We start from the raw sequence: 57671 nt of genomic DNA, 5'->3' as shown, positions 1-57671 counted from the left end.
TCGGTGGAGATTGCGCTGGCATCGCCGATGATTTCCGTAACGTGAGATTCGTCGATCATCGGTTCATGCAGGCAATAGAGCAGAAGCTTACGGATTTCGTTGCGCGACGCGATGCGGTCGCCGCCCAATGATTCCGCCAGTAATTGCCGTGCCGCCGGGGTGATCCGCTGGCCAGCGGCGGAAAGTTCTGAATCGATCAGGGCATTCAGTGCCTTGGCGTCGTCCTGATAGCAGGGGACAATTGCCACGGTCCGCGCCGGTTCGGCCACCTTGCGCAGCGCAGAACCCTTTTTCAGGTCTCCCGCCTCGATGATCACCGTGCAGCTCTCAGGCGGCGTTTCGGCGATGATCTGCAATCCGTCGACCAGAGCCTTTTCATTGGCAGCGCCGCGAACCCACACCACCTTGTCTCCCCCGAAGAGGCCGAGGGCGTTGACCTCGTCCATCAGCCGCCCCGGATCGGAGGTAATGTCGCCGACATCGAGCCGTGTCAGCGCGAAACTGTCGGCCAGGTCTATCCCTGTCGCTGCGGCGATCTGGGCCGCCCGTTCCGCCACCAGGCCGCGGTCCGGCCCATAGATCACAAAGATCCGGTAGAACTTGACCGACTTCTGCAGAAAGCCTTCGAATTCGTGGGATTTGACCTCGACCATGATCCGGGCGCCCTCAGCGCCCGAGAACCATGGCGAGATCGGCGCGGATCAGTTCGGCAAGTTCGCGCGCCGCGCGGTTCTCGGCATCGCGCACTGCCCTCAGCTTGGCAAATTCCTGGGCGGGAAAGTCGACCAGGGATACCACCTGGCGATGACCGGCCTTCAGCACGGTATTGTCCGAGACCCGTTCCAGCGTGTAGTCGGCCGAGACCGTGACTCGTCCGGCCCTGGCCGTATCGGACGACTGCTCGAGCATGACGCCGGTCAGATCGGACTCGACCTTGAGGTCAACCCTATACTGCGGCGCTGCGGGTTCACCCGTCCCTCCCCCGGTCATGAAGATCAACTGGTTGCGAACCTCCAGTTCGACCCGATCATCGGCGTCCGAATAGGCGATGGCGCCGAGGTTCTCGCGGGTCGCTGCCGTGTCGTCATAGAGAGGGCGCACCTGGCACGAAGCCAGGTGCATCGACAGGCCGAGGCAGATCAGCAGGCTGGTCCGGCGAGCCGGAACGCGGAAGGGGTCAGACGACAATGTTCACAATCCTCAACGGAACGACGATGATCTTCTTCGGAGCCTGCCCGTTCAGGGCCGATTTCACGGTGTCGAGTGCGAGAACCGCTTCCTTTACCGCATCTTGGTCCGCGTCGCGGGCGATTGTCAATTCAGCGCGTTTCTTGCCATTGATCTGAACCGGCAGGATGACTTCGTCAAGCTGCAGCAGGTCCGGATCGAATGCGGGCCAGGTCGCGGTGGCCACCAGTCCTTCGCGGCCGAGGACGCGCCAGCATTCCTCCGCCAGATGCGGCGTCATCGGGCTGATCAGCTGCACCAGGATCTCTGTCGCGTTCTTCACGGCAGCAATCATGGGCGCATCGACCTTGCCATTGGCGACTTCGGTCAGCGGGCCGGCGAGCGCATTGACGAGTTCGTAGATGCGGGCAACCGCCTTGTTGAAGGCGAGCTTGTCGTAATCGCCCTGCACGGCGGCCAGCGTGCGATGCGCAGCCTGGGAAACGGCAAGGGCTGCACCCTCTTTAGCCGGATTCGCCGCAACCGAGGACATTGCCTCGGACGCTTCGGAAATCAGCCGCCAGACGCGTTGGACGAAACGATGCGCGCCCTCGACGCCGGCTTCCGACCAGATCACGTCGCGATCGGGTGGCGAGTCGGACAGGACGAAGAACCGGGCCGTGTCGGCGCCGTAAGAGGCGATGATGTCATCCGGGTCGACGACGTTCTTCTTCGACTTCGACATCTTCTCGATCGAGCCGATCGTCACTTCCTCACCGGTCTCGAGCAGCACGGCGCGTCGCGCGCCATCGACTTCCTCGATGCGGATGTCGGCCGGCGCGACCCATTGTCCGTGGGCGCCGGAACCGAGCTTGTAGGTCTCATGCACAACCATGCCCTGGGTGAACAGGCCCTTGAACGGTTCGCTGAGGTTGACATGGCCGGTCTCGCGCATGGCGCGGGTAAAGAAGCGCGAGTAGAGCAGGTGCAGGATCGCGTGCTCGATGCCGCCGATATACTGGTCGACCGGAAGCCAGTGGTCGGCGATCGCCGGAACCGTCGGGAGATCTTCGCGCGGCGCGGTGAAGCGGGCGAAGTACCAGCTGGAATCGACGAAGGTATCCATGGTGTCGGTTTCACGGCGCGCATCCTTGCCGCATTGCGGGCAGGCGACATGGCGCCAGGTCGCGTGGCGATCCAGCGGATTGCCGGGCACGTCGAAAGTCACATCGTCCGGCAGCTTGACCGGAAGATCCTTTTTCGGCACGGGCACGACGCCACAAGCCTCGCAATGGATGACCGGGATCGGGCAGCCCCAGTAGCGCTGGCGCGAAATACCCCAGTCGCGCAGGCGGAACTGCACCTTGCGTTCTCCCTGCGGCGCATTGCCGAGCATGGTCTGAGAGAGCCGGTCCGCGACGACCTTGAAGGCCCCTTCCGTGTCCAGTCCATCGAGGAAGCGCGAATTGATCATCACGCCGTCGCCGTCATAGGCGGTATCGCCGACCGTAAAGGTTGCGGCGTCGCCGTCCTTCGGCATGACCACCGGCACCACCGGAAGGTCATACTTGCGGGCGAAATCGAGGTCGCGCTGGTCGCCCGACGGGCAGCCGAAGATCGCGCCGGTGCCGTAGTCCATCAGGACGAAATTGGCGACATAGACCGGCAGCTCCCACGACGCGTCGAAGGGATGGCGAACCTTGACGCCGGTATCCATGCCTCTCTTCTCGGCCGTTTCCAGCGCCGCCAGCGAGGTGCCCGCGCGACGGCACTCGTCGCAGAAGGCGGCAATCTCGGCATTGCCTTCCGCAACCGCCTTGGCCAGTGGATGGTCGGCGGCGATTGCCAGGAAGGAGGCGCCGAACAGGGTGTCGGGACGGGTGGTGTAAACGGTGACCTCGGAATGACCTGCCGGGGCTGACCCGGCGATCTCCCAGCGCAGTGTCAGGCCTTCCGAGCGGCCGATCCAGTTCTTCTGCATCAGCCGCACTTTTTCCGGCCACTGGTCGAGCGTATCCAGCGCGTCGAGCAGGTCCTGGCTGAAGTCGGTGATGCGGAAGAACCATTGCGTCAACTCGCGCTGCTCGACGAGCGCGCCGGAACGCCAGCCGCGCCCTTCGATGACCTGTTCGTTGGCAAGCACGGTATGGTCGACCGGGTCCCAGTTCACCTTGGACTGCTTGCGATAGACCAGCCCCTTCTCCATCATGTCGAGGAAGAGATACTGCTGGCGGTGGTAGTATTCGACATCGCAGGTGGCGAACTCGCGCGACCAGTCGAGCGACAGGCCCATCGATTTCAGCTGGCCCCGCATGGTGGCGATGTTCTGGTAGGTCCACTCCTTCGGGTGAACCTTGTTCTGCATGGCGGCGTTTTCCGCCGGCATACCGAACGCGTCCCAGCCCATCGGATGCAGGACATTATAGCCGCGGGCGCGCTTGTAGCGCGCAACCACGTCGCCCATGGCATAATTGCGCACATGGCCCATATGGATGCGGCCCGACGGATAGGGGAACATCTCGAGGACGTAATACTTTTCGCGCTTGTCGTTATTGTCGGTGACGAAGACGCCTGCTTCGGACCATTTCGCCTGCCAGCGGGGCTCGGCGTCGCGCGGATTGTAACGTTCGGTGGCCATATTTCGCATTTCCGGAATAGCTAGGAAGGATGCGCCGACCTTCACCACGAAACCGGCCAAGCGTCAAGTTTCGCAGCCCATTGCGGCGATTTGCCGGTCGCTGCTACAAGCCATGGAGAGAGCATCGCTTCGCCGTCTGTCTGGTGGCCGGGACCGGGGCGATGATGGGTTTCGACGCTAGAATCCGGACGAGTATGATGATGACGATTGAACAGAGACTGGCCGATATACGCTCCAGGGTGAAAAAGGCGACCGTCGAAGCCGAACGTAAGCCGGATTCCGTTCAGCTGGTTGCCGTTTCCAAGACTTTCGACGCCGATCAGATCCGCCCGGTGATTTCCGCCGGGCAACGCGTCTTCGGCGAGAACCGCGTCCAGGAAGCGCAAGCGAAATGGCCGGGTCTCAGGCAGGAGACCGACGGCATCGAATTGCATCTGATCGGCCCGTTGCAGTCGAACAAGGCCGCCGACGCGGTCGCGCTGTTCGACGTGATCGAAACCGTTGATCGTGAGAAAATTGCCCGCGCGCTTGCGGAGGAGATGAAACGACAGGGCCGCAGCTTGCGTCTCTATGTACAGGTGAACACCGGCATGGAACCGCAGAAGGCCGGGATAGCCCCCGACGATGTCCCCGCCTTCCTCTCGCTGTGCCGAGACGAGATCGGCCTTCCGATCGAGGGTCTCATGTGCATCCCCCCGGCCGATGAATATCCGGGCCCGCATTTCGCCTTGCTGGCCAAGCTCGCCGCGGAGAATGGCGTGGACAAACTGTCGATGGGCATGTCCGGCGATTTCGAAACGGCGATCGGCTTCGGCGCGACGAGTGTCCGGGTCGGATCGGCGGTCTTCGGGGCGCGCTGAGCGCGGCCTGAAGACCAACCGTCTTGCGAGCGCCCGCAACCGCTGCGGGCATAACGCTTTCGTCTACTTTCCAGATGCAGGCCTGCTCCTTACTATTGCGGCAAAATACGCAGATGGTCTTGCGTCGCATCGGGAGGAATTCATGCAGGGCAAATATCTGGAAACCTATCAATCATGGATGGGCGATCCTGAGGGATTCTGGAAGGCCCAGGCTGAAAGGCTCGACTGGTTCAAGCCCGCCGACAAGGTGTTCGATGCTGAGGCCGGCGTCTATGGCCGCTGGTTCGCGGGTGCCGAGACCAATACCTGTCACAACTGTCTGGACCGCCAGATCGCTGCCGGCCGTGGCACGCAGAAGGCAATCATCTACGACAGCCCGATGACCGGGGCGAAACAGAGCTTCACCTATGACGAAGTGCTCACCGAGGTACAGGCCGTTGCGGCGGTTCTGAAGAACCACGGCATCGGCAAGGGTGACCGCGTCATCATCTACATGCCGATGATCCCGGAAGCGGTGTTTTCCATGCTCGCCTGCGCCCGCATCGGCGCGATCCATTCCGTGGTGTTCGGCGGTTTCGCCGCGCATGAGCTTGCCATCCGCATCGACGACTGCAATGCCAAGGCGGTGATCAGCGCCAGCTGCGGCCTGGAACCGGGACGTGTCGTTCCCTACAAGCCGCTTCTCGACCACGCCATCGACATGGCCCAGGTCAAGCCGGAATATTCCTTCGTCTTCCAGCGCGATCAACATCACGCTGCGCTTCGCTACGAGCATGGCGACGTCGATCTCGCCAAGGCTGTCGAGGTCGAGAAGGTCAATGGTACACAGGTCGCCTGTGAGCCCGTTGCGGCAACGGATCCGCTCTATATCCTCTACACGTCGGGCACGACCGGCCAGCCGAAGGGCGTCGTTCGCGACAATGGCGGCCATATGGTCGCGCTCGCCTGGACGATGGAAAACATCTACGGCGTGAAGCCGGGCGAGGTCTTCTGGGCCGCGTCCGACATCGGCTGGGTCGTCGGCCATTCCTATATCGTCTACGGGCCGCTGCTTGCCGGCAATACCACGATCCTGTTCGAGGGCAAGCCGGTCGGAACACCGGATGCCGGCACGTTCTGGCGCGTCGTCGCCGACCATGACGTCAAGGTGCTGTTCACCGCGCCGACCGCCTTCCGCGCCATCCGCCGCGACGATCCGGACGGCGAGTTTGCTCGCAAGCACGACACCTCCGGCCTGCGCGCGCTCTTCCTCGCCGGCGAGCGCGCCGATACCGAAACCATCAAATGGGCTGAGAAGATCCTCGATGTCCCGGTCATCGACCATTGGTGGCAGACGGAAACGGGCTGGCCGGTGGCCGCGAACCCCGCCGGTCTCGGCCTGCTTCCGGTCAAGTACGGCTCGCCGGCCGTCGCCATGCCGGGCTATGCGATCGATGTGCTGGACGACGCCGGTCATCCGGTGCCGCGCGGCACGCTCGGCAACATCGTCGTCAAGCTGCCGCTTCCGCCCGGCTGCCTGGTCACGTTCTGGAATGCCGACGAGCGGTTTCGTTCGTCCTGCCTCGAGGAGTTCCCGGGCTACTACAAGACGGCCGATGCCGGCCTTGTCGACGAGGATGGCTATGTCTACGTCATGGCGCGCACCGACGACATCATCAACTGCGCCGGTCACCGCCTGTCGACCGGGGCAATGGAGGAAGTCTGCGCGATGCATCCGGATGTCGCCGAATGCGCCGTCATCGGCATCGCCGATGAGTTGAAGGGCCAGATCCCCTGCGGCTTCCTGGTGCTGAAGCACAACGTCAACCGCGACTTCAAGGTGATCGAGCGCGAGATCGTCCAGCTGGTCCGCGACGAGATCGGCCCGGTTGCCGCCTTCAAGAACGTGATGAAGGTCGAGCGACTGCCGAAGACCCGCTCCGGCAAGATCCTGCGCGGCACGATGCAAAAGATCGCCGACGGCATGCCGTGGAAAATGCCGGCGACGATCGATGATCCGGCGATCCTCGACGAGATCACGGTCGTCTTGAAGCAGCACGGCATGGCCAAGTAAACGCTGCGCAAGAAAAAGCCCCGGTTCGTGAACTGACCGGGGCTTAATTTTTGGATGCGATCCATGGATCAGAAGCGATCGTCGTCTTCGTCTTCGGTACGATCCGACTTCAGAGACTTGAGCTTGGCGAAGACGGCGTTGGCGTCGATTTCCTTCTCCTCCTCGCGCTCGTAGCTGAAGCCGAGGTTCTCGGTCTCGCTGGCGGCCTGGAGTGTGGCGCCGAGTTCGGCGGCGGTCGGCAACGGACGGCCCTTGGAGGCCTTTTCCACTTCCATGTCGAGATCGATCTGGCTGCACAGGCCAAGCGTCACCGGATCCATCGGCGTCAGGTTGGTCGAGTTCCAGTGGGTACGGTCGCGGATCTGCTCGATCGTCGACTTGGTCGTGCCGACGAGGCGCGAAATCTGCGCGTCCTTCAGTTCGGGATGGTTGCGCACCAGCCAGAGAATGGCGTTGGGGCGATCCTGCCGCTTGGAAACCGGGGTGTAGCGCGGGCCGCGGCGCTTGCTGTCGGGAACGCGAACCTTAGGCTCGGAGAGCTTCAGCTTGTAGTTGACATCCTTCTCGGCCCTGGCGATTTCATCGCGCGAAAGCTGGCCGGTGGCGATCGGATCGAGACCCTTGATGCCCTGCGCTGCTTCGCCGTCTGCGATCGCCTTCACCTCCAGCGGATGAAGCTTGCAGAACTGCGCGATCTGGTCGAATGACAGCGCGGTGTTGTCGACCAGCCATACGGCCGTCGCCTTCGGCATGAGCAATGTCTGAGCCATGGAAACAATCCTTCTCTGCGTCCGCGCCGGGAGCCGCGGGCCGTGGGTCTCAACCACAATTTCCGGAAATCAACGGCTATATATCTCCAAAAGGCGACGAATGCAATTCACCTGCTTGCGAATGACCTTTGTCTAATTGCTGTAGCCTCTTTAGCTGCTATGAATGACGCACAGGGGTCTCGGGAGGAGTGCCTGCGGCCTGAAGAATAGTTGGCGCGTCAACATGAGGAGGTGTTCATGTCAGCCAAGATCTATCCGGTGCTCAAATCGGCAAAAAGCCGTGCCCTGATCGACAAGGACAAATACCAGCGGTGGTATGAAGAGAGCATCGAGAACCCGGAAAAATTCTGGGACAAGCACGGCAAGCGGATCGACTGGTTCAAGCCCTATACCAAGGTGAAGAACACCAATTTCAAGGGCAAGGTGTCGATCAAGTGGTATGAGGACGGCCTTACCAACGTCTCCTACAATTGCATCGACCGGCACCTGAAGACCCATGGCGAACGCACCGCGATCATCTGGGAAGGTGACAATCCCTATATCGACAAGAAAATTACCTACAACCAGCTCTACGACAACGTCTGCCGCCTGGCCAACGTGCTCAAGGACCAGGGCGTCAAGAAGGGCGACCGCGTCACCATCTACATGCCGATGATCCCGGAAGCGGCCTATGCGATGCTGGCCTGCGCCCGCATCGGTGCAATCCATTCGGTGGTGTTCGGCGGCTTCTCTCCGGACGCGCTCGCCGGCCGCATCGTCGACTGCGAATCGACCTTCGTCATCACCTGCGACGAGGGCCTGCGTGGCGGCAAGCCGGTTCCGCTCAAGGAAAACACCGACACCGCGATCGACATCGCCGCCAAGCAGTATGTGATCGTCAACAAGGTTCTGGTCGTGCGCCGCACCGGCGGCAAGATCGGCTGGGCGCCGGGCCGTGACCTCTGGTACCACGAGGAAACCGCCAAGGCGAAGCCGGACTGCCCGCCGGTCAAGATGAAGGCGGAAGATCCGCTGTTCATCCTCTATACCTCCGGCTCGACCGGCAAGCCGAAGGGCGTGGTTCACACCACCGGCGGCTATCTCGTCTACGCCTCGATGACGCACGAATATGTCTTCGACTACAAGGACGGCGAAATCTACTGGTGCACCGCGGACGTGGGCTGGGTCACCGGCCACTCCTACATCGTCTACGGACCGCTCGCCAATTGCGCCACCACGCTGATGTTCGAAGGCGTCCCGAACTTCCCCGACCAGGGTCGTTTCTGGGAAGTGATCGACAAGCACAAGGTCAATGTCTTCTATACCGCACCGACCGCGATCCGCTCTCTGATGGGGGCCGGCGACCAGTTCGTCAAGCGCTCGTCGCGCTCCTCGCTGCGCCTGCTCGGCTCGGTCGGCGAGCCGATCAATCCGGAAGCCTGGGAATGGTATTACAACGTCGTCGGCGAGCAGAAGTCGCCGATCGTCGATACCTGGTGGCAGACCGAAACCGGCGGCATCCTGATTTCGCCGCTGCCGGGCGCGACCGATCTCAAGCCCGGTTCGGCCACCCTGCCCTTCTTCGGCGTCAAGCCGCAGCTCGTCGACAACGAGGGCAACGTGCTGGAGGGTGCCACCGACGGCAATCTCTGCATCACCGATAGCTGGCCGGGCCAGGCTCGCTCGATCTACGGCGATCACCATCGCTTCGCCGAGACCTATTTCTCCACCTACAAGGGCAAGTACTTCACCGGCGACGGCTGCCGCCGCGACGAGGACGGCTATTACTGGATCACCGGCCGCGTCGACGACGTGCTCAACGTCTCGGGCCACCGCCTCGGCACGGCCGAGGTGGAATCGGCGCTCGTATCGCACCATTTTGTCTCGGAGGCTGCGGTCGTCGGCTATCCGCATGCCATCAAGGGCCAGGGCATTTACTGCTACGTCACCCTGATGGCGGAGCACGAGGGCGACGAAGCCCTTCGCCAGGAACTGATCAAGCATGTGCGCTCGGAGATCGGGCCGATCGCGACGCCGGACAAGATCCAGTTCGCACCCGGCCTGCCGAAGACCCGCTCCGGCAAGATCATGCGCCGCATCCTGCGCAAGATCGCCGAGGACGATTTCGGCGCGCTGGGCGATACTTCGACCCTGGCCGATCCCGGCGTCGTCGACGACCTGATCGCCAACCGGCAGAACAAGAACGCCTGACCGCGTCTGTCACTGCAAACGAGAAGGCCTCTCCGTTCATTCGGAGGGGCCTTTGCCGTTTGAAGGCCTCAGCATCCGATCGCGCCGCGACGCCATAGTCTCACCGCCCCGGCGCAGCTCGCCATTGCTTTCAGGTACGCGCCGCTTGTGCCGCCTCCCTTTACGGGCAGGCGACGGCCTTCTTTCGTCCACCCCGGTAGGGGTCGACCAGACCGGCGGAGAGCAGGGCTTCGGCTGGATCGCTGCCGTCGGCAAGCGTGAGCGCCGCGACGACGCGGCCATAATACTTGTCGCCCGATATGTCGGAGAGTGCGACGACGGGGGAGGCGTTCAGCAGGCTGGTGAGCGTTGACTGGGCCCGCTCCGCCGCGTTGCGGATCGCCGGGCAGCGGGACTTCAGTTCCGGCGCGTCTATGCCGCGCAGCCGCACATAGGTCGTCACGTGATGGTCCGGCCAGGGCATGGCACTCACCAGCACCGTGTCTCCGTCGATCACCCGGATCAGCTCGGCCGCGACCGGGCCGGCGATCTTTTCCGCAGCCATGCTCTGCCGACCGGTGAAGACCGTGCCCAGGAGGGCCAATATGCATATCGTGGCATGGAAAGGGCGATTGCGCATGCGTGGAACATATTCCTATCATGCGCGCTTATCAATAGGCTTTTATTCAGATCAGAAGTCGATCGCCCGCCCCTTGATCTCCCAGTCGCCGAAGCGGGCCGGATCGGCGCCGCCGCGTCCGCCGATTTCCGGCGCAGGCTCCGCCTTCTGCTCGGCCCTCCGGCGTTCCTCCGCTTCGGCCAGGGCACGCTTGGCCGCTTCGGTCAGCGGCTTGCGCGGCGGCTGTTCGGCGTCTGGCAGGTCCGGTGCGGTCCGTAGATTGTCATTGTCGGCGTTTGCGCTCATGTCCGATTCATTCCGGCGATCATTGAAACTTGGCTGGGGCAATTTACATCTAGTGCAGTCCGGCGCGCCAACCAAGCCGTGAATTGTTCCTGCCGACGGAGAGAAGCGATGAATATGATGCGTACCGCCATGCTGCTCGCCTTCATGACGGCCCTGTTCATGGGGGTCGGCTACCTGATCGGTGGCCAGACGGGCATGCTGATCGCCTTCGTCGTCGCCGCCGGCATGAACTTCTTTTCCTACTGGAACTCCGACCGCATGGTGTTGTCCGCCTATCATGCGCAGGAGGTCGACGAGAGCAGCGCTCCAGAATTCTACCGCATGGTCCGCGATTTGTCGGCCAATGCCGGCCTGCCCATGCCGCGGGTCTATGTCTTCGACAACCCGCAACCGAATGCGTTTGCCACCGGTCGCAATCCGCAGAACGCGGCCGTCGCCGCCTCGACCGGACTTCTGCAGCGTCTCACGCCGGAGGAGGTGGCCGGCGTCATGGCGCATGAACTGGCGCATGTGGAAAATCGTGACACGCTGACCATGACGGTGACGGCGACGCTTGCCGGCGCGATCTCCATGCTGTCGAACTTCGCCTTTCTCTTCGGCGGCAATCGCGACGACCGCAACAATCCACTCGGCTTCGTCGGCGTGCTGATTGCCATGATCGTTGCGCCGCTCGCGGCCATGCTGGTGCAGATGGCGATCAGCCGGACCCGGGAATATGCCGCCGACCGGCGCGGGGCCGAGATCTGCGGTAATCCCCGCTGGCTGGCCTCGGCTTTGGCGAAGATCGCCGGGGACGCCTCGCATATCGAAAACGACGACGCCGAACGCAATCCGGCGACGGCCCATATGTTCATCATCAATCCGCTCTCCGGCCAGCGCATGGACAACCTGTTTTCCACCCATCCGAACACGGAAAACCGGATCGCCGCCCTGCTCGACATGCAGGAAAGCGCAACTGGGGGATCGACGCGGCCGGAACGCACTGCTAATGCGCCACGTAAGGCGCGTTCCGTCCCGAACACCGGGTGGGGTCGCGGCGGCTCCGAACCACCCAAAGGTCCATGGTCTTGAACGACGAGAAATCGCGCGGAAAATCAAAGAATTTCAAAGCCGGACGACCAGCAGGTTCGGCTCGGCGGACTGACCATGCCGAAAAGGCCGGGCTCGATGCGCGCATTGCCGCGACCAAGATCCTCGGCGCGGTGCTCGACAAGAAGACGTCGCTCGACGGCATGCTGGATGCCGAACATGGCAACCCTGCGGTTCGCGATCTCTCCGAAGCCGACCGTGCGCTGGTGCGGGCCATCCTGCACAGCGCGCTCCGCCATCTCCCCCGCATCGAGGCGATCCTCGACAGCCTGCTCGATACGCCATTGCCGGAAGGTGCCCGTTCGCTCAAGCACTTGCTGATCATCGCGGCCGCGCAGATGCTCTATCTCGATGTTCCGGATCATTCCGCAGTCGATCTCGCCGTCGAACAGGCCAATCGTGATCCGCGCAATCGCCGTTTCGCCAAGCTGGTCAATGCTCTGCTTCGCCGGATCGGCCGTGAGAAGGATGCGCTGCTTGCAAGCGTCGCCTCGCTTCCCTGCCTCCCCTCCTGGTTCTTCGAGCGGCTGACGGAGGTCTACGGGCGCGAGACAGCGCTTGCCATCGCCGAAGCCCAGCTGCAACCGGCAGCCATCGACCTGACGGTCAAGCAGGATGCGGCGCTCTGGGCCGAGAAGCTGAACGGCAAGGTGCTGCCGACCGGCAGCGTGCGTCTGGAAAAGTTCCGCGGCGCCATCCCGGCGCTCGACGGGTTCGACGAAGGCGCATGGTGGGTCCAGGACGCGGCGGCGGCCATTCCGGCCAGGCTGTTTGGCGACATTCGTGGCAAACGCGTCGCCGATCTGTGCGCGGCGCCCGGCGGCAAGACCGCCCAGCTCATTGCCCTGGGCGCCGAAGTGACCGCGGTCGAGCAATCACAGTCGCGCCTGAAAAGGCTACAGGGCAATCTGGCCCGTCTCGGCCTGGAAGCCGATTGTGTGCTGGCCAGCCTGCTCGACTTTCGCCCCGAGCAAGCGTTTGACGCGGTTCTGCTCGATGCGCCCTGTTCCTCGACCGGTACCATGCGTCGCCATCCGGACGTGCCGTGGACCAAGGGGCCGGCCGATATTGCCAAGCTGGCGGAACTCCAGGAACGCCTGTTGCGCCATGCCCTGACTCTGGTCGGGTCGGGCGGGGTGGTGGTCTTTTCCAACTGCTCGCTGGACCCGCTCGAAGGCGAGGATATGGTGGCCCGGGTGCTCGCCGATTGTCCGGATTTTCGGCGTGTCGAGATGAAGGCTTCCGACTGGCCCGGTCTCGAACAGGCCATCACCCCGCGCGGCGAAATCCGCACGACCCCGGCCATGCTGGCCGCAGACGGTGGCCTTGACGGCTTTTATGCTTGCGTCATCGCTAAAATTTAACGGAAATTTCACCAGAATTGTTAGACTTTGAGGGAATGCGCGGTCGTCGGCTCGTCGGGCAGGTGCTGCGACGACAGGTTGACGGACAGGATCCGAACAAAGAGGCGGACGATGGGGCGGATCGGGACGGGACGGCCATGCGTGGCATCCACTCCGGATCGGTTCCAGCGTCACGGCTTGGAAAGACGATGCGACTGACGCAACGCCAGAGGCTGGTCTATCTCTATCTCGCGGAAACGTGCCGCCGGGTCCTGTGCAGGCTCGCGCCGCCACGGGCGCTGGCGGTCGGTCTGCCGGGCGCGGTGCCGCCCCGTCTGATCGTTGCCCCGACCGATCTGCGCGCCATCGATCCCTTCGTCGCAGAAGAGATCTACCAGGGGCGCTTTCCGTTGGCCGGGCGGGTTCTCGATGCCGGAAGCCAGCCGCCTTTCCTGCTGGAATTGCCCTCCCATCATTTCGCGGTCCGATTGCACGCCTTTTCCTGGCTGCGGCACATACGCTCCGACAAGAGCAGCACTGCCTGCGCCAATGCCAGGGCGCTGGTCGATGACTGGATCGAATTGCACGGCTCGCGTATCGACGGAATAGCATGGGATGTCGACGTCATCGCGCAGCGGATCATCGCCTGGCTCTCCCATTCCACCGTTGTGCTTCAGGATGCCGAGAGCAGCTTTTACCGGCGCTTTCTCGGCAGTCTTTCCTTCCAGGTCCGTTATCTTCGTCGCTGTGCGCGATATGCTCCGGCAGGGCTTCCGCGCCTGCGGCTGCGCATCGCCCTTGCCATGGCCTCGATCTCGATGGAGGCGCGGGGCTCGGCAATCCGGCGGGCGGCGCGCGAACTCGATCGCGAGATCGATCGGCAGATCCTTCCCGATGGCGGGCATGTGTCGCGCAATCCGCAAGCCGCCGTCGACCTGCTGTTCGATCTGCTGCCGCTCAGGCAGACCTATATCAATCTCGGTCACGACGTTCCGGTGAAACTGATCCCGGCGATCGACCGCATGTATCCGGCCATTCGCTTCTTCCGTCATCAGAGCGGCGATCTCGCGCTGTTCAACGGCGCTAGCTCGACGCTTGCCAATGACCTGATGTCCGTGCTGCGCTATGACGAGACGGCCGGCCAGCCGTTCAAGGCCCTGCCCCATTCGCAGTATCATCGCATGGCGGCGGGCGGCACGGTTCTGCTGGTCGATACCGGCATGCCGATTTCCGCCGAACTGTCACGAACCGCCCATGCCGGTTGCCTGTCGTTCGAGCTTTCCTCCGGACGCCATCGATTCATCATCAACAGCGGATTGCCGCGCTTTGCCGGCGAAAAGCTCAGGCAATTGGCGCGCACCACGGCCGCCCATTCGACCGTGTGCATCGGCACCGCCTCTTCAGCGAGGTTCTCCACCTCCGATTATCTCGGACCGGTCATGGTCGCTGGCGTGTCGAAGGTCGATGTTTCGCGACAGACCGGACCCGATGCGAGTGACCGCCTGTGCGCGAGTCATGACGGCTATCTGAGCAAGTTCGGCCTATTGCACGAGCGCGAGATCCGGATCAACGAGGCGGGCAACAAGATCGCCGGGCGGGACCGATTCCTCAAGCCGGATGGCACGCCGTGCACCGAAGCCCCGGCGGAGCCGGCGATGGCTCGCTTCCACATTCATCCGGCAATCACGCTCGAGCGGATCGATGAGCGCCGGGTGCGGCTGCTGGCCCAGGACGGCGAGAGCTGGACGTTCTCCATTCCGGCGGGTGCGCTTGCGATCGGCGAGGATGTGTTCTTCGCCGATGCCTCGGGGGTCCGCCCCTCGCAACAGCTGGAAGTGGTCTTCCAGGGGCCGGAAATACGCTGGTTTCTCGCCCATCACGCATAGAATGGTTCCATCCTCCGGTCAGCTGTGCTAGGCGGCGGCATCGCGCTCGCGATCTCCCATCTCAAGCGGCGCGGCAGATCAGATCGGAGCAGAACCATGGCCGTCGCATCCAAGAAAATCCCCGTTCCCGACCGCGTGAAAATCCGCACCGCCCTGCTGTCGGTCTCCGACAAGAGCGGCATCGTGGAACTGGCGCAGGCGCTCAGCGCCATGGGCGTTCGCCTGCTGTCGACCGGCGGCACGCACAAGGCGATCGCGGCCGCGGGTCTGCCCGTCACCGACGTGTCCGAGGTCACCGGTTTCCCGGAAATCATGGACGGCCGCGTCAAGACCTTGCATCCGAACGTGCACGGCGGCCTGCTGGCCATCCGAGACGACGAGGACCATGTCGCCGCGATGCGCCAGCATGGCATCGAGAGCATCGATCTTGCGGTCATCAACCTCTATCCCTTCGAGGAAGTCCGCGCCGCCGGCGGCGACTATCCGACGACCGTCGAGAACATCGACATCGGCGGCCCGGCGATGATCCGCGCCTCGGCCAAGAACCACGCCTATGTCACCGTGCTGACCGATCCGTCCGACTACCCGGCCCTGCTCGACGCACTGAAGGCCGATGATTGTCAGACGACCTATGCGCTGCGCCAGCAGTTCGCCGCCAAGGCCTTTGCCCGCACGGCAGCCTATGATGCGGTGATCTCCAACTGGTTTGCCGAAGCGCTGTCGATCGACATGCCGCAGTACCGCGCCATCGGCGGCTCGCTGAAGGAAGCCATGCGCTACGGCGAAAACCCGCACCAGAGCGCCGGCTTCTATGTCACCGGCGACCAGCGGCCGGGGGTTGCCACCGCGACCCTTTTGCAGGGCAAGCAGCTTTCCTACAACAATATCAACGACACCGACGCGGCCTTCGAGCTGGTCGCCGAGTTCCCTGCCGAAAAGGGCCCCGCCTGCGCGATCATCAAGCATGCCAACCCTTGCGGCGTGGCCACCGGGCCGAGCCTGGTGGAGGCCTACAAGCGGGCGCTGGCCTGTGATTCGACCTCGGCCTTCGGCGGCATCATCGCCCTCAACCAGATGCTCGATGCGGCAACGGCGGAAGAAATCGTCAAGCTGTTCACCGAGGTGATCATTGCCCCGTCCGTCAGCGACGAGGCCAAGGCCATCATTGCCGCCAAGCCGAACCTGCGCCTGCTGACGACCGGCGCCCTGCCCGATCCGCGCGCCCGCGGCATCGTCGCCAAGACGGTTTCCGGCGGTCTTCTCGTCCAGTCGCGCGACAATGTGATGGTAGAGGATCTCGAGCTCAAGGTCGTCACCAGGCGCGCGCCGACCCCGACCGAGCTGGAAGACATGAAGTTCGCCTTCAAGATCGCCAAGCACGTCAAGTCGAATGCCGTGATTTACGCCAAGGACGGCCAGACGGCCGGCATCGGCGCCGGCCAGATGAGCCGCGTCGATTCCGCGCGCATCGCGGCGCTGAAGGCCGAGGATGCCGCCAAGGCGCTGGGTCTTGCCGAGCCGCTGACCAAGGGCTCGGCGGTTGCCTCGGAAGCCTTCTATCCCTTCGCTGACGGCCTGCTCGCGGCGATCGCCGCCGGTGCCACCGCCGTCATCCAGCCCGGCGGGTCGATGCGCGACGCCGAAGTCATCGCCGCTGCCGACGAACACAATGTGGCGATGGTCTTCACCGGCATCCGCCACTTCCGCCACTGATCGCGGAGTTTATCGATTATCCAGCAAAGGCCCGGGAAACCGGGCCTTTTTTCATGGCTCGAGCGGCCTTGCCGGATGGGCGGCGGGATACGGCGTCTTCAGCAGGATCAAGAGGCCGCCCAACAGGAAGATGATCAGGCTCGCCATGCCGATGCGCGCCGATCCCGTCCAGTAGGTGAGCAGCGAAAAGGACAGCGTCGCCATGAAGCTGGTGGCGCGACCGGAGAGTGCATAGATGCCGAAATAGCGCCCGGCTTCCGCCGGGCTGACGCTGCGCGCCAGATAGGAGCGCGAGGAGGCCTGCACGGGGCCGAAGGAAATGCCGATCAGCAGGCCATAAAGGATATAAGCCTTTTCGGCCGGGGTGGAGAACAGGCCGTCCGTGGATCCGATCGGCAGGTTGATCAGGCCAAACAGGGTAAAGTCCGGCCCTGTAGAGATCATGCCCAGCGTGGCGGCCAGCAGTAGCAGCAGCGCCAGCACCACGACGAATTTCGAACCGAGCCAGCGGTCGAGCGAGCTCGCCGCCACGCAGCCGAAGATGGCGATGACGTTGAGGATGATCCCGTAAATGCCGATTTCCATCGTATGCCAACCGAACATCGCCGCGGCGAAGATGCCGCCGAGCGTCAAGAGGCCGTTGACGCCGTCCTGATAGATCATTCGCCCGACGAGGAAGCGGAAGACGCCCGGCTTGTGCTTCAGCTCCCTGAGCGTGCTGCCGAGCTCTGCGAGACCGGAGCGTACCGCCGTGGTCAGCGGCTTGCCGCGGGTCGCATCGGGCGTGAAGAAGAACATGGGCAGGATAAAGACCAGATACCATAGAGCCGAGATCGGCCCGGTGATGCGGGCATCCTCGCCCGTTGCCGGATCGAGCCCGAACAGCGGCGTGGTGCCGAGGATCGTCTTGCCGGTTTCCGGGCCCGCGGCGATGAACAGCACGACGCTGATCAGCACGATCATGCCGCCGAGATAGCCCATGCCCCAGGCGATGTTGGAGACGCGGCCGACGTCCTTCTGGCCGATGAGCCGGGTCATCATCGAATCGTTGAACACGATGGAGAATTCGGCCGCAGTGGTGGCCAGCACCATCAGGAGGACGATGAAGGCGACCGAGGAGCCGGGCGCGGCGGTCCACAGCAGGCAGAGGGCGGCGATCTTGATCGCCGCGAAAAAGGCGATCCACGGTTTTCGTGAGCCGGATTCGTCGGCGATGGAGCCCAGGATGGGCGACAGAACGGCGATGATGACCGACGAGATCGTCGCCATGTTGCTCCAGGTCGCCTGGGCGGCGATCGGATCGCTGGTCATCCGCGAGACGAAGTAGGGGCCAAAGATGAAGGTGGTGATCACCGTGAAGAAGGGCTGGGCTGCCCAATCGAACAGCATCCAGCCCACCACGCCACGACTGTAGATTCCACTTCGGTGACGGTCGCCCGCCGCATCTGCCAAGTCCGTCACAGGAAGTCCCTTCCCCGCTATCTCGGGGCGGAGACTGTCATCTTGTCCCGTCGTTCGCAAGGTCACTCAGCAGGCCGGCGGCCACGGTGATCTTCGCCAGGCTGGTGTCGCTGGTTTCGCTCAGTGCCGCCAGCTCGCCGCCGAGGCGCTCGACCCTTTGCCGTGCCGCCGAGATCCACGCCTCGACCGGCTGTTTTTCCCCGCCGTGGCGGGTGAAGGCCGAGACGACGATATTGCGACGTGCCGCGGCGATCTGATCGAGGCTGCGGGCGAGAGCGAGGCTTTCATAGTGATCATTGCTGACGATGCGGCTGCCGGCGAGCAGAATCCGGTCGATGCGGAAGACGTCGGAAACGGCGAAGTAACCCTCCACCACCCTTGCCAGCGGTGCCTGCGTACGCGCCGCGATCTGCATCACTTCGGGCACCAGCACCAGCGTCAACAGTCCGACCACCTCCTCGGCCAGATCGGCCGGCGCGCCCGCCTCGACCAGTTCACCGACCTCGTGCTGGAGCATGGTCTTCAGATGGGCCGGAAGGGTTGTTCCGAAGGCCTGCTTCGACGCCTTCACGGCAGTCTTGAGCCGTGCCAGGGCCTCGGAGAGGTCGCCTGTGGCCATGCCCGTCTCGACCAAGAGGCGCGTCGTTCCGGCATAGACGCGGGCGGCAATGGCATGCAGCCTGTTTTGCGCCTCGCCGGGTATCTTCGCATCCAGCGCGTCGATCTTGTCCCATATGGCCGGAAGGCCCAGGCCGTCGCGGGTGATGAGCGCGGCCTTGACGATCTGCGGCGGCAGGGCGCCTGTCGCATCGCCGATTGCCGCGATGAAGCCCGGACCGCCGCGGTTGATCGCGTGGTTCGCCAGCACGGTCGCGATGATCTCGCGGTGGAGGCGATGCCCGGAAATGTCGGCAGCAAACGTCTTGCGCATCTTGGCGGGGAAGTAGTGGGTAAGGGCGCTCTCGCAATAGGGATCGTCCGGAAGGTCGGAAGCGACCAGCTGGTCGAACAGCACGATCTTGGCATAGGAGAGCAGAACGCCGATCTCGGGCCGCGTCAGCGGCTTGCCCGACGCATAGCGCTCCGAAAGTGTCGCATCGTCCGGCAAAACCTCGACCTTGCGGTTCAGCCGGCCGAGCTCTTCCAGATAGGTCATCAGGCGGCCGAGCTCTTCGCGATTGGCGGTGCCCTTTCGCTCGATAAGCGAGATCGCCAGCGTCTGGAGGTAATTGTTGCGCAGGACCAGCGAGGCCACCTCGTCGGTCATCTCGGCGAGCAGCTTGTCACGCTTGTCGCGGCTCAACCGCTTTTCGGTGAGAGCCGAGGAAAAGGCGATCTTGATGTTGACCTCGACGTCGGAGGAATTGACACCGGCGGAATTGTCGATCGCGTCCGAATTGAGGCGGCCTCCGGCAAGCGCATAGGCGATGCGCCCCTTCTGGGTGACGCCGAGATTGGCGCCCTCGCCGATCACCTTGGCACGCACCTCCCCACCGGTGACACGGATAGCGTCATTGGCGCGGTCACCGACTTCGGCGTCCGCCTCGTCGGGTGCCTTGATGTAGGTGCCGATGCCGCCGAACCAGAGAAGATCGACCGGGGCCTTCAGTATGGCGTTCATGATGTCGAACGGCGTTGCCACCGTCTTGTCGAGACCGATCGCGGCGGCTGCCTCGGGCGTCAGCGTGACCGATTTCTCGGTGCGGGAAATGATCATTCCGCCCTTGGAGAGGAGCTTCCTGTCATAGTCCTGCCAGCTCGAGCGCGGCAGGCCGAACATGCGCTTGCGCTCGGCAAAGGAGGTGGATGTGTCCGGGTCGGGATCGATGAAGATGTCACGATGGTCGAAAGCAGCGACGAGACGGATCTTCTCCGACAGCAACATGCCGTTGCCAAATACGTCGCCCGACATGTCGCCAACGCCGGCAACGGTAAAAGGCGTCGTCTGGATGTCGATGTTCATCTCGCGGAAGTGGCGCTTGACCGCTTCCCAGGCACCCCTTGCGGTAATGCCCATCTTCTTGTGGTCGTAGCCCGCCGATCCACCGGAGGCAAAGGCATCATCCAGCCAGAAGCCGGCGGCCTGCGCCAGGCCGTTGGCGGTATCGGAGAAGGTGGCGGTGCCCTTGTCGGCGGCGACGACGAAATAGGGATCGTCCTCGTCGAGACGGACGGTGTCGGTCGGCGGCACGACATCGCCGCCCACGATGTTGTCGGTGATCGACAGCATCGTCGTCACATAGGTTTTATAGGCTTCGGTCCCGGCGGAAAGCCAGGCATCGCGGCTGCCGCCGACCGGCAGCTGCTTGGGGAAGAAGCCGCCTTTGGCGCCGACCGGCACGATCACCGCGTTCTTCACCTGCTGTGCCTTGACGAGGCCAAGCACCTCGGTGCGATAGTCCTGGGCGCGGTCCGACCAGCGCAGACCGCCGCGGGCGACCTTGCCGAACCGAAGGTGAACGCCCTCGACCTCGACCCCGTAGACGAAGATCTCGCGGAAAGGCTTGGGCTCCGGCAGGCCTTCGAGGCGTTGCGGATCGAACTTGAAGGCCAGCATCGGACGATGGCCGGTGGTGTAAGCCGGCTGGAAATAGTTGGTGCGCAGGGTCGCGTCGACCGAGTTGACGTATCGGCGCAGGATCCGGTCTTCGTCGAGACTAGGCACCGATGCGAGCGCGGCCTCGAGTTCGGCGCGCGCCTCCTGCTTCTTGCGCTGGCGCGCCTTGTCGGAAAGCTTCGGATCGAAGGTCAGCTCGAACAGGCCCAGAATGCCCGCGGCGATGGCGGGATGCTTGAAGAGCGTATCGGCGATATGGCGCGGCGAATAGACGAAACCGCACTGGCGCAGATGGGCGGCATAGGCCCGCAGCACGTTTGCCTGGCGGGCCGTCAGGCCGGCGGTCATGACCAGTCGGTTGAATGCGTCATTGTCGAGCATGCCGGTGAACGCCAGGACGAAGGCTTCCTCGATCAGTTCGCCCTGCGCGGCGATGTCGAAGCCGCGGCCGCCCTGAACCTGCAGTTCCATGTCGTGCAGCACGACGAGCCCTTCCTGATCCGTTCCCTCGTCCAGGCCGATGTCGAAAGTGCGTTCGCTGATGACGTTGAAGCCCAGGTTTTCGAGCAGCGGCACGCGGCGCGAGAGCGGCAGGTGAGCGCCGGCATGGAAAATCTTCAGATAGAGCAGCGGATGATCCTCGCCTTCGACCTCATGAAAGGCGATGGAGATCGGCGCGCCGTCGCGGCAAGCCTTCACGTGGCGCAGGTCCTCCACCGCTTCTTCGGCGGTGAAGGCCTCCTGGAAGGCCTGGGTAACGGAAAGCTTCGGCGCGTCGCTGCCGGCCAGTGCGGCAAAACGGTCGTCCCAGCGGGCCGTGATCTTGCGGACCGCTTCCTCCAGCTTGGCCTGGGCGATGCGCGGCGTCTTGCCTTCGGAACGTCCGATGATGATGTGGACGCGGGCCACGCCGCCCTCCGGGAAAGCCGGGTAATAAGCAGAGACATGCCCGTCATAGACGGTCTTGAAATAGTTGCCGATCTTTTCGCGGACGATCGAGTTGTAGTCTTCACGCGGCACATAGACGATCAGTGACACGAAGCGGTCGAACTGGTCGATGCGCGGCAGGACGCGCACGCGCGGCCGTTCGGCGAGATCGTTGATCTGTTCGCAGAATTTCGCCAGAAGCTCGGTATCGATCTGGAACAGGTCGTCGCGCGGATAGGATTCCAGCGTGTTTTCGAGGATACGGCCGGAATGGCTCTGCGGGTCGAAGTCGAAATGGCTGATGACCTTGTCGACCTTGGCGCGCAGGAGGGGGATCTGGTTGACCGAGCGCGTATAGGCGGTTGCCGTGAACAGGCCGACGATGCGCAGTTCGCCGATCACCTTGCCGTCGGGCCCGAAGCGCTTGATGCCGACATAATCCATATAGGCACGCCGGTGGACCACCGATTTGACGTTGGCCTTGGTGACGATGAGGAAGTCCGGGCCCTGCAGGAAGGCGAGGATTTCCGGCGTCGTGGTCACCGCATGCTTGCCCTGACGCAATACCAGAACGTCCGGGTCGGAGAGGATGCCCAGCCCCTGGCCGAGGCTGCGCTCGACCTTGGCGTTCGCGCCTTCCCCGGAATAGATGTATTCGCGCATGCCGAGAAAGGTGAAATTGTCCTTGCGCAGCCAGTCGAGAAAGGCGAGCGCCTCGTCGCGGTCCGCCTTGCGGCGGCCGGCGACTGTCGTCGCGAGTTCCTGCATCGCCGAATCGAGCAGGGCAAGCATCGGCTTCCAGCCGGTAAAGGCCAGCTTGACCGCGGCAAGCACGCCGGAAAGACGCTGCTCCAGCGCCCTCGCCTGTTCCGGGCTGAGTGGCGCCAGGTGGATCTGCATGTAGCTCACCCTTGTGGCGCCGGCGGCCTCGTCTTCCGGTGTGGAGAGGCTGACCTCTCCACCTTCGGCCAGCGTCAGGATGGGATGGACCGCCATGGAAATGTCGCGGTAGAGGCTAGTGACCTCGCCCATCACCGAATCATAGAGAAAGGCCTTGTTGCGGTCGACGATCGACAGGATGCTGACGGCAGCGCCGTCCAGGGTCACCTTGGTTGAGGTCTCGATCGCGATTCGGGGAGCCTCGCCGTCCCATGCGGCAAGGTCCGCTGCCGCGCGAATGGCCGAGACGGCCAGCATGTCCGGGGTGTAGAGGTCGAGATCGTCATTGCTGGCACGGCCGAAGAGAATTCCCGGGTCGACAAAAGCTTCGCCGGCGGCCGCTGCGATTTGGCGTGCGCTTTCGAACTGCTGCTCCCGCCGGGATTTCTTGCTCGCGACCATTGTTCACTCCCTCCAATGTCATTCGCATGTTGCACGTTTGTACAACAAAAGACCTTACCAAGACATAGATGGCTTCTCGATTCCTATGGAAATTTCCGGCATTGGGATAGGCGATAACTTGCAGGCCGTGATTGACGGTCGCGGGCCTTTTGCCCGATCAACGGCGGCACCAAGAGGGATAGGTAGTCATGGCAGAGCAGGCACCCGGCGCGGTCATCGTCATTTCGAGTCACGTCGTGCGTGGTTCGGTCGGCAACAGGGCTGCCGTCTTTGCGCTCGAAAGCCTCGGCTTTCCCGTCTGGGCCTTGCCGACCGTCGTGCTTCCCTGGCATCCCGGCCACGGGCCATCGACCCGGCTCACCTTTGGCGAGAGTGAATTCGATCACGCGATCGACGATCTCATCGGCGCGCCGTGGCTCGGCGAGGTCAAGGCGGTCTTGACCGGCTATTTCGGCAATGCCGCGCAGCCGCGAGCGGTCGCGCGGCTGGTGCGGGCCCTGCGGGCGCGGGATCCCGACCTGCTCTATGTCTGCGATCCGGTCATGGGCGATGTCGGCGGTCTCTATCTCGGCGAGGAGACGGCGGTGGCGATCCGCGATGCGTTGATCCCGCTTGCCTCAGTCGCCACGCCCAATCGCTACGAGCTCGAATGGCTGGTCGGTGCCAGGCTGTCGACCAATGCGGAGATCATGGAGGCGGCCCTGTCGCTCGGCCCGTCGCGCATGCTGGTCACGTCGGCCGTACCGATGATGGCAGGCGGCACCGGCAATCTGTATCTCAGTGGAAAACACGCCCTTCTCGCCGAGCATCGCTTGATCGACAATCCGCCCAACGGATTGGGAGACCTGACCTCGGCCCTTTTCCTGGCGCGCCTGCTGGCGGGCGTGCCGGAGGAGCGGGCCCTGCAACTGACCACGGCCAGCGTCTTCGAAATCCTCGCGCGCACCGCCAAGCGCGGTGGCGACGAACTGACGCTCGAAAGCGACGCCTCCAGCCTCTCCACGCCGATGGCCATGGTGCAGATGCGCCATTTGCTGCACCCCGCCCAGCGGCCGAGGCGCAGCTGAGCGTGGCGCGCATTGCCGGTTTGTGTCTGAAGCTTGCGCGAAGCTGTTGCCATCGGCGCCGGCTCGCGCTAATCGGAAAGCCATGAAGCGCTTCCCAACGTCCCTGCTGAACGGTTATCGCAACTTCATGAGCGGTCGCTATGTCGACGAGCGAGAACGCTATCGTGTTCTGGCTGACCAGGGACAGAAGCCGCACACCCTGGTCGTCGCCTGCTGCGACAGCCGGGCCGCCCCCGAGACGATCTTCGATGCCGGTCCGGGCGAACTGTTCGTCGTGCGCAATGTCGCCAACATGGTGCCGCCCTACGAGCCGGACGGACAGTACCACTCCACATCGGCGGCACTGGAATTCGCGGTCCAAGCCCTGCGGGTGAAAGACATCATCGTGATGGGTCACGGCCGCTGTGGCGGTATCCGCGCCGCGCTCGATCCCAATGCCGAGCCGCTTTCGCCGGGTGATTTCATCGGCAAGTGGATGGGGCTGGTCAGCACCGCCGCCGAACAGATCCAGGGCAATTCGGTGATGACCGCGACCGAGCGGCAGACCGCGCTGGAGCGCATCTCCATCCGCAATTCCATCGCCAATCTGCGCACTTTCCCTTGCGTGAAGATTCTCGAGGAGCGCGGCAAGCTCCAGATCCATGGCGCCTGGTTCGACATCGCCAATGGCGAATTGTGGATCATGGATCCGGATAGCCGGGACTTCGTTCGCCTCGAAGGATAAGCCTTTGTTCGCGTGAGGGACCACGATTCCTCTTGCTCCGGAGCCGTGTCCGAGAGCCACGGGGCTATCGTCCCGGCAAGCCGATTTCATCCAGGCGCTTGAGTTGGCCTGTGAGGCCGCCCATGACCGTATCGCACGCACCCGATCGGAAGGCCTGAGCGGCCTTCCTTGCAGGACACTTGAAGGCGCTTTTACTCGCCGTCGATACGTGCGCCGATATGGGCGATCGCCTGCTGGTACACGGTTGCGGCATTCCACTGCTGGAGCGCACCGTAGTTCGCCTCGCCTGGCTGGTAGCCGCCACCGGCCTGCCAGCCATGGCCACGCAGGAAGTTGGCGGTCGAGGCCAGCGCATCGGCGCGCGAGCTCACCAGGTCGATCCTTCCGTCACCATCGCCATCTGCTCCGTAGCGTACCACATTGCGTGGCAGGAACTGCGTCTGGCCGATCTCTCCGTGGGCCGCGCCCCGCGCCGACATCGACAGCGAGCCGTTGCCGACGAGTTGCAGGGCCGCGTAGAATTGGTCGGTGAAGAATTCCGAACGGCGGCAGTCATAGGCTAGCGTCGCCGCGGCCGAGAGGATGTGTTCCTTGCCCATGAAGGAGCCGAAACCGCTTTCCATGCCCCAGATCGCGATCAGCGGTCCCGCCGGCACGCCGTAGCGCTGTTCGATCCTGGCGAACAGCGCCGCATTGCCCTTCTTCATGCTCTTGCCGCGGGAGATGATCGTGGCGCCGCCGCGTTTCTGCATGAACTGGTCAAAGGACAGCTTGAAGCTCTTCTGGCCGCGATCGGCGCGGATCGTGGCATTGCTGTAGGATACGTTGGCCATCACCTTGTCGAGGAGCTTCGGGCTCACGCCGCTGCCGGCGGCCTCCGACTTGAATTCCTGCTTCCAGGCTTCGAAACCGGCGGACGAATTGCCGCATTGCGCCGCATGGGCGGCGCCGCCTACGGTCGAAAACATGGCCGCCGACAGAAACGCCGCCGACAGGAACTTGGACAGTCGCATGTATTGCCTCGTATTCTTGCGATTTGACTTGATCGTAACATGCCAGCGACAGCTGATTCTGTCACGCCGGGTTCTACAGGTTCAGTGCTGCTTTCGCCGCATTGCCGATCACGAAATGATGATCCTTGGGCCGGCCCCCCGCGACTTCGGGGCGAGGAGCCGGCATTGGTCCCGTCAGGCGGCCTTCTTGGCCTTGATCAGGCCGCGATTGATCAGCAGTTCGGCGATCTGAACGGCGTTGAGAGCCGCGCCCTTGCGCAGGTTGTCGGAGACGATCCACATGTTGAGGCCGTTCTCGACGGTTGCATCCTCGCGGATGCGCGAGATGAAGGTCGCGTCCTCGCCGGCGCATTCGATCGGGGTGATGTAGCCGCCGTTCTCGTGCTTGTCGATGACGAGGCAACCGGGTGCCTCGCGCAGGATGTCGCGCGCCTGATCGGCGGTGATTTCGTTCTCGAACTCGATATTGACCGATTCCGAATGGCCGATGAAGACGGGAACGCGCACCGCGGTGCAGGTCACCTTGATCTTCGGGTCGAGCATTTTCTTGGTCTCGGCGAGAACCTTCCACTCTTCCTTCGTGTAGCCGTCTTCCATGAACACGTCGATGTGCGGGATGACGTTGAAGGCGATACGCTTGGTGAACTTCTTCGCCTCGATCGGGTCGGCGACGAAGACGGCGCGCGTCTGGGTAAACAGCTCATCCATGCCTTCCTTGCCGGCGCCCGACACCGACTGATAGGTCGACACGACGATGCGCTTGATCTTGGCGAAGTCATGCAGCGGCTTCAGTGCGACGACGAGCTGGGCGGTCGAGCAATTCGGATTGGCGATAATGTTGCGCTTCTTGAAGTCGACGATGGCGTCCGGGTTCACTTCCGGAACGATCAGCGGAACGTCGGCGTCGTAGCGCCAGGCGGACGAGTTGTCGATCACGACGCAGCCCTGGGCGCCGATCTTCGGCGACCACTTCTGCGAGATCGTGCCGCCGGCGGACATCAGGCAAATGTCGGTATCGGAGAAATCGTAGTTCTCGAGGTTCTGTACCTTCAGAACCTTGTCGCCGAAGGACACTTCGGTGCCCTGCGAACGGGCCGAGGCGAGCGCTACCACTTCGTCGGCCGGAAACCCGCGTTCGGAGAGGATATTGAGCATTTCGCGCCCGACATTGCCGGTGGCGCCTACGATTGCGATCTTGAAACCCATTAAATTGCTCTCTTTCTGTCTCTCCTCGGGTGGTGAGGGGGGAGCCGCGCTGCAAAGCGCGCCTTCCTTGTCCCCGGCCGTGCCGGGGAGAGAGCGGGGGCCAGAGACGTCAGACGGTTTTCGTCGTCGTTTTGGCTGTGGTCGTGAATGAAACCGAGATACGTTCGTCCATCCCGGCGCCGTGCGCCAGGCTCAATCCGTCTGCGATGTGTGAGCAGAAAGAATACATGAGCGAATCCCTATTCCCGCCGAGCTATTAAGAGGTTTTTTGCCAGAGTCAAGCACAAGGCGGGCTTTCATCTTGACGGGCGGCTCGGACAGCCGGCTCCTGTTCCAGGGTGATCGGCTTGCCCCGACCGCCTTGCGTCAAGGTGGATATGTCGCAAAAAGACACGCCGAATCCATCGCGTCGGCCCATTTGCGACCATGGGAAACCGTTGCCTTAGACTTAAGTCATAAGCCCAAAGCATCTCTCTTGATTTCCGCCGTTTTCTGCCAGTTTGTAAACAACCCGTAACCGCGACAAAGCGACCCGGAGGAGTGGTGGGTCGGCGGTCGGCGGGGAACGTAATCTTGTGGAGGAATAACAATGGCAAATGTCGCAGCCGTCAGCGGCTCGCCGCGGGGCATGACTGCCGAGGAGCGCAAGGTCATCTTTGCCTCGTCGCTCGGCACGGTTTTCGAGTGGTACGATTTTTATCTTTACGGTTCACTGGCGCTCTATATCGGCGCGACCTTCTTCTCGCAGTATCCGGAAGCAACCCGGAACATCTTCACGCTGCTGGCATTCGCTGCCGGCTTCCTCGTTCGCCCGTTCGGCGCGCTGGTGTTCGGCCGCCTCGGCGACATGGTCGGTCGCAAGTATACCTTCCTCGTCACCATTCTGATCATGGGCGCCTCGACCTTCCTGGTCGGTCTGCTGCCCGGTTCGGCCACCATCGGCATCGCCGCTCCGATCATCCTGATCGTGCTGCGCATGCTGCAGGGCCTGGCGCTCGGCGGTGAATACGGCGGTGCGGCGACCTATGTCGCGGAACACGCGCCGCACGGCCGTCGCGGTTTCTACACCTCGTGGATCCAGACGACCGCGACGCTCGGTCTGTTCCTGTCGCTGCTGATCATCCTCGGCATCCAGACCGTCATGGGCCGCGAAGCCTTCGCAGCCTGGGGCTGGCGCATTCCGTTCCTTCTCTCCGCGCTGCTTCTGGCCGTCTCGGTCTGGATCCGCCTGAAGATGAACGAATCCCCGGCATTCACGAAGATGAAGGAAGAAGGCACGCGTTCCAAGGCGCCGATCTCCGAAGCCTTCGGTCAGTGGAAGAACGCCAAGGTCGCCATTCTCGCCCTGCTCGGCGCCGTCGCCGGTCAGGCCGTGGTCTGGTATTCCGGCCAGTTCTATGCCCTGTTCTTCCTGCAGAACGTCCTTAAGGTCGATCCGCAGGACGCCAACATCATGGTCGCCATCGCGCTCGCCATCGGCACCATGTTCTTCGTCGTCTTCGGCTGGCTGTCCGACAAGATCGGCCGCAAGCCGATCATCATGGCCGGCCTGCTTCTCGCCGTTCTGACCTATTTCCCGCTCTTCAAGGCCATGACCCAGTTCGGTAACCCGGCTCTGTTCGCAGCGCAGGAAAACATCCGTGCAACGGTTACCTCCGATCCGAAGGATTGCACCTTCCAGTTCAACCCGACGGGTACGGCCAAGTTCACCACCTCGTGCGACATTGCCACCTCGACGCTGACCCGGAACTCGGTTCCGTATGATGTCGTCGCTGGCCCGGCCGGCTCCGTTGCCACGATCAAGATCGGTGACGCGACCATCGAGAGCTATGACGCCATCAAGTCGGCGGACCAGGCCAAGGCTCTGGATGCGAAGATGCAGAAGGGCATCAACCTTGCCCTGCAGACCAACGGCTATCCGCTGGTTCGCGCGGCCGTCAAGGTTCCGGACAGCAAGCTGGATGCCTTCGTTGCCGCCAACCCGGAACTCGCCCTTGATGCCGCCGCCATCCGCGCCGGCGAAAAGGCAACGGTTCCGACCGCCGATCTGGTCAAGGAAAAGCTGCTGACGGCCGAAGAAGCCGCAGCCGCTCCCGAAATGGCCGTCTACACGATCGCCAATGGCGGTGCGTTCAAGATGGTCGCCGATCCTGCCAAGGTCAGCTGGGTTGGTGTCATCGGTGTCCTCACCGTGTTGATGATCTACGTCACCATGGTCTACGGCCCGATCGCCGCCATGCTCGTCGAGATGTTCCCGACCCGCATCCGCTACACCGGCATGTCGCTGCCCTATCACATCGGCAACGGCTGGTTCGGTGGTCTTCTCCCTGCAACGGCCTTCGCCATGAGCGCCGCCAAGGGTGATATTTACTACGGTCTGTGGTATCCGATCATCATCGCCGGCTTCTCCTTCGTCGTCGGCATGATCTTCCTGCGGGAAACCAAGGACAATGACATCAACGCCTAAGGTCGCTCTGACCTTATGGAAGAGCAATCGGAGAGCCCGGCGCCAGTGCGCCGGGCTTTTTCGTATTGTCGGTGATGCGCGTATTTCGATGGCTTGAAGTGGTGATGGCGCTATGGAAGATTAATGCCATGTCGCTTTGCCCGGTATCCCATGACAGTCACTCTTCGAGACGCCGCTGCGGCTGACCTTGCCGCAATCACACGCATCTATGCCGAGGCGGTCCTCACGGGGACGGCAAGCTACGAACTCGCCGCGCCCGACGAGGCGGAAATGAGGACGCGGTTCGAAGCGATTACACGTCAAGGCTATCCCTACATCGTCGCAATGGATCCGATGGGCACGGTGCTTGGCTATGCCTATGCATCCGCGTTCCGGACACGTCCTGCTTATCGCTGGCTGGTCGAGGATTCGATCTACCTGGCGCCGGAGGCGCGCGGGAAGGGGATCGGCAAGATGCTGCTGCAGGATTTGGTGCTGCGCGCCACCGATCTCGGGTTCCGGCAGATGGTAGCCGTCATCGGTGGCGCCAGCCTCGCCTCGATCGCCGTTCATCGGGCCTGTGGTTTTCATCCTGTCGGGACATTGACCGGGACCGGATTCAAGTTCGGCCAATGGCTGGATACCGCCTTCATGCAGATCGCGCTCGGCGATGGCGACACGAGCGATCCCGATCCGGCGCGTTATCCGGGCACGCTCTTTGCGGGTTGAGAGCCGGAGTTTGCCTCGGACAAGTGGATGCCGGTTTTCCGAAAAGACGAACGAAAACAGAGATAGCCGCTAGTCAACGAGCTTGAGCGTCCTGTCGAACACCTTCAGCACCTGTTTCAGCTCGTGCCCGCGCTTGAGAATCCTGCCATCGGCGCCGATCACCGAGAAGGCGCCCTGCTTGGCGGCGAGCTTCGGGTCCTTCTCGATCCTGTAGAGCGGGTATTCGCCCGACCGCTTGAACACGGAGAAGACGGCCTTGTCCTTCAGATGGTCGATTGCATAGTCGCGCCACGCGCCTTCGCCGACCATGCGGCCGTAGATCCACAATATTGCATCCAGTTCACGGCGATGGAAGGTGACAGGCAGCGGATCGCGGGACTGGCGATATTGATGAATGTCGACGACGGCGGCGGTACCCGTGTCGCGATTGCCGCTCTCTTCGGCTCCTCTCTCCGACTGATCGCTCATGGAAGTGTCGAGACCTCGCCTTCGTAACAAACAGATGACAGTCTGCCTCATGGAGTCGAAATTGCAAGCCTAGGGTTTCAACTGCGGCCACGGTTGTCGAACTCGGCGATTACGAGATCGCGCATGCGCTGCGCGACCGGCGTCATTCGCCGCGTCGTCAGGCTGATCAGGTGGTAGGGCGCGACGCGGATCGGCTCGCGGATGTCGAGCGGCAAAAGGCCGGAGCCCGTGGTGTGGCGACAGAGCAGGTCGGAAACCTCGCGCGACATGGGAGCAATCGCGTTCGATGCGGCGAGCATGGCGATCATCACCAGCAGTGAGGTCGTGTTGACGATGTTCGACGGGATCGCTGCACCCTGCGCGATGAAGACGCCTTCCAGTGCCTGACGTACCGGCGCGCCGGGTGCCTGCATGACCCAGGGAAAATGCACCAGGTCCGCCATCGTCAGCTTCTCGGCATAGGCCAGCGGATGGCTCTGGTGGATCAGCAGGTCGACCTCCTCGGTCAGAACGCCGCTGATGGTAAATTGTCGGGCGTCGATTCCCGCCGGAATGCGCCCGAGGACGAAATCGAGCTGGCCGGCAAGAAGCTCGGCGATCAGCGCATCGCTGGGGGCAACCTCGACATGGACGTCGGCGGTCTCGGCCTCGGCCTTCAGCGCCTGTATCGCCGGCACAACAAATCCCACCGCCCCGCCGGTGACGGCGCCGACCCTGACCGTTCCCGTCAGGCCGCGGCGGATGGCATCGACCTCGCGCGCCGCTTCGCGGATCTCCTCCAGCAGGTTTTCCGCCCGCCGCGCCAGCGCGCAGCCGATCGCCGTGGCTTCCATGCCCTTGGGCGTGCGCACGAAGACCGGCGCTCCGACATGGCGCTCGATCTCGGCCAGCATGCGCGATGCGGCCGGCTGGGTGATCGACAGCGCATTGGCGGCCAGGCTCAACTGGCCATAGTCGGCAATGGCGCGAATCAGGCTGAAATGCTTGGGCAGAAGGCGGTTGGCGAGCTTTTCGGACATGGAGAACATATCAATTACGGTATGCAGAAAGTCAAACTAATCATTTGAACGGTATATCCGAAGCGCTATGACTCGGCTCGGATCAGGCGGGCCTCGTGTCGTCGCCGGTTCTTGCACTGTACGGTTGCCAGACGGAGCTGGAGCCGGACGATCAGCCAGGGAGGAATTCCGTGAAGAAAATTACCACTCTTATTGCGTCTGTCGCGCTGGGCATTTCGGTGTTCGCGTCGCAGGCAATTGCGGAAACGAAGGGCGTTGTCGGCATTTCCATGCCGACCAAGACGTCGACGCGCTGGATCTCGGATGGCGAGACCATGGAAAAGCTGTTCAAGGAGGCCGGCTACGAGCCCGACCTGCAGTTCGCCGATGACGATATCCCGAACCAGCTTGCCCAGATCGAGAACATGGTCACCAAGGGTGCCAAGGTCCTCGTGATCGGCGCCATCGACGGCACCACGCTGTCGGACATCCTGCAGAAGGCGGCCGACGCGGGCGTCAAGGTCATCGCCTATGACCGCCTGATCCGTGACTCGGGCAATGTCGACTACTATGCCACCTTCGACAATTTCCAGGTCGGCGTCCTCCAGGCCACCAGCCTCGTCGACGGTCTCAAGGCGAAGTTCCCGGACACCAAGCCGTGGAACGTCGAACTGTTCGGCGGTTCGCCGGACGACAACAACGCCTTCTTCTTCTACGATGGCGCCATGTCGATCCTGCAGCCGATGATCGACAGCGGCGAAATCGTCGTAAAGTCCGGCCAGCAGGGCATGGAACAGGTCGGCACCCTGCGTTGGGACGGCACCGTCGCCCAGGCCCGCATGGAAAACCTGCTGTCCTCGACCTATACCGAAGACAAGGTCCATGGCGTTCTGTCGCCTTATGACGGCCTGTCGATCGGTATTCTTTCGGCTCTCAAGGGCGTCGGCTACGGCTCGGGCGACATGGCCATGCCGGTCGTCACCGGTCAGGATGCCGAGCTCCCCTCGGTCAAGTCGATCCTCGCCGACGAGCAGTATTCGACCGTGTTCAAGGATACCCGCGAGCTTGCCAAGGTCGCCGTATCGATGGTCGACGCCGTGATGGAAGGCAAGGAGCCGGAAGTGAACGACACCAAGACCTACAACAATGGTGTCAAGGTCGTTCCGTCCCACCTGCTCAAGCCGGTCGCCGTGGACAAGTCCAACATCAAGGACGTCATGGTTTCCTCCGGTTACTACACCGCCGAGCAGATCGACAACTGATCTCTTGATTGACCCGGGTCCGCGATCCGTCGCGGGCCCCTTTTGCCGTAGCATTTAGGGAGCTTGCGCCGCCGGCTTGATGATCGTGTCGCCGCGCCGCGCCGGAATTCTGCACATGGACAAGATTATTCTCGAGATGCGCGGCATCACCAAGACGTTTCCGGGCGTGAAGGCCCTGGACAATGTCAGTTTCAAGGTGCGCGAAGGCGAGATCCACGCGCTGGTCGGCGAAAACGGCGCCGGCAAGTCGACGCTGATGAAGGTGCTTTCCGGGGTCTATCCCGCCGGCACCTACGAGGGTGAGATCCACTTCGACAATGAAGTCCGCCGCTTCTCCACCATTTCCGACAGCGAAGAGCTCGGCATCATCATCATTCACCAGGAGCTGGCGCTGGTGCCGCTCCTGTCGATCGCCGAGAACATTTTTCTCGGCAACGAGATCGCCAGCAATGGCGTGATCAACTGGCCGGCGACGTTTGCCCGCACGCAGGAGCTTCTGGCGAAGGTCGGCCTGAAGGATTCGCCATCGACGCTGATTACCGACATCGGGGTGGGCAAGCAGCAATTGGTCGAAATCGCCAAGGCGCTTTCCAAGAAGGTCCGCCTGCTGATCCTCGACGAGCCGACCGCATCGCTCAACGAGACCGATTCGGACGCCCTGCTCACCCTGTTGATGGAGTTCCGCAAGCAGGGCATGACCTCGATCATCATTTCCCACAAGCTCAACGAAATCCGCAAGGTGGCCGACCAGATCACCATCCTGCGCGATGGCGGCGCCGTCGAGACGCTTGACTGTCATACCCAGGAGATCACCGAGGACCGCATCATCCGCGGCATGGTCGGCCGGGCGATGGAAGACCGCTATCCGCCGCGCGAACCCAAGATCGGCGAGACCCTGCTGGAGGTGAAGAACTGGAATGTCTTCCACCAGAACCACCGCGACCGCCAGTTCCTGCATGACGTGAACTTTACCGTGCGCGCCGGCGAAGTGGTCGGCATTGCCGGCCTGATGGGGGCCGGACGCACCGAAACCGCGATGAGCCTGTTCGGCAAGTCCTGGGGCCACAAGATTTCCGGCCAGGTGTTCATGCACGGCAAGCCGGTCGATGTCAGCACCATCCCGAAGGCGATCGGAGCCGGCCTTGCCTACGTGACCGAGGACCGCAAGCATCTTGGCCTCGTCCTGAACAACAACATCATGCACAACACCACGCTCGCCAATCTCGACGGCGTGTCGAACAACGGCTTCATCGACGAGCGCAAGGAGGCCCGCGTCGCTTCGGACTACCGGTCCAAGCTTCGTATCCGCTCCCACTCGATCTACCAGGAAACCGTCAATCTTTCCGGCGGCAACCAGCAGAAGGTCGTGCTGTCGAAATGGCTGTTCACCGATCCGCAAGTGCTGATCCTCGACGAGCCGACACGCGGCATCGACGTCGGGGCGAAATTCGAAATCTACACCATCATCAACCAGCTAGCCGCAGAGGGGAAGGGCATTCTGATGATCTCGTCGGAAATGCCCGAACTGCTCGGTACCTGTGACCGGATCTACGTGATGAACGAAGGCCGGATCGTCGCTGAACTCTCCAAGGGCGAGGCGAGCCAGGAATCCATCATGCGTGCCATCATGCGCTCGGGGGAGAAACACTAATGGCAATCGACACCCGCACCGAAACCCCGAAAGTTTCCGTCAGCGACTATCTGCGCAAGAATATTCGCGAATACGGCCTGCTGCTGGCGCTCGTCGTCATCATGCTGCTGTTCCAGTTCCTGACCGGCGGCGTCCTGTTCAAGCCGGTCAACATCACCAATCTGGTCCTGCAGAACTCGTTCATCATCATCATGGCGCTCGGCATGCTGCTGATCATCGTGGCCGGGCATATCGACCTTTCGGTCGGCTCGATCGTCGCCTTCATCGGCGGCATATCGGCGATCATGCTGGTCAAATGGGGCTGGCATTTCTCGCTCGTCGTGCCGCTTTGTCTCATCATCGGCGCCGCCATGGGCGCCGCCCAGGGCTACTGGGTCGCCTACCAGAAGATCCCGTCCTTCATCGTCACGCTGGCCGGCATGCTGGTCTTCCGCGGCCTCACATATGTCGTCCTCGAAGGCCGGCCGATCGGCCCGTTCCCGAAGGAATTCCAGCTTCTGTCGACCGGCTTCATCCCGGACTTCCTGTCGTTCACCGATCCGGCCACGAGCCTCGTCAAGAACTACGTGGCGCTGCTCGCCGTTCTGGCGCTGGTCGGCTGGGCGATCTATTCGGGCCTGAAGAACCGCCGGCTCAACGAACAGCACGGTACGCCGAACGAGCCCTTCGTCTTCTTCGCCGGCCAGATGGCGGTCATCAGCGTCGTTGCCATCTTCCTCGGCTTCCAGCTGTCGACCTATCGCGGCCTGCCGAACGTGCTGGTCGTCATGGGCATTCTGATCGCCTTCTACACCTTCGTCACCACCCGATCGACCATCGGCCGGCGCATCTATGCGATGGGCGGCAACGAGAAGGCGGCCAAGCTGTCCGGCATCAATACCGAGCGGCTGACCTTCTACACCTTCGTCAACATGGGCGTGCTGGCGGCGCTCGCCGGCATGATCATCGCCGCCCGCCTCAATTCGGCGACGCCGAAGGCCGGCGTCGGCTTCGAGCTCGACGTCATCGCCGCCTGCTTCATCGGCGGCGCCTCGGCCTCGGGTGGGGTCGGCCGCATTATCGGTGCGGTCATCGGCGCCTTCATCATGGGCGTGATGAACAACGGCATGTCGATCATGGGCATCGGCATCGACTATCAGCAACTGATCAAGGGTCTGGTGCTGCTCGCCGCCGTCTTCTTCGACGTCTACAACAAGAACAAAGCAGTCTGAGGTAAGAGATATGTACCTGTCGCAATTGAAGGATGGTGGCGTCATTTGCCGCCAGGGGGAATCTGCGCGCCTCGTGCCGGGTTTCGCCTCCACCTATGAACTGGCCAAGGCGGCGATTGCCGCCGGCACCACGCTGGCCGATTGCATCGCCAGCCGGGGCGAGGGTGAACTCGTCGATCTGCCGGCCCTTGCTGCCGCCGGCAAGCTCGATTGCCCGGTCCGTCATCCCGATGCGGCCCACATGTTCCTGACCGGTACGGGGCTCACCCATACCGGCTCGGCCTCGACCCGCGACAGTATGCATGCCGATACCGTCGGCATGAGCGACTCGATGAAGATGTTCCGCATGGGCCTCGAGGGCGGCAAGCCGAAGGCCGGCGAACGAGGCGTACAGCCCGAGTGGTTCTACAAGGGCACCGGCGTCAATGCCGTGGCGTCCGGCGAGCCGCTGGTGTCGCCCTCGTTTGCCCTCGACGGCGGCGAAGAACCGGAAATCGCCGGCTTCTACCTGATCGGCAAGGACGGCACGCCGTTCCGCCTCGGCTTCTCCATCGCCAACGAGTTCTCCGACCACGTCACAGAGAAGATCAACTATCTCTACCTCGCGCATTCCAAGCTGCGCCCGGCCTCGTTCGGCCCGGAAATGCTCGTCGGCCCGCTGCCGGCGCATATCGAGGGCACCTCGCGTATCCTGCGCGGGGACAAGGTGATCTGGGAAAAGCCCTTCCTCTCGGGCGAGGACAATATGTCCCACACGATCGCCAATCTCGAATACCACCATTTCAAGTATGATCTCTTCCGCCAGCCGGGCGATCTGCATGTGCACATGTTCGGCACGGCGACGCTGTCGTTCGCCGATGGCATCAAGGCCGAGGACGGCGACGTGTTCGAGGTCCAGGCGGGTGCGTTCGGCCTGCCGCTCAAGAACCCGCTGGCGCGCGCCGCCGCCGGAAATCCTGACGTAACCATGCTCTGAATACGGACGCCGCGCGCGGCGCCACGCCACCAGCAAAGAGACAGAGAACAGCCATGAGCGCTTTCAAACCGGCAATTTGGCCCCGCAAGCTTAGATCCCAGGAATGGTTCGGCGGCAATACCCGCGACAACATCTACCATCGTGGCTGGCTGAAGAACCAGGGTCACCCGCACGACCTGTTCGACGGGCGCCCGGTCATCGGCATCATGAACACCTGGTCGGATCTGACCCCGTGCAACGGTCACCTGCGCGAACTCGCCGAAAAGGTGAAGGCGGGCGTGTGGGAAGCCGGCGGCTTCCCGGTCGAGGTTCCGGTGTTCTCGGCATCCGAAAACACCTATCGCCCGACGGCGATGATGTACCGCAACCTCGCCGCGCTCGCGGTCGAGGAGGCGATCCGCGGCCAGCCGATCGACGGCGTCGTGCTGCTGGTCGGCTGCGACAAGACCACGCCGTCGCTTCTGATGGGCGCCGCCTCCGTCGACCTGCCGACCATCATGGTCTCCGGCGGGCCGATGCTGAACGGCTATTTCCGCGGCGAGCGCGTCGGTTCCGGCACGCATCTGTGGAAGTTCTCGGAAGCCGTCAAGGCCGGCGAGATGACCCAGGACGAATTCCTCGAGGCCGAGGCCTCGATGTCGCGCTCGACCGGTACCTGCAACACCATGGGCACCGCCTCGACCATGGCCTCGATGATGGAATCGCTCGGCATGACGCTGTCCGGCAATGCCGCGATCCCGGCCGTCGACAGCCGTCGCCGCGCCATGTCGCAGCTGACCGGGCGTCGCATCGTGCAGATGGTCAAGGACGACCTGAAGCCTTCCGACATCCTCACCAAGGCGGCCTTCGAGAACGCCATCCGCACCAATGGCGCGATCGGCGGCTCCACCAATGCGGTCGTGCACCTGCTGGCCATCGCCGGCCGCATCGGTGTCGACCTGACGCTGGCCGACTGGGATCGCTGTGGCCGCGACGTGCCGACCGTGGTCAATCTCATGCCGTCGGGCGAGTATCTGATGGAAGAGTTCTTCTATGCCGGCGGCCTGCCGGTGGTCCTTAGGATGCTCGGCGAGGCCGGCAAGCTCAACAAGGACGCGCTCACCGTCTCGGGCGGACCGATCTGGGACGAGGTCAAGGACGTTCGCAACTGGAACGACGACGTCATCCGTCCGGTCGAACGCGCGCTCACCCAGCAGGGCGGCATTGCCGTGCTCAAGGGCAACCTGGCGCCGAAGGGCTGCGTCCTGAAACCTTCCGCCGCATCGCCGCACCTGATGCAGCATCGCGGCCGTGCCGTCGTGTTCGAGGACATCGACGACTACAAGGCGAAGATCAACGACGAGAACCTCGACATCGACGAGACTTGCGTGATGGTCATGAAGTATTGCGGTCCCAAGGGTTATCCGGGCATGGCCGAGGTCGGCAATATGGGCCTGCCGCCCAAGGTGCTGCGCAAGGGCATCACCGATATGGTCCGCATCTCCGATGCCCGCATGTCCGGAACTGCCTATGGGACGGTGCTGCTGCACACCTCGCCGGAAGCCGCCGTCGGCGGTCCGCTCGCCGTGGTCAGGAATGGTGACATGATCGAAGTCGACGTCGCAAATCGCCGCATCCATCTCGACATTCCCGACGAGGAACTGCAGCGCCGGCTTGCCGCCTGGCGCCCGCCGGTCGAGCCGCCGGCCAGCGGTTATGCCCGCATGTTCCACGATCACGTCGAGGGAGCCGATACCGGTGCCGATTTCGACTTCCTTAAGGGTTGCCGCGGTTCGGCCGTCGGCAAGGATTCGCACTAGGAAAACGGCCATGCAAGACCGCATTTCGATCGCTCTCGTCGGTATCGGCAAGATTGCCCGCGACCAGCATATCCCGTCGATCGCCGAGGGGAGCGATTTCGATCTGAAGGCGGCGGTGAGCCGTCACGGCAAGGTCGAAGGTATCGAGAACCATACGGATTTCGGTGCTTTCCTCGCCACGCGGTCGGGCATCCGCGCCGTTTCGCTCTGCACCCCGCCGGAGGTTCGCTTCGACATGGCCCGCAAGGCGATCGCCGCCGGCCATGACGTCTTGATGGAAAAGCCGCCAGCAACCACGCTCGGCGAGGCGGAAGCGCTCGCCGATCTCGCCCGCGAGGCCGGCGTCACGCTCTTTGCCACCTGGCATTCGCGCTTTGCCCTCGGCGTCGCGCCGGCCAAGGCCTGGCTTGCCGACAAGGCAATCCGCTCCATATCCATCGTCTGGAAGGAAGACGTCCGCCGCTGGCATCCCGGTCAGGCCTGGATCTGGGAGCCCGGCGGCTTCGGCGTCTTCGACCCCGGCATCAATGCGCTGTCGATCCTGACCGAGATCGTACCCGGCCGGATTCTTGTCGAAAAGGCGAGCCTCTCCTTCCCGGCCAATCGCAAACAGCCGATCGCCGCCGACATCGCCATGCGCACGCTGTCCGATGCGCCGGTTTCCGCCGTGTTCGACTGGCGCCAGGAAGGACCGCAGACCTGGGACATCACGGTCGAAACCGACCAGGGGACGCTGCGGCTTTCCAAGGGCGGTGCCGAACTGTTTTTCGATGGCATCGAAAACACGGCTGGACCCGACCGGGAATATGCCGGTATCTACGAGCGGTTCGCCGCGCTCATCCGGGCGCGCCAAAGCGACGTCGATTTCCAGCCGCTGCGGCTGGTGGCGGACGCCTTCCTGTGCGCAGAGCGCCTCGAGGTCGAGGCCTTCGAAGACTGATCGATTAAAGGGACAATTGCCATGGCTTATGAATTTACCGGGAAGCACCTGATTGCCGGCCGCTGGGTAGCGGGCAGCGAGACCTTCTCCTCCTCGCCTGCGGAAGGTCCGGTGCGGAATTTCTCCTTCGGTTCGGCCGCCCTGGTGGACGAAGCCGTGCGCGCCGCGGAAGAGGCCTTCGAAACCTATGGCTATTCCAGCCGTGCGGAGCGCGCCGCCTTTCTCGAAGCTATTGCCGAGGAGATCGACGCACGCGGTGACGACATCACCGAAATCGGCTCCGGCGAGACCGGCCTTCCCAAGGCGCGCCTTGTCGGCGAGCGTGGCCGGACCGTTGGCCAGTTGCGGCTGTTCGCAACGCATATCCTCAAGGGCGATTATCTCGACCGCCGCCATGACGCAGCGCTGCCGGATCGCCAGCCGCTGCCGCGTCCCGACCTCAAGCTGATGCAGCGGCCGATCGGCCCGGTCGGCGTGTTCGGCGCCTCCAACTTCCCGCTCGCCTTCTCCACGGCCGGCGGCGACACGGCATCGGCGCTGGCCGCCGGTTGCCCCGTCGTGGTCAAGGGTCACGAAGCCCATCCCGGCACGGCCGAGATCGTCGCTGCCGCCATTGATGCCGCCATCAAGCGTTGCGGCGTCCATCCCGGCGTGTTCTCGCTCGTCCAGGGCGGAAACCGCGAGGTCGGCACCGCGCTGGTTCAGCATCCGCTGATCAAGGCGATCGGCTTTACCGGCTCGCTCGGTGGCGGCCGCGCCCTGTTCGACCTCTGCGCCAAGCGCCCCGAGCCCATTCCCTTCTTCGGCGAACTTGGTTCGGTCAATCCGATGTTCCTGCTGCCGCAGGCCATGGCTGCGCGCGGCGAAGCGATCGCCAAGGGCTGGGTCGGTTCGCTCACCATGGGCGCCGGCCAGTTCTGCACCAATCCGGGCATTGTCGTCGTGATCGAAGGCGAGACCGCCAATGCCTTCACCAAGGCCGCCGAACAGGCGCTTTCGGCGGTCGCCCCGCAGACGATGCTGACCGAGGGCATTGCCGAGGCCTATCGCAAGGGCGCGACGAAGATCGCTTCCGTCGAAGGCGTTCGCTCGGTTCTGACCTCGACCTGCGACCTGCGCAATGCGACGCCTTACCTCTTCGCCACGACAGGCAAGGAGTGGCTCGCCAATCATGCGCTCGGCGAGGAAGTGTTCGGCCCGCTCGGCATGATCGTCACCGTGACCGACACCGACGAGATGCTGGCCGTCGCCCGTAGCCTCGAAGGTCAGCTGACGGCTTCGCTCCATCTCGAGGCTGGTGACGAGGCGCTCGGCGCCAAGCTCCTGCCGATCCTCGAGCGCAAGGCCGGCCGCCTTCTCGCCAACGGTTTCCCGACCGGTGTCGAAGTGGCCGATGCGATGGTCCATGGCGGTCCTTATCCGGCTTCGACGAATTTCGGCGCGACCTCCGTCGGCACGATGGCGATCCGCCGCTTCCTGCGGCCGGTCTGCTACCAGGACATCCCGGTCGCCCTGCTTCCGGAAGACCTGCGCTAAGGGACGTTTCAGGATGAGCACGCAAGCCGCGGTGGCCCTGGTCGACTGGGGAACGAGCAATCTGCGCGTCTGGCTTGTCGATGCCGAGGCGGGCGTGCTCGGGGAACGGCAATCGCCGGAAGGCATGGGGACGCTTTCGCCGGACCGTTTCGCTGGCGTTCTGGAAAGCCATCTTGCCGCGCTCGGCGCCGCTCCCGATCTGCCGGCGGTCGTCGCCGGCATGGCGGGCGCGCGCGCCGGCTGGATCGAGGCGCCCTATGCCGAGACGCCAGCCGGCCTTATGGAGCTTCCCCGTCAGGCCGTCGCGGCGCCCGGAACCGGGCGCGACGTCAGGATCCTACCCGGCGTCTGCCAGCGCACCGCTGGTGCTGAAGACGTGATGCGCGGCGAGGAGACACAGCTTCTCGGCGCCGTTTCGAATGGTCTCACCGATGCGCTTTTCTGCCTGCCGGGCACGCATTCCAAATGGGTGTCTCTTGAGGAAGGGCGAATCAGCCGTTTCAGCACGGTCATGACCGGCGAACTCTTCCAGCTTTTCAGCCGGCAATCGATCCTGCGCCTGTCGATCGGCGAGGGCCGGGCATCCGCCGGCCACCCGGCCTTCGGCGAGGCGGTCGAGGAAGCGCTCGATCCTGACTTCAGCCTTACCACACGCCTGTTTTCAATCCGTGCCCGGGGCCTGCTTGCCGGCGCCGACGAGGCCAGTGCGGCTTCGCGCCTGTCCGGCCTGCTGCTTGGCGCGGAAATCGCCGCCATGCGGCCCCGTCTTGGTCCGGCCCAAAGCGTTCAGCTGATCGGAAGCGGTGCGTTGACAGAGCTCTATGCCGCAGCCCTTTTGCTCGCCGGTGTCCAAACCGTATCGCTCGATGGCGGAGAACTGGTCCGCAAGGGCCTGTTTGCCGCGGCGCGAGCTCTCTATCCCCAGCGCTTTCCGGAGATCGCACCATGACCACCCCCGCCATCGCCTGGCCGAACCTCAAGCGCAATCTGGTTGCCATCCTGCGTGGCATTCGGCCCGAGGAGATCGAGGGGGTGGTCGATGTTCTCGTCGAAGCCGGATTCGAGGCGATCGAGGTGCCGCTCAACTCGCCCGAACCGTTTGCCTCGATCGAGAAGGCACGGCGTCTCGCGCCCGCTTCCTGCCTGATCGGCGCAGGGACGGTGCTCGAGGTCCCGCAGGTCGACCGGCTGAACAGTGTCGGCGGCAATCTGCTGGTGACGCCCAATGTCGAGCCGGCGGTCATTCGCCGCGCCGTCGAGCACGGCATGGTCACCATGCCCGGCGTGTTCACGGCGACCGAGGCACTGCTGGCGGCCAGGTCCGGAGCGGCGGCGCTCAAGTTTTTCCCCGCCAGCGCGCTCGGGCCGCAGGGCATCGCCGCCATCCGCGCCATCCTGCCGCCGGGCCTGCCGATCGGTGCGGTCGGCGGCGTGTCGGATGCCGATTTCGCCGCCTATCTCAAGGTTGGCGTCAGCTGTTTCGGCCTCGGCTCCAGCCTTTACAAGCCGGGTGACAGCGCGGCAGCGGTGGCAGAAAAGGCAAAGCGCACGGTCGCCGCCTATGATGCCGCCGTATCGGCCTGACGGCCTCTCCCTAGGCGTCCATCCGCCGAGGGCCTCGACCGTCTCAACCTGTTGACGGCAAACCATTCAACTCCACATGCCGCGCATGCGTGCCCCGACATCGAGCCGGATCTGCCGCGCGTCACGGGCGCCGGGCGCGGAAGGCTGGGCCACCGGCCAGGCGGCCGATTCGAAGAATTGCAGCAGCGTCGCCGGGATGAAGCGGGTGCGCGCCGCATAGACATGCCGGTCCCCTTGCGCGTTCTGCCCGTGGGTGAAGAAGCGCTGCGGCACGGTGAGATGCAGGCTGTCCTTGGCCCGCGTCATCGCCACATAGAGCAATCGCCGTTCCTCCTCGATCTCCGCCGTGGTGCCGACCGCAAGATCCGAAGGAATGCAGCCGTCGACGCAGTTCAGCACGAAGACCGACTTCCATTCCTGGCCCTTGGCCGAATGGATGGTCGAGAGGATCAGATAGTCCTCGTCGAGCAGCGGCACGCCGGCCTGGTCGCTGGTGGCGTCCGGCGGATCGAGCGTCAGTTCGGTCAGGAAGCGCTCACGCGAGCCGTAGCCCGAAGCGATCTGGCCGAGCTGCACGAGGTCGGCCTTGCGGGTCTCGGCATCCTCGTGAATGCGGTCGAGATGCGGCTCGTACCATAGCCTGGCGATCTCGATCTCGCCCGGCCAGCCCGCCTGACCCTTGCCCATTGCGCTCAGCATGTCGACGAACCGGCCCCAGTCGTCGCCGGTGCGCGGTGGCGGCGGGATTTCGGCGAGTGCTGCCAGCGGATGCGGATCGGTGGCGATGGCGTCGAGGATCTTCGAGGCAGTCTGCGGACCGACGCCGGGCAGCAGCTGCATCAGCCGGAAGCCGGCCACCTTGTCGCGCGGGTTCTGGGCAAAGCGCAGCGCCGCCAAGAGATCCTTCACATGCGCCGCGTCGAGAAATTTCAGCCCGCCGAACTTGACGAAGGGGATGTTGCGCCGGGTGAGTTCGATTTCCAGCGAGCCAGAATGGCTCGACGTGCGAAACAGCACGGCCTGGTCCTTCAGCGTCAGGCCGCGCTCGCGGTTCTCCAGGATCTGCTCGACGATGTAATTCGCCTGCTCGGCCTCGTCGCGCACGCTGACCAGACGGGGCCGGTCCTCGGACTGGCGTTCGGTCCACAGGTTCTTGGTGAAGCGCTCGCGGGCAAGGTCGATCACGCCATTGGCGGCGGCAAGGATCGGCTGGGTCGAGCGGTAGTTGCGGTCGAGCGTGACGATGTCGGCCGGCGGGTCGAAGCTTGCCGGAAAGTCGAGAATGTTGCGGATCGTCGCGGCGCGGAAGGAATAGATCGACTGGGCGTCGTCGCCGACGACGGTCAGCCCGCGTCCGCCCGGCTTCATCGCCGTCAGGATGGAGGATTGAAGCCGGTTGGTGTCCTGGTATTCGTCGACCAGCACATGGTCGAACCTGCCGCCGATCTCGGCGGCAAGCTCCGGGTCGCTCACCGTCTGCGCCCAGTAGAGCAGCAGGTCGTCGTAATCGAGCACGTTCTGCGCCTGCTTGGCCTCCACATAGGCGGCAAACAGCGCCTTCAGCTCCTTCTCCCAGGTGCCGCACCAGGGATAGGCGGTTTTCAACACTTCGGTGAGGGGCGTCTCGGAATTCACCGCACGGGAATAGATGGCAAGGCAGGTGCCCTTGGTGGGAAACCGGCTTTCCATCTTCGACAGGCCGAGATCGTGCCGCATCAGGTTCATCAGGTCGGCGGAATCTTCCCGGTCGTGGATGGTGAAGGCGGGGTCGAGGCCGATCTCATAGGCATAGTCGCGCAGGATGCGGGCGCCGATGCCGTGAAAGGTACCGGCCCAGGTCAGGGCATCGGTCAGGATCGCGGCATCATTGCCCAGGATCTTGCGGCAGATCCGCTCGACGCGCCGGCTCATCTCGGTCGCGGCGCGGCGCGAAAAGGTCATCAGCAGGATGCGGCGCGGATCGGCGCCGTTTAGGATCAGATGCGCGACCCGGTGGGCAAGCGTATTGGTCTTTCCGGAACCGGCACCGGCGATGATCAGCAGCGGTCCGTCCCCGCCGGCAGCTTCCGGTCCGATGCCGTGCACCACGGCCGTGCGTTGTCTGTCGTTCAGCGTATCGAGATGCGATGCGGTCATGCGCGGGCGATGTCCCTGCTCGTTCTGCCATCCGGTTTGCACGACAATGTCCGATTTGGCAAGAACAGAGAGTGAACTCGATGAGCGTCAAGCAATGATGTCAGCAAGGAAAAACCGTGCGGTGCAAACCAGTTAGGGTTGCAGTCGGCGATTCTCGCCACACGCCGCATTTTGGACAAAACAGCGCCCAATTTGAGGAAGAGATTGCCGGTGTTGGCGTCTAGCACGCCAAGAGGGTCCGGTCTGGTGCATTGACCCCTTACCCCCAGCCCCCCAATGCTTTAGGCCGGGCCCGCCAAGCTTTCTAGGATTTAGGCTCAGTCGTCAGCAACGCCGCTCCGCGGATTGCCGCCGGCTCGCCGTGGGGTCCGCTGGATTGCAGCAAGACGGCACATCCGTCTGCCCCCTCGGAACCGATCATCTTGGCCGGCAGGACGAGTTCGAGTGCCGCTCCGTCCCACATGGCCACGGTCTGAACGTCGATGACGCTGTTCCAATAGCTGATCGTCTTGCCCATGTTCTCGCCCTTGAGCACCTCGACGGTCTGCTGCTGGCGGAAGTAGACGACCACCACGTCGGCCTTGCCGTCACCGGCGCCGATGCTGATCTCTATCTCGTCCCCCTTGCGACCGGCATGGATCGGTACGGTCAGGCCGTGTCCGCGCGCCCGTAACCCGTCCAGCCTGCCCTCGATCATCTCCGCATCCGTGCCCTTCAGGTGGTCACGACCATTGACCACCGCCTGTGGCGTGTAGACCCCGCTGCGGCCGAGGCTGCGCGCATAGGCATATTGTCGGGCGGTGTTCTCAGGCGTCGCCAGCGTGTCGGCCCAGCCGAGATAGTTCCAGTAGTCGACGTGATAGGAGAGTGCCACGACATCGCCCTTGCGGGCCAGTTTCTGCAAGGCCGCGTCGGCCGGGGGGCACGAGCTGCAGCCCTGGGAGGTGAAGAGCTCGACCACGCCCTTCGGCACCGCCGCATCGTCGGCGCGCGCGGCGGACGCGACGGCGAGCGTGCAGCAGACAGCCAGGCAGGAGGCGATCCTGAAGATCATGGCACAAACCCGTTCAATGCTTCCCGGAGGCGCCATGGGGCACCCGCGTCGGGTCGTTTTCCAACTCGCCCACAGCAATAACCCGGTACCGTGGCCGGTCAAAGTCACGATGGGGTGAGGCGCGCGTCAACGGCAGTCGGCGGTGCCCCACAAAAAAAACCGCCGGGCTGGTCGCCCGGCGGTCGTGTTGAAAGCGTCGCGGTCTTAGGCGGCGAGATCGCGCAGAACGGTCTGGAGGATGCCGCCATTGTTGACGTAGGTCACCTCGTCCAGCGTATCGATGCGGCAGATCAGCGGGATCTCCTTCACCGAACCGTCGGCATAGGTGATCTTGGCGATCTTCTTCTCGCGCGGCTTGATCTCGCCGTCGAGGCCTTCGATCGTCACGGTCTCGTCGCCCTTGAGGTTGAGCGAGGCCCAGGTGGTGCCTTCCTCGAAGCAGAACGGGATGACGCCCATGCCGACCAGGTTCGAGCGGTGGATACGCTCGAAGGACTGGGCGATGACGGCGCGCACGCCCAAGAGGTTGGTGCCCTTGGCGGCCCAGTCACGCGACGAACCATTGCCGTATTCGATGCCCGCGAAGATGACCAGCGGCGTGCCTTCGGCCTTGTACTTCATGGCGGCGTCGTAGATCGACATCTCTTCCTTGGACGGATAGTGGATGGTGTAGCCACCTTCCTTGCCGTTCGGGCCGAGCATGTGGTTGCGGATGCGGATATTGGCGAAGGTGCCGCGCATCATCACTTCATGGTTGCCGCGGCGCGTGCCGTACTGGTTGAAGTCGGCGACGCCGACGCCGTTTTCCATGAGATAGGCACCGGCCGGCGAAGCGGCCTTGATCGAACCGGCCGGGGAGATGTGGTCGGTGGTGATCTTGTCACCGAACAGGCCGAGCACGCGAGCGTTGACGATGTTCTTGACGCCGGCGCCGGTCTTGCCCATGCCGACGAAGTAGGGCGGGTTCTGGACATAGGTCGACTTGTCGTCCCAGGCATAGGTCTGGCCCGCCGGGATCTGCACGGCCTGCCAGTTGGCGTCGCCCTTGAACACGTCGGCATACTTCGATTCGTAAAGTTCGCGGGTGACGTATTTCAGGATGAATTCCTGGATCTCGTGCGAGGTCGGCCAGATGTCCTTGAGGAAGACCGGCTTGCCGTCCTGGTCTTCGCCGAGCGGCTCGGTGGTCAGGTCCTTCTGGACCGTGCCGGCGAGCGCGTAAGCGACGACCAGCGGCGGGGAAGCCAGGTAGTTGGCCTGGACGTCCGGCGAGATGCGGCCTTCAAAGTTGCGGTTGCCCGAGAGCACGCCCGCGGTGATCAGGCCCTTGTCGTTGATCGTCTTCGAGATCGGTGCAGGCAGCGGGCCGGAATTGCCGATGCAGGTGGTGCAGCCGAAGCCGACCAGGTTGAAACCGAGCGCGTCGAGGTCCTTCTGCAGGCCCGACTTGGCGAGGTATTCGCCGACGACCTGGGATCCCGGTGCAAGCGAGGTCTTCACCCACGGCTTGGACTTGAGCCCCTTGGCAACCGCGTTGCGGGCGAGAAGGCCGGCAGCGATCAGGACGCTCGGGTTCGAGGTGTTGGTGCAGGAGGTGATCGCGGCGATCGCGACGTCGCCATGGCCGATATCGAAGTTCTCGCCTTCGACAGCGTAGCGGTTCGTTAGCTGGCCCGGCTTCTTGTAGTCGTTCTCGAGGGCGATGGCGAAGTTGGAAGCGATCGTTTCGAGCGGCAGGCGGCCTTCCGGACGCTTCGGGCCGGCCATCGAGGGCACGACGTCGCCGAGGTCGAGTTCGAGCGTGTCGGTGAAGACGAGGTCGGAACCGTCATTGTCGCGCCACATCCCTTGAGCCTTCGAATAGGCTTCGACCAGCGCGATGCGGTCCTTGGTGCGACCCGACATGGTCAGGTAGTTGATGGTTTCGCCATCAACGGGGAAGAAGCCGCAGGTCGCGCCATATTCCGGGCCCATGTTGCCGATGGTTGCGCGGTCGGCGAGCGTCATCGAATCGAGGCCGGGGCCGAAGAACTCGACGAACTTCGACACGACGCCCTTCTTGCGCAGCATCTGCACGACGGTGAGCACGAGGTCGGTCGCGGTGACGCCTTCCTTGACCTTGCCGGTCAGCTTGAAGCCGATGACTTCCGGCAGAAGCATGGAGACCGGCTGGCCGAGCATGGCTGCTTCGGCTTCGATGCCGCCGACGCCCCAACCGAGAACGCCGAGACCGTTGATCATGGTGGTGTGGCTGTCGGTGCCGACGCAGGTGTCGGGATAGGCAACCGTTTCGCCGTCCTCTTCCTTGGTCCACACGGTCTGGCCGAGATATTCGAGGTTGACCTGGTGACAGATGCCGGTGCCGGGCGGAACGACGCGGAAGTTCTTGAAGGCCTGCTGGCCCCATTTCAGGAAGCGGTAGCGCTCGCCGTTGCGCTCGTATTCGAGCTCGACGTTGCGGGCAAAGGCGGTCGGCGTTCCGAATTCGTCGACGATGACCGAGTGGTCGATGACGAGGTCGACGGGAACCAGCGGGTTGATCTTTTCCGGATCGCCACCGAGCGCCTTGATGCCGTCACGCATGGCGGCGAGGTCGACGACGGCGGGAACGCCGGTGAAGTCCTGCATCAGCACGCGGGCCGGACGATAGGCGATTTCGGCTTCGGCCGTGCCCTTGTCGACGAGCCAGGCGGCAATCGCCTCGATGTCCTTCTTGGTGACCGAACGGCCGTCTTCGTTGCGCAGCAGGTTCTCGAGCAGAACCTTCATCGAATAGGGAAGCTTCGATACGCCCGTCAGGCCGTTGGCCTCGGCCTTGGGAAGGCTGTAATAGACATAGTCCTTACCGTTGACGGTAAGCGTCGAACGGCAATTGAAGCTGTCGATGGATTTGGACACGGATAAAGCCCCGCTTATTCTGATAGCCTACACTTGTCGTGCGGACGCCTATGCACTTCATGCACATCAGGATGCGGGTACGGCCATTTCCGCTGTCCGCACGTGGATGATGCTGTTGCAACCCCAGGTTCGGCACAAGGATGATATTCACGCCGACCGCTGGCGTGGTTGCAGGTCTTATAGATAATTTCTAAGAAAGGTGCCAGACCAACGAATGGCGAATTCGGACAATTTTTTGGAAGGGCGATGAGGGCATCGCCGGAAGGTTCAAACCATGCGGCTCGTAGCCGAAAACCTCGCCGCCAAACGCGGTGAAGACCTCATTTTCGTTAATGTTTCCTTTCAGTTGGCGGCCGGAGAGGCAATGGTGCTGACGGGCCGGAACGGGTCCGGCAAGTCGACGCTGCTGCGCGTCGTGGCGGGGCTGCTCAGGCCCGAGAGGGGACGTGTCGAGGCGGTGTTCCGCGACGGTCGCGAGAGCCGTCCGGCGCGCGAGGTCAGCCATTACCTCGGCCATCGCAATGCGATGAAGCAGGAGTTGACGGTCATCGAGAACCTCGCCTTCTGGCAGGCCTATCTTGGCGACTTCGAAGGTGGCGAGGGACGCTCGATCGCGGCGGCGGCCGATGCGGTCGGCCTGGGCGGCATCACCCATCTGCCCTTCGGCTATCTCTCCGCCGGCCAGCAGCGGCGTTTCGCCATGGCCAAGCTGCTCGTTGCCCATCGCCCGGTGTGGATTCTCGACGAGCCGACCGCGGCGCTCGACGCCAGCGCCGACCAGATGTTCGCCGGCCTGGTACACGAGCACCTGGCCAATGGCGGCATCGCCATCGCCGCCACCCACCAGCCACTCGGTCTCAAGGATGCGAAGACCCTGGTGATGAAGGGGTTCGAGTATCGCGAGACGGGGGAAATGGCATGACGAGGCTGGCCGGTTCCTGCGACGTTCTTTTCCTCCCCGCTTTCAAACCTGGCGATTTCCCCTCCCCAACCCCTCCCCACAAGGGGGAGGGGCTCGGCTTGCGTCGCTGCCTCCATTCGAAGCCGACGACCCAGCAGCGATATCGGCTTATCGCATCGAGACGGCCGCCGCGGATCAGCCCCTCCCCCTTGTGGGGAGGGGTTGGGGAGGGGACTTTCAATCGAATGACGGGACATACCGCATGATCGCCCTCTTCCTCCGCGACCTGAAGCTGTCCGTGCGCGCCGGAGGCGGGGCCCTGATCGGGGTGCTGTTCTTCATGACGGTGGTCGCCGTCATTCCCTTCGGCGTCGGGCCGGACCTCAACCTCCTGTCGCGCATCGGCCCGGCGATCGTCTGGATCGGGGCGCTGCTCGCAGCTTTGCTCGGCCTCGACCGGCTGTTCCAGGCGGAGCGCGATGATGGGTCGCTGGACCTCATCCTGATGCAGGAGACGCCGCTGGTGCTGACCGTCTTCGTCAAGTGCCTGGCCCATTGGGTGGCGACCAGCCTGCCGCTGGTCATCGCCTCGCCGCTGCTCGGCCTGTTCATGAACATGAACGAGGTGGCGATCGGCGCGGTGATGCTGACGCTTCTCGTTGGCTCGCCGGCGATCACCTTCATCGGGGCGGCGGGGGCTGCCGTCGCGGTCGCCTTGCCGCGTGGTGGGCTTCTGGTCTCGATCCTCGTATTGCCGCTCGCCATACCGGTGCTGATCTTCGGCGTCAGTGCGTCCTATGCGGCGGTCGAGGATCCCGCCCCATTTCTGCCGCCCTTCCTGTTTCTGATCGCCATCACACTGTTTTTCGCGGTGATCGGTCCGCTGGCCGCGGCGCTGGCGCTGCGCAGTTCCTCGGATTGACCGCGATCAATTGCAGTTCCGTGCCTCTCAGGTTAGAAGCATTCCATGAACACTATGAATCTTGCCCTTTCAAAGTTCAGTGAACTCGCCAATCCGACCCGGTTTCTGGCGCTGTCCGGTCGCATCCTGCCTTGGCTCGCGGGCCTGACGTCGCTGCTTTTCGTCGTCGGTCTCTATATGAGCTTCACCACCGAAGGCGACTACCAGCAGGGCGATACCGTGCGGATCATGTATGTGCATGTGCCGGCGGCCTGGCTGGCGATGATGTGCTATTCGGTCATGGCGATCTCGGCGATCGGCACGCTGGTCTGGCGCCATCCGCTGGCCGATGTCAGTCACAAGGCGGCGGCCCCACTTGGCGCCGCCTTCACCCTGATCTCGCTGATCACCGGTTCGCTCTGGGGTAAGCCGATGTGGGGCACCTGGTGGGTCTGGGATGCGCGGCTCACCTCGGTCTTCGTGCTCTTCCTGATGTATCTCGGCCTGATCGCGCTCAACCGCGCCATGGACGATGCCTCGAAGGCCGCCCGCCTCAGCGCCGTGCTGATCCTCGTCGGCTTCGTCAACATTCCCATCATCAAGTTTTCGGTCGAGTGGTGGAACACGCTGCATCAGCCCGCGAGCGTTATACGCATGGACGGCCCCACCATCGACCCGGAATTCCTCTGGCCGCTGCTGGTGATGGCGATCGCGTTTACCTTCCTGTTTTTCACGCTGCACCTGATGGCGATGCGCAACGAGATCTGGCGCCGCCGGATCGCAACGCAGCGCCGCATGGCGGCCCGCATGGCCGGCCAGGAGGTTTCACCGTGAGCCACGCCTTCTATATCTACTTTTCCTATGGCATCAGCGCCGTGATCGTCCTGGCGCTCATCGCCTGGGTGTGGCTGGATGGTCGGGCACGCCAGGCAGAACTGAAGGCGCTCGAGGCGGCCGGTATTCGCCGCCGCTCGGCCGCTGGAGTTTCCGGGGCGTCCGAATGAGCGAGATCGAATCAAAGCAGGGCGCCCGCCGCGGCATAGGCCGTTATCTCGTGGCCATAATCCCCTTGGCGATTTTCGCCGTCTTTGCCGGGACGGCGGGCAAGATGCTCTACGACCAGGAGGTCAACGGCAAGAACGTTTCCGACCTGCCCTCGGCACTGATCGGCACGAAGGCGCCGGCTCTTGCCATGGCCGGGCTCGACGGTTCGAACACGCCGGCCCTCACCTCCGAGGCGATCGCCGGCAAGCTGACCCTCGTCAATGTCTTCGCCTCCTGGTGCGTGCCGTGCCGGCAGGAGCACCCGATCCTCAAGGAACTGTCCAAGGATCCGCGGCTCACTGTCGTCGGCATCAACTACAAGGACAAGAACGACAACGCGCTGCGGTTCCTTGGCGAACTCGGCAATCCCTATGCTGCGATCGGCGTCGATCCGAACGGCAAGGCGGCCATCGACTGGGGCGTCTACGGCATTCCGGAAAGCTATCTCGTAGCGAGCGACGGCACGATCCTCTACAAGAAGGTCGGCCCCTTCGATCCGCAATCGCTCGAGACCGGTCTTTATCCGGCGATCGAAAAGGCCTTCGCAGGGTCGTGATTGCGTAAGGCTTACAGCGCCGCCTGCCAAGCCTTGACCGCTTCGACCGGCCAGACCAGCATCAGCACATTGAGCGTCAGGTTGTCGCGAATGACGATGGCGGTTGCGACCTCGAAGCCGATGGCGAGTGCGACCGTCAGCCAGACCGGTGCGCGGACGGCGAAGAGGAAGCCGAGCACCATGGCCACCGTATCCATCGCCGAATTGAGGATGCTGTCGCCCTGGTAGCCGATCGCCATGGTCGCGGTACGGTAGCGGTCGATGATGATCGGCGAATTTTCCAGCAGTTCCCAGGCGGCCTCGACGACGACGGCGAGTGTCAGTCGGGCGCCGAACGCGGCGCGGGGCAGGGCGACGATCGCCAGCCAGTAGAACAGGAAGCCGTGGATGATGTGCGAGGGTGTGTACCAGTCGGATATGTGCTGGGAATTGCCGGCCGTGTTGACGCCCGGCTCGAACAGCCTGACATAGCCGCATTCGCAGATCGGGATGCGGCCCATGAGGGCCAGCGTGACGATCTGCACGATCAGGAAGGCGGCCGCTGCGGCGAGCCAGAAGCGCGTGGCGCGGTCATCGGCGGTAAGGGTCACGGGACCATCGCTCATTCGCCCTTGCCCCCGTCTTTCGTCTCCGTCCCGGTGTCCAGCGAATGGCGCATGATCAGCGGCATCTGGGCGAGCGTGAACAGGATGGTGATCGGCATGGTGCCCCAGACCTTGAAATTGACCCAGACGGCATCGGAGAAATTGCGCCAGACGACTTCGTTCAGCACGGCGAGGAACAGGAAGAAGATGCCCCAGCGCAGCGTCAGCTTCTTCCAGCCCTCGGCGTCGAGCTGGAAGGCGGCGTTGAATACGTAGCCGAGCAAGGACTTACCGAAGAACAGGCCGCCGAGCAGTACCACGCCGAACAGCGTGTTGACGATGGTCGGCTTCATCTTGATGAAGGTCTCGTCCTGCAGCCAGATCGACAGCGAGCCGAACACCATGACGACGATGCCCGAGACGAAGGGCATGATCGGCAGGTGCTTGAAGACGATCTTCGAGACGATGAGCGAGACGACGGTTGCCACCATGAAGAGGGCGGTGGCGATCAGGAGCGGCCCGCCGACGGCGGTCAGGGCCGGGAAGGTCTTGGCCAGCCACTCGCCCCGCAGGTTGCCGAAGAAGAAGACCATGAGCGGCCCGATCTCCAGCGCCATCTTCAGCATGGGATGGTGGCGCTCTTCGGCGGTCGGCTTGGTATCGCTTTCGAAATTGCTCATGGCTTACGTCTTTCAGATCCGTTGTGCGGCCCGGCGTCCGGTTCAGTGGGGAAGGCCGGCGATGGCGGCCGCGAAGTCCTCGGCCTCGAAGGGTTCTAGATCGTCCACGCCCTCACCCACGCCGATGAAATAGACCGGCAGCTTGTGCTTGGCGGCGATGGCGACGAGGATGCCGCCGCGCGCCGTGCCGTCCAGCTTGGTCATGATCAGGCCATTGACGCCGGCGACATTGCGGAAGATCTCCACCTGGTTCATGGCGTTCTGTCCGGTGGTCGCATCGAGCGTCTGCAGCACGGTATGCGGCGCGTCGGGATCGAGCTTGCCGAGCACGCGGACGATCTTTTCCAGTTCCGCCATCAGTTCCGTCTTGTTCTGCAGCCGCCCGGCGGTGTCGATGATCAGCACGTCCGACTTCTCGGCCCGGGCCTTCTCGAAGGCTTCGTAGGCGAGGCCGGCCGCGTCGGCGCCGAGCTTGGTGCCGATGAAGGTCGAACCGGTGCGGTCGGCCCAGATCTTGAGCTGCTCTATCGCCGCGGCGCGGAAGGTGTCGCCGGCCGCCAGCATGACTTTCAGGCCGGAGCCGGAGAGCTTGGCGGCGAGCTTGCCGATCGTGGTGGTCTTGCCGGTGCCGTTGACGCCGACGACGAGGATGACATGCGGCTTGTGGCTGAGGTCGAGCGCCAGCGGCTTTGCCACCGGCTTCAGCACCTTGGTGATCTCGGCCGCCATGATGCGCGAGACATCCTCGCCGGTCACGTCCTTGCCGTAGCGTTCCGACGACAGGGTGCCGGTGACGCGCATGGCGGTCTCGACGCCGAGATCGGCCTGGATCAGCAGGTCCTCCAGCTCTTCCAGCGTGTCCTCGTCCAGCTTGCGCTTGGTGAAGAGCGCGGCGATCTGGCCGGTGAGCTGCGAGGAGGTGCGGGCCAGGCCCTGACGCAGGCGCTGGAACCAGGAAAGCTTGACGGCCGGGGTCTCTGGCTCCGGCTCGGGCCGGGATGCCGCGGCGGCGAAGCCCTTGGGCAGGGCGATGTCGGACTGTACCGGGGGCTCAATAGGGTTCTGGGCGGTGCGGGCTGCGATTGGATCGCCCGACGGCACATCCACTGTCGGTTGATCTACAGACGCGTTGCTTTCCCCCCCTGGCCTGCCGGCCATCCCCCCCACAGGTGGGGGGACAGCTGGGGCTGCCGCCGCGTGTTCCTGGGGCACGATTGACGACGAGCCGGAGGAATGGGGCGATATTTCTTCCGGCATTGAGGGCTTGGCCGAAGATGCGGGTGCGTTCCGGGTATCTGTCCCCCCACCTGTGGGGGGGATGGCCGGCAGGCCAGGGGGGGTGAGCTCGGCCTCCGCTTCATCCGCTGCCGGGCCGCCGGCGGTGTCGATCACTTCGGCGGCGATCGGATCGGCCGCTTCGGGCAGGGCCTCGATCGTTTCGCCGGCATCGAGCTCTTCGGCCGCATCCACGAGGCTGGCGAAGTCCGCGTTCTCCGCCGGCTTGTCGGCCGACGGCTTGTCCTTGCCGAAGGTGAAGACTTTCTTGATGAAGCCGAGCGCCATGAAGCTGTTGTCCGTTCTGTCAGGCGGCCGAGGCGGCCTGCGGTTGCATGTCGAGGTGCCGGCCGTTGTGGCCGGTGATCGTCACCGTAACGAGGCTCCGGGGGATAAGATCCGGTGCCGCGACGAGGGTGAAGTTTTCCGTATGGGCCATCCCGGTCATTTCGACAAGCACGGTCTGGCGCGTGCCGACCATGGAGGCCAGATGGCGCGCCTGCAGCCGCTCCGCGGTTTCGCGTAAGCGTGCCGCGCGCTCCTTGACGAGACGCCGGTCGAGCTGCGGCATGCGGGCGGCGGGCGTGCCGGGACGCGGGCTGTAGGGGAAGACATGCAGCTGGGCGATGCCGATCGCGTCGGCGAGGCTTGCGGAATTTTTCGCCATGTCCTCGGTCTCGGTCGGGAAGCCGGCGATCATGTCGGCGCCGAAACTGATCTGTGGGCGCAGGCGCCGGACCTGATCGGCGAAGGCAAGCGCATCGGCGCGCGAATGGCGGCGCTTCATGCGCTTCAGGATCATGTCGTCGCCATGCTGCAGCGACAGGTGCAGGTGCGGCATGAAGCGCGGCTCGTCGGCGATCAGGTCGAACAGATGGCGGTCGGCCTCGATGCCGTCGATCGAGGAGAGGCGCAGCCGGGCAATCTCGGGGATCTGCTTCAGCAGCGTCTTGGCCAGCAGGCCAAGCGTCGGGCGGCCGGGCAGGTCGGTACCGTAGCTGGTGGCGTCGACGCCGGTCAGCACCACTTCGCGGTAGCCGTTCTCGACCAGTCTGCGGGCCTGCTCGACGACGGCGCCCATCGGCACCGAGCGGGAATTGCCGCGGCCGAAGGGAATGATGCAGAAGGTGCAGCGGTGGTCGCAGCCGTTCTGCACCTGCAGGAAGGCGCGCACATGGCCGTCGATATGGCCGACCAGCTGGGGCGCGGTTTCGGTCACGCTCATGATGTCGTTGACGCGCAGCTTTTCGTCCGCCGCGACGCCGAAATCGGGAAGCCTGCGGTAGTTCTCGGCCGTCAGCTTTTCCTCGTTGCCGAGCACGGCATCGACCTCCGGCATGGCGGCAAAGCCCGCCGCATCGGTCTGGGCGGCGCAACCGGTGACGATGATGCGGGCCTTGGGGTTCTCGCGGCGGGCGCGGCGGATTGCCTGGCGGGCCTGTCGCACGGCCTCAGCTGTCACGGCGCAGGTGTTGACGAGAATGGCGTCGTCGAGGCCGGCCTTGGCCGCCTCGGCCTTCATCACTTCGGACTCGTAGGTGTTGAGCCGGCAGCCGAAGGTGATGACGTCGATGCCGCTCACGAAGCCTGGGCTCCAGCCGCGGTGGCCGGATCGCGCTCGAAGGCGCCGGTGGACGGGTCGAGCCGGCCGGACCATTCCCATTCGGCGGGGCCGGTCATGACGACGCGGTCATTGTGCTCGCGCCATTCGATGGTCAGCGGCTGGCGGCTCGGGCTCGAGGCGACGTCGATCGTCACCTTGCGACCGGTGCGTCCGGTGCGGGCCGCCGAGACGCCGGCGGCGCAGGCGGCCGAGCCGCAGGCGAGCGTCAGCCCGGCGCCGCGCTCCCAGGTGCGGGTGCGAAGCGTGTCCTTGCCCGTCACCTGGGCGAGCGTGATATTGGCCTTTTCCGGAAACATCGGATGGTTCTCCAGCAGCGGGCCGAAGCGTTCCAGTTCGTAATCCATCGGGTCGCGGTCGACCCAGAAGATGGCGTGCGGATTGCCCATCGAAGCCACCGAGGGCGAATGCAGGATCGGGGCGTCGATCGGGCCGATCTGCAGCTCGATGCGGCTGGTGTCGTGGAATTCTTCCGACAGCGGAATGCGGTTCCATTCGAAGACGGGCTTGCCCATGTCGACCGAGATCAGGCCGTCCTCGTGTTCGATGGCGTTGAGGATGCCGGCGACGGTCTGGAAGGTGAAAGTCTTGCGGCCGGTCTCGGCCGACAGCGCCTGCACGACGCAGCGCGTGCCGTTGCCGCAGGCCTGGGCGAGCGTACCGTCGCAGTTGATGATGTCGATCCAGGCATCGGTGCCCTCGACCTTCGGATCGTGGATCGCCATGATCTGGTCGAAGGCGGTCATCGGATCGGCGGCGAGCGCGATCGCGGCCTGTGGCGTCACCTTGTCCTTGCGGCCGCGCATGTCGACGACGAGGATCTTGTTGCCAAGCCCGTTCATCTTCGCGAATTCGACCATGTCTGCCATTTGACCATTCCTCGATGCCTGCGGCTTATATGGCGGAAACTGCCGGAAATTACCAGTCCGCGGGGATGGGCGATGCGGTGGGCAGGCGAGGGTGGCGTGCGATCTCCCCCCCTCAAGGGGGAGATCGAACTGGGGCATCCGTCTTGCCCAGCCGGAAACCCCGGCCGGGCCTCATGCCCTCCGGTTCCGCTGTCATTCCTTTTGCCCGGACCAGATCCGAGCGGACGGGGCGCCTCTGGCTGCCGCGTAAGGTAAAAAAATCAAATGACACCCGAAGGCGCCCCGTTCGGCGGTTTTTGCCCCGCGACTTCGGCCTCTCTGCGGCGCCGGCCCTTGCCGGGGATTTCCAGGCGGGCCCGGTTCTGATTTGAACCGGCGGACGCCCGCACACCCTCGACAACCCGGTCTTACCACCATGCCACGCCACACAGGCGCTCCCGGCGCGCTGTCAGGGCCGGCAAGGTCTCGGGCCGTCCAAAGCCCTCATCCTTGCCCCCACGTCGCCAGGGGGAGACCATTTTCCGCGGACCCGGAGTCTGGGTTCTTGCGTCTCTCCCCCAAACCCCGCGCCGGCCCCGCCTCGCCACAACGCCTTGTGGTGTATCCGCGACGGAACGGGGTCAGTTTAGGGCTGGTGTGCGAG

At 63.7% G+C, this 57671-nt stretch carries 45 protein-coding genes (1 of these 45 running past the window's edge); 25 read left to right on the top strand and 20 right to left on the bottom strand.

The features are described 5' to 3' along the window. The 3 genes in view from holA to leuS are tightly spaced (at most 13 nt apart) and all read right to left on the bottom strand, a layout consistent with a single transcriptional unit that may run on beyond the window. Positions 1-653 carry the 5' portion of a DNA polymerase III subunit delta gene (gene holA / locus RHIZ70P_RS15665; RefSeq protein ID WP_115671414.1) on the bottom strand. Its footprint begins 394 nt before the window's first position, so 653 of the gene's 1047 nt are visible here — the first part of the coding sequence; the start codon lies at positions 651-653; the stop codon falls past the left edge of the window. Between the two features lie 13 nt (positions 654-666). Continuing rightward, the gene (gene lptE / locus RHIZ70P_RS15660) at positions 667-1188 is read right to left on the bottom strand and encodes an LPS assembly lipoprotein LptE (protein WP_235842249.1); all 522 of its coding nucleotides are present in this window, start codon (positions 1186-1188) and stop codon (positions 667-669) included. Continuing rightward, positions 1178-3805, bottom strand: a complete 2628-nt coding sequence (leuS, locus tag RHIZ70P_RS15655; RefSeq protein ID WP_115671413.1) for a leucine--tRNA ligase — start codon at positions 3803-3805, stop codon at positions 1178-1180. Before leuS ends, lptE begins: the two co-directional genes overlap by 11 nt. 200 nt (positions 3806-4005) lie before the next feature. Between leuS and RHIZ70P_RS15650 the strand changes: the two genes are divergently transcribed. Together RHIZ70P_RS15650 and RHIZ70P_RS15645 are read left to right on the top strand one after the other, a co-directional pair. Beyond that, a complete protein-coding gene (locus RHIZ70P_RS15650; RefSeq protein WP_115671473.1) occupies positions 4006-4665 on the top strand; it encodes a YggS family pyridoxal phosphate-dependent enzyme in 660 nt (219 codons plus the stop codon). A gap of 142 nt (positions 4666-4807) precedes the next feature. Then, positions 4808-6718: a propionyl-CoA synthetase gene (locus RHIZ70P_RS15645; protein ID WP_115671412.1), complete on the top strand. Its 1911-nt coding sequence runs from the start codon at positions 4808-4810 to the stop codon at positions 6716-6718. A 68-nt stretch (positions 6719-6786) separates the two neighbouring features. Here RHIZ70P_RS15645 and RHIZ70P_RS15640 read toward each other — a convergent pair whose 3' ends face one another. After that, positions 6787-7488 (bottom strand): DUF1013 domain-containing protein, encoded by a 702-nt coding sequence (locus RHIZ70P_RS15640; RefSeq protein WP_115671411.1) that lies wholly within the window; start codon positions 7486-7488, stop codon positions 6787-6789. 237 nt (positions 7489-7725) lie between these two features. Here RHIZ70P_RS15640 and acs point away from each other — a divergent pair, with 237 nt between their 5' ends. After that, a complete protein-coding gene (gene acs, locus RHIZ70P_RS15635; RefSeq protein WP_115671410.1) occupies positions 7726-9678 on the top strand; it encodes an acetate--CoA ligase in 1953 nt (650 codons plus the stop codon). 160 nt (positions 9679-9838) lie between these two features. On the opposite strand, the gene RHIZ70P_RS15630 is transcribed toward acs, so the two are convergent. Both RHIZ70P_RS15630 and RHIZ70P_RS15625 read right to left on the bottom strand, forming a co-directional pair. Next, on the bottom strand, positions 9839-10261 hold the full coding sequence (locus tag RHIZ70P_RS15630; RefSeq protein WP_235842248.1) for a thermonuclease family protein: 423 nt from the start codon (positions 10259-10261) through the stop codon (positions 9839-9841). A gap of 87 nt (positions 10262-10348) precedes the next feature. Then, the gene (locus tag RHIZ70P_RS15625; protein WP_115671409.1) at positions 10349-10582 is read right to left on the bottom strand and encodes a DUF1674 domain-containing protein; all 234 of its coding nucleotides are present in this window, start codon (positions 10580-10582) and stop codon (positions 10349-10351) included. A 108-nt stretch (positions 10583-10690) separates the two neighbouring features. Here RHIZ70P_RS15625 and htpX point away from each other — a divergent pair, with 108 nt between their 5' ends. From htpX to purH, 4 genes are all read left to right on the top strand, one after another. Beyond that, on the top strand, positions 10691-11653 hold the full coding sequence (gene htpX / locus RHIZ70P_RS15620; protein ID WP_115671408.1) for a zinc metalloprotease HtpX: 963 nt from the start codon (positions 10691-10693) through the stop codon (positions 11651-11653). Continuing rightward, the gene (locus RHIZ70P_RS15615; RefSeq protein WP_115671407.1) at positions 11644-13035 is read left to right on the top strand and encodes an RsmB/NOP family class I SAM-dependent RNA methyltransferase; all 1392 of its coding nucleotides are present in this window, start codon (positions 11644-11646) and stop codon (positions 13033-13035) included. The genes htpX and RHIZ70P_RS15615 overlap by 10 nt, the downstream gene beginning before the upstream one ends. Before the next feature lie 188 nt (positions 13036-13223). Beyond that, positions 13224-14900, top strand: coding sequence for a heparinase II/III family protein (locus tag RHIZ70P_RS15610; protein WP_115671406.1), 1677 nt, complete (start codon positions 13224-13226; stop codon positions 14898-14900). Positions 14901-14996: 96 nt separating this feature from the next. Beyond that, a complete protein-coding gene (gene purH / locus RHIZ70P_RS15605) occupies positions 14997-16613 on the top strand; it encodes a bifunctional phosphoribosylaminoimidazolecarboxamide formyltransferase/IMP cyclohydrolase (protein WP_115671405.1) in 1617 nt (538 codons plus the stop codon). 51 nt (positions 16614-16664) lie between these two features. Here the strand turns inward: purH and RHIZ70P_RS15600 are convergent, their stop codons facing one another. Together RHIZ70P_RS15600 and RHIZ70P_RS15595 are read right to left on the bottom strand one after the other, a co-directional pair. Further along, entirely contained in the window at positions 16665-18002 is a 1338-nt protein-coding gene (locus tag RHIZ70P_RS15600) for an MFS transporter (protein WP_115671404.1), read from the bottom strand. Positions 18003-18111: 109 nt separating this feature from the next. Continuing rightward, positions 18112-22899 (bottom strand): NAD-glutamate dehydrogenase, encoded by a 4788-nt coding sequence (locus tag RHIZ70P_RS15595; protein ID WP_115671403.1) that lies wholly within the window; start codon positions 22897-22899, stop codon positions 18112-18114. Between the two features lie 188 nt (positions 22900-23087). Here RHIZ70P_RS15595 and pdxY point away from each other — a divergent pair, with 188 nt between their 5' ends. Continuing rightward, the gene (pdxY, locus tag RHIZ70P_RS15590) at positions 23088-23966 is read left to right on the top strand and encodes a pyridoxal kinase PdxY (protein ID WP_115671402.1); all 879 of its coding nucleotides are present in this window, start codon (positions 23088-23090) and stop codon (positions 23964-23966) included. A gap of 82 nt (positions 23967-24048) precedes the next feature. Beyond that, positions 24049-24690 (top strand): carbonic anhydrase, encoded by a 642-nt coding sequence (locus RHIZ70P_RS15585; RefSeq protein WP_115671401.1) that lies wholly within the window; start codon positions 24049-24051, stop codon positions 24688-24690. Between the two features lie 191 nt (positions 24691-24881). Here RHIZ70P_RS15585 and RHIZ70P_RS15580 read toward each other — a convergent pair whose 3' ends face one another. Both RHIZ70P_RS15580 and RHIZ70P_RS15575 read right to left on the bottom strand, forming a co-directional pair. Next, entirely contained in the window at positions 24882-25703 is an 822-nt protein-coding gene (locus RHIZ70P_RS15580; RefSeq protein ID WP_115671400.1) for a lytic murein transglycosylase, read from the bottom strand. 174 nt (positions 25704-25877) lie between these two features. Further along, on the bottom strand, positions 25878-26909 hold the full coding sequence (locus tag RHIZ70P_RS15575; protein ID WP_115671399.1) for an aspartate-semialdehyde dehydrogenase: 1032 nt from the start codon (positions 26907-26909) through the stop codon (positions 25878-25880). A 589-nt stretch (positions 26910-27498) separates the two neighbouring features. Here RHIZ70P_RS15575 and RHIZ70P_RS15570 point away from each other — a divergent pair. Together RHIZ70P_RS15570 and RHIZ70P_RS15565 are read left to right on the top strand one after the other, a co-directional pair. Next, complete coding sequence (locus RHIZ70P_RS15570; RefSeq protein WP_115671398.1) at positions 27499-29376, top strand: MFS transporter; 1878 nt, start codon at positions 27499-27501, stop codon at positions 29374-29376. Positions 29377-29526: 150 nt separating this feature from the next. Next, positions 29527-30084 carry a GNAT family N-acetyltransferase gene (locus tag RHIZ70P_RS15565; protein WP_115671397.1) on the top strand — a complete coding sequence of 186 codons (558 nt, stop codon included), beginning with the start codon at positions 29527-29529 and terminating at the stop codon, positions 30082-30084. A gap of 69 nt (positions 30085-30153) precedes the next feature. Here RHIZ70P_RS15565 and RHIZ70P_RS15560 read toward each other — a convergent pair whose 3' ends face one another. Next, positions 30154-30552, bottom strand: a complete 399-nt coding sequence (locus RHIZ70P_RS15560; protein ID WP_115671396.1) for a DUF2794 domain-containing protein — start codon at positions 30550-30552, stop codon at positions 30154-30156. A gap of 77 nt (positions 30553-30629) precedes the next feature. Further along, complete coding sequence (locus RHIZ70P_RS15555; protein ID WP_115671471.1) at positions 30630-31571, bottom strand: LysR family transcriptional regulator; 942 nt, start codon at positions 31569-31571, stop codon at positions 30630-30632. Positions 31572-31741: 170 nt separating this feature from the next. Here RHIZ70P_RS15555 and chvE point away from each other — a divergent pair, with 170 nt between their 5' ends. From chvE to RHIZ70P_RS15510, 9 genes are all read left to right on the top strand, one after another. Beyond that, entirely contained in the window at positions 31742-32812 is a 1071-nt protein-coding gene (chvE, locus tag RHIZ70P_RS15550) for a multiple monosaccharide ABC transporter substrate-binding protein (RefSeq protein ID WP_115671395.1), read from the top strand. A 115-nt stretch (positions 32813-32927) separates the two neighbouring features. Next, positions 32928-34463: a multiple monosaccharide ABC transporter ATP-binding protein gene (mmsA, locus tag RHIZ70P_RS15545; RefSeq protein ID WP_115671470.1), complete on the top strand. Its 1536-nt coding sequence runs from the start codon at positions 32928-32930 to the stop codon at positions 34461-34463. Continuing rightward, positions 34463-35674 (top strand): multiple monosaccharide ABC transporter permease, encoded by a 1212-nt coding sequence (mmsB, locus tag RHIZ70P_RS15540; protein ID WP_115671394.1) that lies wholly within the window; start codon positions 34463-34465, stop codon positions 35672-35674. Before mmsA ends, mmsB begins: the two co-directional genes overlap by 1 nt. Before the next feature lie 10 nt (positions 35675-35684). Beyond that, the gene (araD1, locus tag RHIZ70P_RS15535) at positions 35685-36650 is read left to right on the top strand and encodes an AraD1 family protein (RefSeq protein WP_115671393.1); all 966 of its coding nucleotides are present in this window, start codon (positions 35685-35687) and stop codon (positions 36648-36650) included. Between the two features lie 53 nt (positions 36651-36703). After that, complete coding sequence (gene araD / locus RHIZ70P_RS15530; protein ID WP_115671392.1) at positions 36704-38449, top strand: L-arabinonate dehydratase; 1746 nt, start codon at positions 36704-36706, stop codon at positions 38447-38449. A gap of 10 nt (positions 38450-38459) precedes the next feature. Further along, a complete protein-coding gene (locus tag RHIZ70P_RS15525; RefSeq protein ID WP_115671391.1) occupies positions 38460-39389 on the top strand; it encodes a Gfo/Idh/MocA family protein in 930 nt (309 codons plus the stop codon). 21 nt (positions 39390-39410) lie between these two features. Further along, positions 39411-40925, top strand: coding sequence for an aldehyde dehydrogenase (NADP(+)) (locus tag RHIZ70P_RS15520; RefSeq protein ID WP_115671390.1), 1515 nt, complete (start codon positions 39411-39413; stop codon positions 40923-40925). 13 nt (positions 40926-40938) lie between these two features. Further along, a complete protein-coding gene (locus RHIZ70P_RS15515; protein ID WP_115671389.1) occupies positions 40939-41874 on the top strand; it encodes a 2-dehydro-3-deoxygalactonokinase in 936 nt (311 codons plus the stop codon). Continuing rightward, the gene (locus tag RHIZ70P_RS15510) at positions 41871-42509 is read left to right on the top strand and encodes a 2-dehydro-3-deoxy-6-phosphogalactonate aldolase (RefSeq protein WP_115671388.1); all 639 of its coding nucleotides are present in this window, start codon (positions 41871-41873) and stop codon (positions 42507-42509) included. The genes RHIZ70P_RS15515 and RHIZ70P_RS15510 overlap by 4 nt, the downstream gene beginning before the upstream one ends. Positions 42510-42575: 66 nt before the next feature. Here the strand turns inward: RHIZ70P_RS15510 and RHIZ70P_RS15505 are convergent, their stop codons facing one another. From RHIZ70P_RS15505 to acnA, 3 genes are all read right to left on the bottom strand, one after another. Further along, on the bottom strand, positions 42576-44645 hold the full coding sequence (locus tag RHIZ70P_RS15505; RefSeq protein ID WP_115671387.1) for an ATP-dependent helicase: 2070 nt from the start codon (positions 44643-44645) through the stop codon (positions 42576-42578). 304 nt (positions 44646-44949) lie between these two features. After that, positions 44950-45699 carry a DUF1223 domain-containing protein gene (locus RHIZ70P_RS15500; protein WP_115671386.1) on the bottom strand — a complete coding sequence of 250 codons (750 nt, stop codon included), beginning with the start codon at positions 45697-45699 and terminating at the stop codon, positions 44950-44952. Between the two features lie 204 nt (positions 45700-45903). After that, entirely contained in the window at positions 45904-48597 is a 2694-nt protein-coding gene (gene acnA, locus RHIZ70P_RS15495; RefSeq protein WP_115671385.1) for an aconitate hydratase AcnA, read from the bottom strand. A 274-nt stretch (positions 48598-48871) separates the two neighbouring features. Between acnA and ccmA the strand changes: the two genes are divergently transcribed. The 5 genes from ccmA to RHIZ70P_RS15470 all read left to right on the top strand — a co-directional run bounded on the left by ccmA (position 48872) and on the right by RHIZ70P_RS15470 (position 51999). Further along, positions 48872-49519: a heme ABC exporter ATP-binding protein CcmA gene (ccmA, locus tag RHIZ70P_RS15490; RefSeq protein ID WP_115671384.1), complete on the top strand. Its 648-nt coding sequence runs from the start codon at positions 48872-48874 to the stop codon at positions 49517-49519. A gap of 241 nt (positions 49520-49760) precedes the next feature. Continuing rightward, entirely contained in the window at positions 49761-50420 is a 660-nt protein-coding gene (ccmB, locus tag RHIZ70P_RS15485) for a heme exporter protein CcmB (protein ID WP_115671383.1), read from the top strand. A gap of 45 nt (positions 50421-50465) precedes the next feature. Then, positions 50466-51233 (top strand): heme ABC transporter permease, encoded by a 768-nt coding sequence (locus RHIZ70P_RS15480; protein ID WP_115671382.1) that lies wholly within the window; start codon positions 50466-50468, stop codon positions 51231-51233. Further along, positions 51230-51403, top strand: coding sequence for a heme exporter protein CcmD (gene ccmD / locus RHIZ70P_RS15475; protein ID WP_115671381.1), 174 nt, complete (start codon positions 51230-51232; stop codon positions 51401-51403). The genes RHIZ70P_RS15480 and ccmD overlap by 4 nt, the downstream gene beginning before the upstream one ends. Then, on the top strand, positions 51400-51999 hold the full coding sequence (locus tag RHIZ70P_RS15470) for a DsbE family thiol:disulfide interchange protein (protein ID WP_115671380.1): 600 nt from the start codon (positions 51400-51402) through the stop codon (positions 51997-51999). Before ccmD ends, RHIZ70P_RS15470 begins: the two co-directional genes overlap by 4 nt. Before the next feature lie 11 nt (positions 52000-52010). On the opposite strand, the gene RHIZ70P_RS15465 is transcribed toward RHIZ70P_RS15470, so the two are convergent. Genes RHIZ70P_RS15465 through dapF form a run of 5 tightly spaced genes read right to left on the bottom strand, consistent with a single transcriptional unit; the run spans position 52011 to position 57028 of the window. Further along, positions 52011-52604, bottom strand: a complete 594-nt coding sequence (locus RHIZ70P_RS15465; RefSeq protein WP_115671379.1) for a DUF2585 domain-containing protein — start codon at positions 52602-52604, stop codon at positions 52011-52013. Continuing rightward, on the bottom strand, positions 52601-53263 hold the full coding sequence (locus tag RHIZ70P_RS15460; protein WP_115671378.1) for a septation protein A: 663 nt from the start codon (positions 53261-53263) through the stop codon (positions 52601-52603). Before RHIZ70P_RS15460 ends, RHIZ70P_RS15465 begins: the two co-directional genes overlap by 4 nt. 42 nt (positions 53264-53305) lie before the next feature. Further along, positions 53306-54826, bottom strand: coding sequence for a signal recognition particle-docking protein FtsY (ftsY, locus tag RHIZ70P_RS15455; protein ID WP_115671377.1), 1521 nt, complete (start codon positions 54824-54826; stop codon positions 53306-53308). 19 nt (positions 54827-54845) lie between these two features. Continuing rightward, positions 54846-56120 carry a tRNA (N(6)-L-threonylcarbamoyladenosine(37)-C(2))-methylthiotransferase MtaB gene (gene mtaB, locus RHIZ70P_RS15450; protein ID WP_115671376.1) on the bottom strand — a complete coding sequence of 425 codons (1275 nt, stop codon included), beginning with the start codon at positions 56118-56120 and terminating at the stop codon, positions 54846-54848. Then, positions 56117-57028, bottom strand: a complete 912-nt coding sequence (gene dapF / locus RHIZ70P_RS15445) for a diaminopimelate epimerase (protein ID WP_115671375.1) — start codon at positions 57026-57028, stop codon at positions 56117-56119. Before dapF ends, mtaB begins: the two co-directional genes overlap by 4 nt. Between the last annotated feature and the right edge of the window lie 643 nt (positions 57029-57671).

Source organism: Paenirhizobium selenitireducens ATCC BAA-1503 (assembly GCF_900492185.1).
Lineage (GTDB): Bacteria > Pseudomonadota > Alphaproteobacteria > Rhizobiales > Rhizobiaceae > Allorhizobium > Allorhizobium selenitireducens_A.
Note: the sequence above shows the minus strand (reverse complement) of the source record. Positions and strands in the feature narration are given on the sequence as shown.

Excerpts from the sequence above, each read along its gene's own strand:
- leuS (WP_115671413.1), bottom strand. The coding sequence starts at position 3,805 with ATGGCCACCGAACGTTACAATCCGCGCGACGCCGAGCCCCGCTGGCAG.
- RHIZ70P_RS15650 (WP_115671473.1), top strand. The coding sequence starts at position 4,006 with ATGACGATTGAACAGAGACTGGCCGATATACGCTCCAGGGTGAAAAAG.
- RHIZ70P_RS15645 (WP_115671412.1), top strand. The coding sequence starts at position 4,808 with ATGCAGGGCAAATATCTGGAAACCTATCAATCATGGATGGGCGATCCT.
- RHIZ70P_RS15640 (WP_115671411.1), bottom strand. The coding sequence starts at position 7,488 with ATGGCTCAGACATTGCTCATGCCGAAGGCGACGGCCGTATGGCTGGTC.
- acs (WP_115671410.1), top strand. The coding sequence starts at position 7,726 with ATGTCAGCCAAGATCTATCCGGTGCTCAAATCGGCAAAAAGCCGTGCC.
- RHIZ70P_RS15625 (WP_115671409.1), bottom strand. The coding sequence starts at position 10,582 with ATGAGCGCAAACGCCGACAATGACAATCTACGGACCGCACCGGACCTG.
- htpX (WP_115671408.1), top strand. The coding sequence starts at position 10,691 with ATGAATATGATGCGTACCGCCATGCTGCTCGCCTTCATGACGGCCCTG.
- RHIZ70P_RS15615 (WP_115671407.1), top strand. The coding sequence starts at position 11,644 with ATGGTCTTGAACGACGAGAAATCGCGCGGAAAATCAAAGAATTTCAAA.
- RHIZ70P_RS15610 (WP_115671406.1), top strand. The coding sequence starts at position 13,224 with ATGCGACTGACGCAACGCCAGAGGCTGGTCTATCTCTATCTCGCGGAA.
- purH (WP_115671405.1), top strand. The coding sequence starts at position 14,997 with ATGGCCGTCGCATCCAAGAAAATCCCCGTTCCCGACCGCGTGAAAATC.
- RHIZ70P_RS15600 (WP_115671404.1), bottom strand. The coding sequence starts at position 18,002 with ATGCTGTTCGATTGGGCAGCCCAGCCCTTCTTCACGGTGATCACCACC.
- RHIZ70P_RS15595 (WP_115671403.1), bottom strand. The coding sequence starts at position 22,899 with ATGGTCGCGAGCAAGAAATCCCGGCGGGAGCAGCAGTTCGAAAGCGCA.
- pdxY (WP_115671402.1), top strand. The coding sequence starts at position 23,088 with ATGGCAGAGCAGGCACCCGGCGCGGTCATCGTCATTTCGAGTCACGTC.
- RHIZ70P_RS15585 (WP_115671401.1), top strand. The coding sequence starts at position 24,049 with ATGAAGCGCTTCCCAACGTCCCTGCTGAACGGTTATCGCAACTTCATG.
- RHIZ70P_RS15580 (WP_115671400.1), bottom strand. The coding sequence starts at position 25,703 with ATGCGACTGTCCAAGTTCCTGTCGGCGGCGTTTCTGTCGGCGGCCATG.
- RHIZ70P_RS15575 (WP_115671399.1), bottom strand. The coding sequence starts at position 26,909 with ATGGGTTTCAAGATCGCAATCGTAGGCGCCACCGGCAATGTCGGGCGC.
- RHIZ70P_RS15570 (WP_115671398.1), top strand. The coding sequence starts at position 27,499 with ATGGCAAATGTCGCAGCCGTCAGCGGCTCGCCGCGGGGCATGACTGCC.
- RHIZ70P_RS15565 (WP_115671397.1), top strand. The coding sequence starts at position 29,527 with ATGACAGTCACTCTTCGAGACGCCGCTGCGGCTGACCTTGCCGCAATC.
- RHIZ70P_RS15560 (WP_115671396.1), bottom strand. The coding sequence starts at position 30,552 with ATGAGCGATCAGTCGGAGAGAGGAGCCGAAGAGAGCGGCAATCGCGAC.
- RHIZ70P_RS15555 (WP_115671471.1), bottom strand. The coding sequence starts at position 31,571 with ATGTCCGAAAAGCTCGCCAACCGCCTTCTGCCCAAGCATTTCAGCCTG.
- mmsA (WP_115671470.1), top strand. The coding sequence starts at position 32,928 with ATGGACAAGATTATTCTCGAGATGCGCGGCATCACCAAGACGTTTCCG.
- mmsB (WP_115671394.1), top strand. The coding sequence starts at position 34,463 with ATGGCAATCGACACCCGCACCGAAACCCCGAAAGTTTCCGTCAGCGAC.
- araD1 (WP_115671393.1), top strand. The coding sequence starts at position 35,685 with ATGTACCTGTCGCAATTGAAGGATGGTGGCGTCATTTGCCGCCAGGGG.
- araD (WP_115671392.1), top strand. The coding sequence starts at position 36,704 with ATGAGCGCTTTCAAACCGGCAATTTGGCCCCGCAAGCTTAGATCCCAG.
- RHIZ70P_RS15525 (WP_115671391.1), top strand. The coding sequence starts at position 38,460 with ATGCAAGACCGCATTTCGATCGCTCTCGTCGGTATCGGCAAGATTGCC.
- RHIZ70P_RS15520 (WP_115671390.1), top strand. The coding sequence starts at position 39,411 with ATGGCTTATGAATTTACCGGGAAGCACCTGATTGCCGGCCGCTGGGTA.
- RHIZ70P_RS15515 (WP_115671389.1), top strand. The coding sequence starts at position 40,939 with ATGAGCACGCAAGCCGCGGTGGCCCTGGTCGACTGGGGAACGAGCAAT.
- RHIZ70P_RS15510 (WP_115671388.1), top strand. The coding sequence starts at position 41,871 with ATGACCACCCCCGCCATCGCCTGGCCGAACCTCAAGCGCAATCTGGTT.
- RHIZ70P_RS15505 (WP_115671387.1), bottom strand. The coding sequence starts at position 44,645 with ATGACCGCATCGCATCTCGATACGCTGAACGACAGACAACGCACGGCC.
- RHIZ70P_RS15500 (WP_115671386.1), bottom strand. The coding sequence starts at position 45,699 with ATGATCTTCAGGATCGCCTCCTGCCTGGCTGTCTGCTGCACGCTCGCC.
- ccmA (WP_115671384.1), top strand. The coding sequence starts at position 48,872 with ATGCGGCTCGTAGCCGAAAACCTCGCCGCCAAACGCGGTGAAGACCTC.
- ccmB (WP_115671383.1), top strand. The coding sequence starts at position 49,761 with ATGATCGCCCTCTTCCTCCGCGACCTGAAGCTGTCCGTGCGCGCCGGA.
- RHIZ70P_RS15480 (WP_115671382.1), top strand. The coding sequence starts at position 50,466 with ATGAACACTATGAATCTTGCCCTTTCAAAGTTCAGTGAACTCGCCAAT.
- RHIZ70P_RS15470 (WP_115671380.1), top strand. The coding sequence starts at position 51,400 with ATGAGCGAGATCGAATCAAAGCAGGGCGCCCGCCGCGGCATAGGCCGT.
- RHIZ70P_RS15465 (WP_115671379.1), bottom strand. The coding sequence starts at position 52,604 with ATGAGCGATGGTCCCGTGACCCTTACCGCCGATGACCGCGCCACGCGC.
- RHIZ70P_RS15460 (WP_115671378.1), bottom strand. The coding sequence starts at position 53,263 with ATGAGCAATTTCGAAAGCGATACCAAGCCGACCGCCGAAGAGCGCCAC.
- ftsY (WP_115671377.1), bottom strand. The coding sequence starts at position 54,826 with ATGGCGCTCGGCTTCATCAAGAAAGTCTTCACCTTCGGCAAGGACAAG.
- dapF (WP_115671375.1), bottom strand. The coding sequence starts at position 57,028 with ATGGCAGACATGGTCGAATTCGCGAAGATGAACGGGCTTGGCAACAAG.